We start from the raw sequence: 57,671 nt of genomic DNA on the forward strand, positions 1-57,671 counted from the left end.
GGCCCCAGCGGCGTTCGATGAAGCGCCAAGGGGAAACCAGCGCCGTCGTGCCCCCATCCCGACCTTCCCCCGGAAGGGGAAGGAGCAATGCGAAGACAACCCAGCGCGCTCATGCCTCCATCCCCATGTACACCCGCCGCACCTCCGGGTCGTTCATCACCGCGCGCGGCTCGCCCTCCGCCAGCTTCTGCCCGAAGTTGATGACGAACAACCGGTCCGCCAGCGACAGCAGCGCATGCACCACGTGCTCGATCCAGATCATCGTCACGCCGCGCGCCTTGATGCGCTTGAGCTCGTCGACCAGCACCGCGGCCTCGGGCTCGGTGAGGCCGCCCGCGATCTCGTCGAGCAGCAGCAGTTGCGGCTTCGTCGCCAGTGCGCGCGCGAGTTCGAGGCGCTTGCGGTCCAGCAGCGTGAGCCCGCCTGCCGGCTTGTTCGCATGCGGCATCAGGCCCGTCTGCTCCAGCACCTCATGCGCCGTGCGCCACGCATCGCGCTCGGTCTGCTGCCCGCCGAAGCAGGCCGCCGTCACGAGGTTCTCGAACACGCTCATGTTCCCGAACGGCTGCGGCACCTGGTAGCTGCGGCCGATGCCGGCGTGGCAGCGCTGGTGCGGCTTGAGCCGCGTCACGTCGCGTCCCGCGTACTCCACGCGCCCGGCATCGACGCGCACGTCGCCCGAGATCAGGTTGAACAGCGTGGTCTTGCCCGCGCCGTTCGGGCCGAGGATGCCCAGCGTCTCGCCCTCGGTCACGGCGAGCGAAATGCCGTCGGTGACCTTGAGCGCGCCGTAGGCCTTGCTCACGGCATGCAGTGCCAGCAGCGCCATGTCAGAGCAGCCGCAGCGCGCCGCCGGTCGGGATGCTCTTGGCCGCCTCGTTGTTCACGAGGGTGAGCTCGACCTTGTACTTCTTGCCCTTGCCCCACTGGCCGAGCACGAGCGGCGTCTTGCTCACGTTCTTGAACGGCCCCTGCCCGCCCCACTTCACGGGGCCGACCACCGAGTCGATCGAGGTCGATGCGACCGCATCGCGCACGTCGCCCGCCTTGAGCGACTTCGCACGGCCCAACGCATTCGCCGCCACCTCGAACAAGGCATGCGCAAAGCCGATGGGCTGGGTCCACTGCTTCTTCGCACCGGCTTCATAGGCCTCGGCCAGCGCCTTCGCGCTCTGCTGCGTAAGGCTCGATGTGAACGGGTGCGACGGACTCCACCACACCTCGGTCGAAAGACCGTCGCCCAGGTCGCCGAGCGCCTCGATCGCGCCGGGGAACAGGAGCGCCTTGCCCAGCGTGATGACCTTGGGCTTGAAGCCCTGCTGCCGCGCCTGCGTGAGGAAGGTCTTGGCATCGGGCGGGATCACCACGCCCGTGACGATTTCCACGCCCTCTTTCTTGAAGGCGGCGATCTGCGCGCTGAAGTCCTGCGTGCCGTTCTGGAAGCGCCCGGGGTCGGTGAGCGTGAAGCCCATCTGCGCGAGCGGCTTCGGAAAGCCCAGTTCCTTGTCGCCCCATGCGTTGCCGTCGCCGTCGTTCGGGAACAGGCCGCCCACCTTCTTGTTGGTGGCGAGCGTCTTCCAGCCGTTGGTGTAGTTGGCGATGACGTCTTCGAGCCCCCAGAACACGTGGTACGTCCAGTTGAAGCCCTTGGCCGGATCGCCCTTGCGGCCGAAGAACCACGGCTGCCACGGCACCACGCTGGAGATGCAGGGCACCTCGTTGAGTTCGCAGGCATCGCTCACCGGGTTGGCGGTTTCGGGCGTGCCTGCCGTGAGCACCAGCGCGACCTTGTCCTTGAGGATCAGGTCGTTGGCCACCTCGCCCGCGCGATTGGGGTTCGACTGGCTGTCCTTCAGCACGATCTGCACCGCGTACTTTTTTCCGCCGACGCCGATGCCGTCCTTGAACGCGGTCTTCATCTGCTCGATGACCCATTTGTCCGCTTCGCCGAATGGCGCGAGCGGGCCGGTCTGCGGCGAGACGTAGCCGATCTTGAGCGTGTCGGCCGCGAACACCAGCGGTGCCGCGCCCGAGGCGACGAGTGCGGCGGTGGCCTGCGTGAATTGCCTGCGATTGAATGTCATGGTTGTCTCCGTCTCTTGTGTGTTGGATGCCGCCCGGTCAGGGGTCAGCGCGCGAAGTGCGGCGGTATCTGCGCGTCGACGTTCACCCACACGCTTTTCACCTGCGTGTATTCGCGCATCGCATCGAACCCCATTTCGCGGCCGTAGCCGCTCTGGCCGACGCCGCCGAAGGGCGAGCCGGGGTTCACGCGCTTGTAGCTGTTGATCCACACCATGCCGGCGTGCAGGTCGCGCGCCACCTTGTGGGCGCGTTGCAGGTTGTTGGTCCACAGGCCGCTCCCCAGGCCGTAGTCGGTGCCGTTGGCGATCTGCATCGCCTCTTCGTCGTTCCTGAAGGTGAGCACGGTGACGAAGGGGCCGAACACTTCTTCCTGCGCCACGCGGTCCTTGTACGACTTCGCGCGCATCACGGTGGGCTCGACGTAGCAGCCCTTCGCAAGATCGCCGCCGGGCGACTTGCCGCCGGCGAGCAGTTCGCCGCCCTCGCCTTGCGCCACTTCGACGTAGCCCAGCACGCGCTCGCGGTGCTGCGCGCTGGTGAGCGGGCCCATCTCGGTGTCGTCGTCGAGCGGGTTGCCCAGGCGTATCGACTTTGCGAGCGGAATGAACTGCGCGAGGAACGCATCGGCGATCTTCTCGTGCAGCATCAGCCGCGAGCCCGCGATGCAGGCCTGCCCCTGGTTGTGGAAGATGGCCCACGCGCTGCCGTTGACGGCGGCTTGCAGGTTCGCATCCTCGAACACGATGTTGGGGCCCTTGCCGCCGAGTTCGAGCTGCACCTTCTTCAAGTTGCCCGCGCTCGCCTGCACGATGCGCCGGCCGGTCGCGGTGCTGCCGGTGAAGGCGATCTTCGCGATCTCCGGATGCTCTGCGATGTACTGGCCCGCGACGCTGCCCAGGCCCGGCAGCATGTTGACCACGCCGGGCGGCAGGCCCGCCTCGGCCATCAGCTCGGCGATGCGCAGCGAGCTGAGCGGCGTGATCTCGGCCGGCTTCATCACGATGCAGTTGCCGGCCGCGAGCGCGGGTGCCATCTTCCAGCTGGTGAACATCAGCGGAAAGTTCCACGGCACCACCTGCCCGACGATGCCCACGGGCTCCCGCAGCGTGTAGTTGAGAAAGCCCTCTTCGACCGGAATGGTCTCGCCCTGGAACTTGTCGGCCATGCCGCCGAAGTAGCGAAAGCATGCGGCCGTGCGCGGCACGTCCAGGCGGCGCGAATCGCGGATGGGGTGGCCGGTGTCGAGCGATTCGAGGCGTGCGAGCTCCTCGCCGCTGGCCTCGATGAGGTCGGCGAGTTTCAGCAGGATGCGGCCGCGGTCGGCTGCGGCCATGCGGCTCCATTTCGGGAACGCGCGCCTAGCTGCGGCCACGGCCTTGTCGACGTCGGCCTTGCCTGCGAGCGCGACATCGGCGATGGGCGTGTTGTCGTGCGGGTTGAGCGTGGCGAGGGTCTCGCCGGATTCCGCATCGACGAAGCGGCCGTCGATGAAGAGCTGGTGGCGGATGGGCGTGCGAAGGCCTGCCGCAGTGGCGATGTCATTGGGCTTCATGTTTTTGCATTCCTCCCTCTGCCGTTGGGGAGAGGGTCGGGGTGAGGGAGCGACGGTGGCTCGAGCACCACCTTCACCCCAGCCCTCTCCCGCGCGCGGGAGAGGGAGCCATTCAGAACTGCACGGGGATCTCGGGCGACTCGCCCTTCTGGATCTCGTACACGAGGCTCGGCGAGCCGTTCTCCCACACCAGCAGCATCGAGCGCTTGGGGCTGAAGCCCTGGTGGCGGCAGTACGCGGGCATGGCGGCCATGTCGCCGGCCTTCATGATCACGCGCGCCATGGGCTTGCCGGTGTTCTTGTCGCCGCAGTCCCAGTGGATCTCGTCGGTCATCTGGAAGAACCACTCGACGCGGTCGTTGCCGTGGATGATCGGCAGGATGTGCTCCTCGGTCGTCGGGCACATGTAGCTGTGCTTCACCACCGAGGTGAAGCTCGGGTTCCAGGTGACCTGCGAGCGGCTCAGGAAGCCGAAGAGGTTGAAGGCGTGCACTTCGTTCTCGAAGCCGGGCTCGGGGTGCAGCTCGGGCTCGGCCTGCGGCACGTCGGCGAAGGCGCGGTTGACCGGCGCGCCGCGCGCGTCGCTGCGCAGGTCGAGGTCGCCCTTCAGGCCCACGCAGCGTTTGGCAAGCTCGCGCGCCCGGGTGATCTTGGCGGTGTTGTTGCCGCTCTTGCGGCCGTAGGGCGAGCCGGTTTCCTGCGGCGCGCTGAAGGGGTCGAAGGCCTCGTTGGTCCAGTCGTCGAGCATGGCCTCGAAGGTGGCGCGGATCTGCGCGGTCGGAAAGTTTTCCAGGAGGTCGATGCCCGCGTCCTTCATCGTGCCGTTGAAGCTGCCGGCGTACAGGTCGACCGAGTCGTAGTGGTTGACGGTGCCGAACACGTCGTCGAAATTCACCCAGCCGTAGAAGAAGCCCCAGGCCACGTCGCGCATCAACGCGCGCAGGTAGTTGCCGGCGTCCAGCGTGTGGCTCATGGGGCGGCCGTCGCGGGTCTTCCAGCCGATGTGCACGAAATATTCGTCGCGGCGAAAGCTGAAGCTGCCGAGCGAAAAGTCCTTGTAGCCGAGCGTGGCGTCGGGCTGCGATGCGATCACGCGGGCGAGTTCTGCGGGTGCGTTCATGGTGTGTGGCTCCTGGATGCGTGCTGCGTTCAATGCGACTGGCAGATGTCGGCCCACTTCTCGACGGAGAGATCGCCCTTGCAGCTTTGAAGCACGATCACACCCGGCTTGCCGGCGGTGCGGAACTGGTAGGCGGTGTTCTTCGGCAAGAGGCCCTGGTGGCCGCGCGAGAGCTTCATCCACCCCATCTTCCTGCCCTTGGGCTCGCCCTTCACGAGCACGGCGCCGTTCTTTTCCGTGTCGGCGACGGCCTGGCTCGCGTCGAGCTGCACGAGGTGCACTTCGACATCGCCATCCATCACGAGCGCGAACTCGTCGTGCGCGCAGGTGAACCAGGGCGAGGTGCCTTCGGCGCGCAGCGTCTCGAGCACGTAGATCTGGTTCTGGCCGAACACGACCTTCTCGTAGGGCTTGCTGGTGCTCGCGATCTCGAAGCAGTTGGAGAACGCGTAGTGGCGCACGTCGTCGTCGATCGGCTCGACGTGGCCTTTCTCGAAATGCTCGAGCGATCCGAAGCGGGTCTTGTAGGCAGTCGAAGTGGTGGAAGCGGGGGCTGTCATGGCTTGTCTCCTTGGATGAGCGAACTCTAGGAGTCATGCCGTCCCGCCGGTAGGGACCAGATTGGAAGAGGATTATTCGGAGTCTCCGAACAATCGGCCGGGTTTACCCGGGATCGCTAGCCGCTCGACCGGCTGAATTCAATGAGTTCGGCCGGGATCATTCCGCGCTCGATCAGCGTGGCGTCCCAGGGCGGCACGCGGGTGAAGCGCGTGGCGATGTGCTCGATGAACAGACGCAGCTTCAGCGCATTGCGCGAGGTGCCCGCATACACCGCGCTCAGCGAGAACGACGAGAGCTGGTGCTCCGCCAGCACGACGCGCAGGTCGCCGCGCGCGATGGCATCGCCCGCCACCAGCGTCGGCAGGCACACGATGCCCGCGTGCTCCAGCGCGTATTCGCGCAGCAGGTGCACGCTGTTCGTGAGCAGCGCCGCGGCCAGGTAGATGGTGGTCTGCTCGCCCTTGTGATGAAAGGTCCAGCGGTCGCGCGTGGGATAGCCCGAGTACAGGCCCAGCTTGTGGCGGTGCAGCTCGCGCGGCGTGGCCGGCGTGCCGTGCGCCTCGAGGTAGGCGGGCGTGGCGCACAGCAGCCGCCGCACCGGAAAGAGCGGGCGCGACACCAGCTCCTGCGAGGCCGCGGGAAATATCTGCAGCGCGCAATCGACACCGGCCTTGACCGGATCGACCACCGCATCGCTCACGATCAGCTCCAGGTGGATGTCGGGGTAGGTGGTGTGGAACTCGTGCAGCAGCGAGGCGAAACGGCCCAGCACCATGCCGGTCAGCGCATGGACGCGCAGCGTGCCCGACGGGGTGCCGCGCGCATCGCGCATCTGGTCAACGATGTCGTTGGCGCGGCCGACCAGCTCGGTGCAGTCGCGCAGGAACGCCTGTCCCATGTCGCTGAGCCGGACCACGCGCGTGCTGCGGTGGAACAGCGGCGCGCCGAGAAACTCCTCCAGCTGCTTGACGCGCGTGGTGACCACCGAATTGGCCACCCGCAACTGCCGCGCGGCCTCCGCAAAGCTCTGGGTCTGCGCGACGCGAACGAAAGTTTCAATGCTTTGGAGGCGGTCCACGGCGGCACTGTACTGCGCGGGCCTGCTTTTTGCGCCCGGCGGCGGGGCGATCGGCGGCCCATCGGGGAAAGCCCGGGGACGGGCCGTTGCGGGCAAGACGAAACACCGTCATCCCTGTGTCAGAAGGTTAACTGGCCCACTTACAATCCTTGCCGCCCAGCACTGCTGCGTTATCCACCCCCTACGAGGTCTTGTCCGCAATGCCCAAGAGCCCCCGGCCTCGCGCCCGCTTCAGTTTTTCTCCCACCATGCGCGCACTGCTGCTGGCCGTTGCCTGCGGCGTGGCACTCCCGGCACTGGCCGCGATCGAGCATGAAGACGTCGACCGCCTCATGCAGGCGGGCAGGCTCGACGAGGCGATGACCAAGGCCGATGCATTCCTCAAAGACAAGCCGCGCGATCCGCAGATGCGCTTCCTGAAGGCCGTGATCCAGCTGGACACCGGCAAGCGCGCCGAGGCGATCGCCGCCTTCACCCAGCTCACGCTGGACGCCCCCGAGCTGCCCGAGCCGTACAACAACCTCGCGGTGATCTACGCGAGCCAGAACCAGTTCGACAAGGCCCGCAGCGCGCTGGAAAGCGCCATTCGCACCAACCCCAGCTACGCCACCGCCCAGGAAAACCTCGGCGACGTGTACGCCCGGCTCGCGAGCCAGGCCTACAGCAAGGCGCTGCAGCTGGACCAGAACAACACCGCGGTGCAGCCCAAGCTGGCCGTGATCCGCACGCTCTTCACACCGACGCCGCCGGGCGCCAAGCCCGCGGCGCTGGTCGCCTCGGCCGCGCCGGAGCGGCCCGCGCCTGCGGTCAAGGCAGCACCGCCCGCGCCAACGCCGGCCCCTGCTGCGCCTGCGCCTGCTCCCGCACCGGCTGCCAAGGTCGCCGCTGCACCGGCGCCAGCACCCGCACCCGTTGCGGCCCCGGCCAAGGCGCCCGAAGCCGCACCGACGCCCGCGCCCGCCCCTGCCGCCGCATCGGCCGCCACCGCCGAGATCGAATCCGCCGTGCGCGGCTGGGCCTCGGCCTGGGCCGGCCAGGACATGGACCGATACCTGGCCGCCTACGGCCCCGACTTCACCCCCGGCGGCGGCCAGAGCCGCAAGGCCTGGGAAGAAGACCGGCGCGCGCGCATCGTGGGCAAGTCGAGCATCAGCGTGAACATCGAGAACCTGGTGATCAAGGTCGACGGCCAGAACGCCACGGCCAAGTTCCGCCAGATCTATCGCGCGGACAGCCTCAACATCTCGAGCCGGAAGACGCTGGACCTGCAGCGCTCGGGCAACCAATGGCACATTCGCAAGGAAAGCGTCGGCGGCTAGTGACAGACATCGTCCGGCGCGGCCGGCTTCAGAATCCTCCGTTCCCGCGCCGCGGGAACCTGCTCGCAGTGCTGATGACCGCATCGGCACTGATGCTGGCGGCGCCCGGCGGCGCCTTCGCATCGAACAAGCCGGGCAGCGCAAAAACAAACAGCAGCAACAGCGCCAAGGCCGGCAAGAACGCCGGCAGCCGCAGCGCCGCGCATGCAACAGGCAGCCGGTCTGCCGGCAAGGAAGCCCGGGGCGGCGCCGGCAAGTCGGTGCAGGCCAAGGGCAAGAAGGCATCGCTGGCGGAGGCGCGGAGCGCGTCCGTCGCCGCCGCCGCTGCCAAACCCGCTCGCAGGTCCGCGCCCGCCGCTTCCATCCAGGAAGCCAGCAGCGCCGAAGCCCGGCTGATTTCCGTCTACGAGATGTTCGGCCGCGGCCAGTCCCGCCCCGCGCTGGCCAAGGCCCGCGACCTGGTGCGGGACTATCCCAACTTCCAGCTCGCGCAGCTCGTCTACGGCGACCTGCTCGCCGCGCAGGTGCCGCCCACGAATTCGCTCCCCGACAGCGCCGGCATCGCGCGTCTGCGCGGCAATCCGGCCATGGCCGAACTGCACGAGGAATCGCGCCGCCGCCTGCAGGCCCTGCGCGAGAGGCCGCCCGCGGGCACCGTGCCCTCGCAGTTCCTGTCGCTCTCCACGCGCAGCCGCTACGCCATCGCGGTGGATGCCTCGCGCTCCCGCCTGTACCTGATGGAGAACTCCGACAAGGGGTTGAAGCTGGTGGCCGACTACTACATCTCGGTGGGCAAGTCGGGCACCGACAAGGTCACCGAGGGCGACGCCCGCACGCCGCTGGGCGTTTACTACATCACCAGCAGCCTCGATCCGAAGTCGCTGAAGGACTTCTACGGCGCGGGCGCCCTGCCCATCAACTACCCGAACCCGTACGACGTGCGGCGCGGCAAGACCGGCGGCGGCATCTGGCTGCACGGCACGCCGCCCCAGCAGTTCGCGCGGGCGCCGCTGGCCAGCGACGGTTGCGTGGTCATGGCCAACCCGGACTTGAAGCAGTTGCTGCGAAAGGTGCAGATCGGCGCCACGCCGGTGGTCACAGCCCGCAGCCTGCAATGGATATCGCCGCCGCAGGCCGAAAAAGAAGCCCAGGCATTTAATAGCGCAATTACCGCCTGGAAAGATACACGCGCCAGCGGAAATGAAGCGCAATTGAAGAAATTCTATTTGCCCGATTTCCAGCGCAACAGCAAAAAAACGACCGAAGGTATTTCGGTGCTGCACGACGAAGTCGAATATGCGCAAGGCAAGCGCGTGCAGTTCAAGGACATGTCGTACCTGCACTGGCGCGACGGCGACGACACCATGGTCGCCACCTTCGGCGAAGTCTTCGAAGGCGAGAAGAGCGGACGCACCCGGCGCCAGTACTGGCTCAAACAGGGTACCGAGTGGAAGCTCTTCCACGAGGAAATCCTCGGCTGACGGCCGGCCGAGACCCTCTCGGCGATGCGGCCACCCCCTTCGATCTGTGAAATTTTGCGCACGCGCAGCGCCTAATTTGCGCGTTACAACTCTCTGTTACATACCCGGTGCTACGTAACACGTAACGCCTCTGTCCCCGTAACACCCGCCCTTCGCGCGTTCCCGAGACCGTAACGTCCCCTCCCATCTTCATGGGAGTCTGGGGCCGGTTTACAGAGGGAAAAATACGTCTCACGATTGTTAACTGACCTGACCGGGATCGCCTGGGTCCAGGTCGCAGGAAGTTGGCCGCCATCCTGCTAGTCCTTCTCCAATATCACACGAAGGACCTCACTCCCTCGGGTTTCTCTTGTTGATACACGGAGTTACGCTGTATAACATCCACATCGTCAGTCGTTGTTAACACTTCCTAAAGGGGTAAACCATGCTTAGTTCTATTACTCGTTTTCTGCGCGACGAAGAAGGTGCTACCGCAATTGAATATGGAATTATTGCGGGCCTGATTTCAATTGCGATCGTGTCCGTGCTTCCCGGAGTGGGCACCAGACTTGTGACGGTTTTTGAGCGAATTCGCGACGCACTCCCTACCGCTCCAGCTCCCGCGGGTTAAGAACGGCCGTGGCATTGGGATGCCTGCTCTGGCTTCTTTTCGTCACCGTCTATGACTTCCGACAACGCCGCGTCCCGAATTGGCTTGTGCTTGCAGGAGCCGCTGCGGCTCTCGCTGCACTCGCCCTCGGGATGCAGCCTTTCGGAATCGACTGGACCCAGGCGCTCCTCGGCGCAGGCGTCGGCTTCGGCTTCCTGCTGCTTTTCTATGCCTTCGGCCTCATGGGAGCAGGCGACGTGAAATTCGCAGGCGCTCTCGGACTCTGGGTCGGCCTGGCCGCCATGGGTCCCATCTGGATCGTCGCCAGCCTCTTGGCCGGCGCACACAGCGCGTTGTGGCATCTCCTGCAACGCTGGCCCTTTTCCCCGCGGCTCATCTCGATCCTGGCGGGTCCGACTTTGGCAGCCAACGGCGGCACCGCACCGCGCCGGGCTCGCTTCATTCCCTACGCGGCTTACCTGGCCATGGCCACGGCGGCATGGATGGTCTGGGGACGACAGAGCTAGCAGTTCCTGCCTCTCTGTCACTGCAGGCCATTCATTCCTCACTTTTCATGACTGCTTGCTCTCACTCCTCAGCCCGCCGCCCATGATCAATCTCACCAAAATCCTCGCAGCCATCCTGGTGCTCCTGGCCATCGCATTGGGCGGCTATGCCTGGATGCTGAGCCGGCAGGCACCCGTGCAGACCGCGCAGGCCAACGGCCCGGCACCCGCGACCGTCAAGGCGCAGCAGGTGCTGGTCTATCCGGTCGTCGTCGCCGCCAAGCCGCTGCCCGCGGGCCAGGCGATCCCCGCCGACGCCTTGCGCGTGGAGCGGCTGACGATCAACCCGGCAGGCGCATTCCAGGACGTGGCCGTCGCCGCCGGCCGCGTCCCCGTGCTGGATCTCGCCGAGGGCACGCCGGTGATGGAGAACCAGCTGGTCTCGGGCCTCGCCCTGCGAATTGCAGAGGGCGAGCGTGCCGTCGCGGTGAAGGCCGACGAGGTCATGGGCGTGGGCAACAAGCTGCAGCCCGGCGATTTCGTGGACGTCTTCATCACGCTCAAGTCGGACGGCAAGGACGTGGACCGCAGCCAGGCCCGCCTGCTCCTGTCGCGCAAGCGCGTGCTGGCATTCGGCAACGCATCGGTCGACGGCCTGCCGCCCAAGGGAACCGACAAGGCCGCGGCACAGCAAGCCCAGCGCGCCGAGCCCGCCCGCACCGCGGTGCTCGCGGTGCCCGTCGATGAAGTGAACCGCCTGACCATCGGCGACGCCAGCGGCAGGCTGATGCTGGCCCTGCGCAACCCGAACGACATGTCGGAGCCGGACCCCAAGCTCTTCGCCGACCTGCCGACCGCCTTGCAGCCCGTGCAGGCCAAGGCGGGCGAGGCGCGCCGCGCGCCGCTCGAAGGCCTGGACCGCGCCCAGGCCGGCCTCACCGCTGCCGACCTGGTCACCGGCGGCAAGGGCCCGGCCGTGCGGCCGCAGGTGGCCGAAGTGCGGGCCGCCAGCGCCGTCCCGCGCGCCGCCGGCCCCGCCCGCACGGGACTGCAGGTGGAGGTCATTCGCGGCGAGCGCAGCGAAACCGTGAACTACTGATTGATTGCCGATTGCGCAGCACGACACCCGTCATCCAGGAACAACAAATGCACAACACGCCCAGCGAGCCGACGACCAGCGCCACTCGCAGTCCCGGGGAAGTTTCATCGCGGCTGCTGCGGCCGTCCCTGATCGCCCTGTGCGCGACGGCGCAGGCTGTCTGGCCGCTGGCATCCACCGCCGCCGACACGCAGTCGGCGCAGGCGGGGCGCTCGCAGAAAGCGCAGCCATCGCCGCTGCAGCCGGTGCAACTGCAACAACCGCGCACGCTCACCCTGGGCGCCGGCACGCAGCAGGAGCTCTTGATCGACAAGGGCATCGACCGCATGGCGATCGGCGACGAAGCCGTGGCCGGCGTCACGATCACGCGCAAGACACCCAATTCCCCCGCCGCCCGGCTGATCGTGACCGGCAAGGCCGCCGGGCGCACCACGCTCATGGTCTGGGAAAAGGGCAACAACGCCGCCACCACCTACACGCTCGAAGTGCGCCGCCGCTCGTCCACGCTCAACGGCACCATGGACAGCATGCCGGCGCACCAGCAGGCGCGCGACGCCGCGCTGGCCAGCACCCCCGACAAGGCCGAACTGAACGACCGCTCGATCGTCAACGTGCGAAGCAACACCGTGCAGGTCGAGGTGAAGGTGGTGGAGTTCAACCGCAGTGTGCTCAAGCAGGCGGGGCTCAACATCTTCAGCACCCGCACCAACTCGAACGGCTTCAGCTTCGGGGTGTTCTCGCCCTCGTCGCTCAGGTCCGCCAACTTTGCATCCGACGGCACCATCAGCGGCGAATACAACAATCCGCTCGCGCAAGCCTTCAGCCTCCTGTTCAACTTCAGCAAGGCCGGCATCGGCCTGAACGTCGGCTTCCTCGAAGGCAACGGCATGGCGCGCGTGCTCGCCGAGCCCACGCTCGTGGCCATGTCGGGCCAGAGCGCCAGCTTCCTCTCGGGCGGCGAGCTGCCGGTGCCGGTGCCGCAGGGCCTGGGCACCACCAGCATCGAATACAAGCCCTTCGGCATCGGCCTCACGCTGACGCCCACGGTGCTGTCGAACGAACGCATCGTGCTCAAGGTGGCGCCCGAAGCCAGCGACCTGGACTACACGAATTCGCTGAGCATCAACGGCGTGGCGGTTCCGGCCATCACCACGCGCCGCGCGGACACCACGGTGGAACTGGGCGACGGCGAGAGCTTCATCATCGGCGGCCTCGTGAGCCGCACCACCACCTCCAACGCCGACAAGGTGCCGCTGCTGGGCGACCTGCCGATCCTGGGGTCCTTCTTCAAGCAGAACAAGTACCAGATGAACGAGAAGGAGCTCGTGATCATGGTCACGCCGCACCTGGTCAAGCCCATCGCGCGCGGCACCGACCTCGCGCCCTACCTGCCCGGCAGCGCCGAGCAACGCGACGGCGCCGTGTGGCGTTCGTATTTCCTGGGCGGCGCGATCGATACCGCAGTCCCGGGTTTCTCGCGTTGACAGCCACAGCCCCCTCCTCGCCAGGCAGCACCATGAACGCTCCACGCGACAACCTTCCAGAAGTGGGCGCAGAAACCTACCTGTTCGCATCGGGCAACGGCAGCCACATCACCTGGCTCACCGATGCGCTCTCCCGCCTCGGCTCGGTGGTGGTGCTCGGCCCGGACACCAAGTCGATCGACGAGCGCATCGCGCTGCTCGGTCCGGTGGCGGTGTTCATCGATTTCTCGCTCGACCAGTGCGAGACCGCCGGCCCGCTGCATCAGCGCCTGAAGCGCGACTGGCCCGCGTTGCCGGTGCTCGCCACCGGCGTCTCGTCCGAGCCTGCCGCCATGCTCGCAGCGCTGCGCGCGGGTGTGGACGATTTCGTCGACATCTCGGCGCCCCCCGCGGATGCGGTGAGCACGCTGCGAACGCTGATCGAGCGGCGCAGTTCCCAGCAGGTGAGCACGCGCGGGCGCACCCTGGCGCTGCTCGGCGCACGCGCGGGCCTGGGCGTCACCACGCTGGCGACCAGCCTCGCGCTGACGCTCAACGACGTGCTCGCGCAAGCGCAGGCACAGGCGCAAGCGGCCGCGCGCGGCCCGGCACGCGCCGCGCGCCACGGCGTGGCGCTGCTCGACCTGGGCCTGCCGGCGCGCGACGGACTGCTCTACCTGGACACCCAAAGCGGCTTCAGCTTTGTCGACGGCGTTCGCAACCTGCGCCGGCTCGACCAGACCCTGCTGCACACGGCGCTGGCGCATCACAGCAGCGGCGTCGCGGTGCTGCCGCTGCCCGCGAGCCTCGCGCAGGTGCGCGAGATCTCGCATGCCGACTCGGTCGCGCTCATCAAGCGCCTGACCGACTTCTTCGATTTCCAGATCGCCGACCTGGGCGGTTTCTCCACCGTCGACTTCGTGGCGCAGACCGTGCGCGAGGCGCAACGCACCTGGGTGGTCTGCGACCAGAGCATCGGCGCGATCGTCTCCACCGCCAACCTGCTCAAGGATCTGCGCACGCGCGAGGTCGACACGACGCATCTCTCGCTGGTGGTCAACAAGTTCGACAGCCACGTGGACCTCACCGCCAAGGACATCGCCGAGCGCCTGGAGCTGCCGCTGCATCACGTGATTCCCGCACGCAGCGCGCCTTTGCTGTCGGCCGCGAGCCGCGGCGAAATGCTGGTGCGCACCGCGCGCAACGACCCGTATTCGCAGGCCGTCTCCGCGCTGGCCCGAGGCCTGCAGCAGGAATTCATGTCTCCAACAGGCCAGCCGCCGGCCAAAGATCCTCGCTGGAGCGCGTTGATTTCGCGTTTCCGCAAGAGCCCAAGTGAAGGTTGAGCCCCCATGTCCAACGATATCGAATTTGCCGACGACGACCAGGCGTTCATCAATTCGCAGCAGTTCCAGGACATCAAGAGCTGGACGCACGATCACCTGTTGAGCCGCATCGAGGAGCTGGGCGCGGAGTTCGGCCGCTGGTCGCGTGCGTCGATCCAGCAGTTCGTCGAACTCGAAGTGGACAGCTTCGTGCGCCTTCGCCGCGTGCCGATCAACGACCGCGAGATGCAGCTCATCTCCGACGCGCTGACCAAGGAACTGGCGGGCTTCGGTCCGCTGGAAGACCTGCTCAACGACCCGGCGGTGGAAGACATCCTGATCAACGGCTACCAGAACGTGTATGTCTCCCGCCACGGCATGCTGGAGCGCGAGACGGTGCGCTTCGCCGATGCCGAGCATGTGATGCGCATCGTGCGCCGCATCCTCGCGCCGCTGGGCCGCCGGCTCGACGAATCCAACCCGATGGTCGATGCGCGCCTGCCGGACGGCGGCCGCATCAACGTGATCATCGAGCCGCTGGCCATCGACGGCCTCTCGGTCTCGATCCGCAAGTTCCGCAAGGAACCCCTCACGCCGGCCGACCTGGTGAAGCTCGGTACTTTCGATGCGGGCATGGCGCAGTTGCTGGAGATCGCGGTACGCGCGCGCTGCAACATCCTCGTGAGCGGCGGCACCAGCTCGGGCAAGACCTCGCTGCTCAATGCGCTGGCCAGCTACATCCCGGCGCGCGAGCGGGTCATCACCATCGAAGACACCGCCGAACTCTCCCTGGGCACCAGCCACGTCGTGCGGCTGGAGAGCCGGCCGGGCGGCTTCGACGGCACGGGCGTCATCTCCATTCGCGACCTGCTGCGCAACAGCCTGCGCATGCGGCCGGACCGGATCATCGTGGGCGAAGTGCGCGGCGCCGAAGTCATCGAGATGATGCAGGCCATGAACACCGGCCACGAAGGCTCGATGGGCACCATCCACGCGAGCTCGCCGCGCGAATGCCTCTACCGGCTGGAAATGCTCGCGGGCTTCGCGGGCTACCAGGGCAGCGAGGTGAGCCTGCGCCGGCAGATCGCCAACGCCATCGACTTCATCGTGCAGATCGGCCGGCTCTCGGGCGGCCAGCGGCGCATCATTTCGCTGAGCGAAGTCACCGGGGTCAACGACAACATCGTCGCGATGCAGGAGCTGTACCGCTACGAGCCCATCGTCTCGCCCGACGGCGAGGAGCGCGACCGCTGGGTGTCGCTGGGCATCGCGCCGCATTCGCCCAAGATCACGCGCTTTCGCCAATCGTTGACGCGGGCGGCGCAGGGAGACGGCCGTGCGTGAAGGCCTGCTCGTCGTAGCCGTCATCGCGCTGCTGGCAGCAGCCGCGGGATTGCTGCTGTGGCAGTGGGCCAGGAAGCGGCAGGTGCGGCAGGCCGCGGAGCGCCACCTGCGCCAGCAGATCCTTGCCAGCAGTTCGCAGGGAATGCCGGTGCCGATGCCCGTGCGGGACATGGCCGCGAACGAGCCGCCGCTGGGCCTGACCACCGACCCCTGGCTGGAAACCGAGGCCACATCGAAAGTCTCCGTCCCCACCGGGATGGTCGACAAGCTCATGCCCGGCTGGCTCGTGGGCGTGGTCCAGCCACGCACCATCGTGCTGGCCCTGGCGGGCATCGCGCTGCTCTGCCTCCTGGCCGGCGCGTTCGGCGGCTGGCTTGCCGCATTCGGCGTGCTGCTGCTGATGCTGCTCGTCGCGACCTTCGTGCTCTGGCTCCAGCTGCAGAAATTCCGCCGCAAGCTGGTGAGCCAGCTGCCCGCCTACATCGATGCGATGGTGCGCCTCATCACCATCGGCAACTCCACGCAGGCCGCCTTCCAGCTGGCGATTTCCACCACCGAGACGCCGCTGCGCGGGCACCTGGAGCGCTCGGCCGCGCTGGTGCGCGCGGGCGTGGACCTGGACCGCGCGCTGCACCAGACCGCCGCCAACGTGCGCGTCGAAGAACTGTTTCTGCTCGCGTCCATCCTGGGCCTGGGCGTGCGCTACGGCGGCCGTGCCGACCTGCTGCTCGAGCGCGTGGCCAACTTCATGCGCGACCGCGAGCAGGCAGAGCACGAACTCGTCGCGATGTCCGCGGAGACGCGGCTCTCGGCCTGGATCCTCGGATTGCTGCCGGTGGGCGTCGGGGCGTTCCTGATCATGAGCAACCCGAGCTATTTCCTCGGCATGTGGAACGACGGCACGGGCCGCATCCTCATCTTTTCCGCGCTGGGCCTGCAGCTGACGGGCGCCGCGCTGCTCTACCGCCTGGCGAGGCTGGCATGACATTCACGCCCAACCAGTTGGCCATCTTCGCCCTGGTGCTGCTGGCCGTGGGACTGATGGTCGGCGCCGGCGCGCTGTTCGCGGCCGAACTGCGGCGCACGCGCAGCGGACAGGTCATCGGCCGTGCCATCCGCCAGGCCGGCGCGCCGGCCGATGCCAAGGCAGACGACAGGGCCGGCCCCGAGACCGTGCCAGATGCCGAAACGCCGGCACATGCCGACCGCGAGCTGCCCTTCCACTGGCTCGATTCGCGGCTGGGCCGGGCGCTGGTGGCGGACGAGGACAGGAACCTCATCGACCAGTGCGGCCTGCCCTCCAAGCGCACGCAACTGGTCTTCCTGGTCACGCGCATCCTGCTCGCGCTGGTGCTCCCGTTCCTGGTCTATGTGGTCTGGGGCGAAGGCCGTGCGCAGCGCACGGTGACCTTCGTGCTGGCCGCCTCCTTCGTGGTCGGTTTCATGGCGCCCAAGTGGGTGCTGGGCCGCATCGCCGCGGGACGGCGCGAACGCGCGGCGCAGGAACTGCCGCTTTTCATCGACCTGCTTCGGCTGCTGCAGGGCGTGGGCCTGAGCCTCGACCAGAGCCTGCAGATCATGGCCTCCGACTTCCAGCACGTGTTGAAGGTGCTGGGCTACGAACTGACGCTGGCCAACAACCAGTACAGCCGAGGCCGCACGCGCGAGCACTCGCTGCAACGCCTGGCCACCCTGCACAAGAACGAGGACCTGCGCGGCCTCGTCTCCCTGCTGGTGCAGGTCGACCGGCACGGCGGCGCGGTGCAGGAGCCCCTGCGCATCTTCAGCGACCGGCTGCGCGAGCACCGGCGCTCGGAGATGAAGGAGCGCATCGGAAAGATCACCGTGAAGATGACCGGCGTCATGGTGACCACGCTCTTGCCGGCACTGGTCATCGTGACTGCGGGACCGGGTTTCATCGCGATATTCCGTTCACTGGGAGCCGTCACCAAATGAAAACCCTCGCCATTTCCATGCGCTCCCGCGCGGCAGGCCGCATGCTGGCCTGCACGGCCGCCGCGCTCGCCGCCCTCGCGGCGGCCGGCTGCGGCACCCTCAAGGACCAGTACGCCGCCAGCAACGACGCGCAGCAGCGGGCGGTTGCCGAGGCGGCCGCCGACACCAGGGCCGGCGCCGCCATCGACACCAAGGCCACGTACCTGCGGCTGGTCGAGCAGATGCAGAACGAAGGCCTGTGGTTCGCATCGCTGGCCCACATCGATGCGCTGGAGCAGCGCTGGGGCGTGTCGCCCGAATCCACGCGCGCGCGTGCCGATGCATTGCGCCAGACCGGCCAGGCCGCGCCGAGCGAGGCGGCCTACAAGCGCCTCATCGGCACGCCGCTGGAGAGCGCCGGCTACCGCGGTCTCGGCCTCCTGGCAGGCGCGCGCGGAAGCTTCCCCGAAGCCGTGCAACTGCTCAAGCAGGCCCAGCGCCAGACCCCGACCGATGCCCTGCTGCTCAGCGACCTGGGCTATGCGAGCCTTCGCGCGGGACAGATCGCCGATGCGCGGTTGCCGCTGATGCAGGCGCTGCAATTGAGCCCGACCAACACCCAGGCGCAGGCCAACCTCGCGCTCTACCTCGAAGCCACCGACCAGGGCGAGCAGGCCAACCGATTGATGGAAGCCAACCGCATGCCGGCAGCCACGCGCGCAGCCGTGCGCGAAGCCGCGCAACAACTGCGCACCGGTGCGCCGCTCGCGGCAACCGGTGGCGCTCCCCTCGCCACGCCTCTTGCCGTTCGCCCGCTGTCGAGCGGCACGACGCTGGCGCGGGACGATGCGGCGCCCCCGCCCCTGGCACTGAAGGCATCGCGCTGGGCCGGCATGGGCGGCGTGCGCACCGCGAGCCAGCTGAACCCGTCCACCGCGGATTCCGCCGCGTCACCCCTTCCGACCGCACGAGCCACTCCATGAAAAAAGAACACGCCTTTCGCTTCGCCGCACTGTCGTCCGCCTTCGGCGTGAGCGTCGCACTGATGGTCTTTGCGCCCGTCGCGCTGGCGCAGGAGGCCAAGCCCGCCGCGCCGATGACGAAGAGCCAGGCTCAGCCCACGGCAGCGCCTGCGACCGCACCCGTGCCGTCGCACGACCATGAGGAAATGGCCGAGGACGAAGACTTCGTCTACGAACCGCTGCAGGTAGGCGATGCGACGCAGGGCCTGCTCGCCTGGCAGCGCAGCGGCGAGATCGCCTCCACCACGCCGCGCCCCATCGCGGGCAGCGTGGCGAACCGCAGCTACGAGCGGTACCTCAAGAGCTTCGAGTTTCCGATTCCGGAGCGCATGAGCTCGTCGGTCAAGTCGTCGTCCGGTTCGGGCAGCAGCGCCACCGCACCCAGGTAAGGCCGAGACAGGACCCGGTCCCCACACCCGCATCGCCATGAAAACGCCAGGCACCCGCCCCGCAGCACGCCGCCAACGCGGCGTGTATGCGATCGAGTTCGCGATGGTGTTCCTGATCTTCTTCGCAGTGCTTTACGGGGCCATCTGCTACGGCATGCTGTTCGCGTTTCGCCTGGGCGTGCAGAACGCGGCGGAAGACGGCGCGCGTGCGGCGTTGCGCTACCAGTCCACGCTGCAGGGCCGGCAAGACCATGCGCGAGCCGTCGCGCAACAGGCCATCACATGGCTGCCAACCGTGGTGACGCGCAATGTCCAGGCCACGGTCTGCGGCGTCGTCAGCAACGTCTGCGGAACGCCGACCTGCGGCCCGGAGTGGGACGCCCGCTGCCAGATGGTGGTCACCGTCACCGCATCGAACATGAACGGCCTGCTGCCGCCGCTGCCTGCTTTCGCGATGCCGAACATCATCATCGGCAAGGCCAGCATGCTCCTCGATGGGAGGTCGCCATGATTGCCGGCCGCGTGAAAAGCAGAGAGCGCGGCGTGGCCGCGATCGAATTCGCGCTGGTCTTCGTGCTGCTTTTCAGCGTCCTGTACGCGGTCGCGACATTCGGCGCGGTCTTCTACACGCAGCAGGTGGTCACGCGCGCCGCGGAGGAAGGCGCGCGGGTCGCGAGCATGGTGACCGCACCAGTCGGCAACGACGCGCGGGTCACCGATGCCGTCTATGGCGCCCTGGCCAATTCGCTCGTGGTTCCTGCTTCTTCCAATGCCAGCGTGACGACGCGTCGCGCCTGGATCGCCGCCACGGTGGTGGTGACCGCAGCGCCGAGCGGCGCAGGCACATCGGCCGCCTATGTGGTGACCGTGAGCTATCCGTACAGCGCGAACCGCCTGCTTCCGACGATGCCGTTGCTGGACCTCAGCACATGGGTGCCCGACCAACTGCGGAGCCGATCGACCATCGCGCTCCGGTCCTGAAGGGGAGTTCACCGCCATGGCCACAGCACTCCGGAATTCCCTTCGCCGCGCAGCCCGACAGGCGCCCGGGCCGCGCGGTGCGCGCGCACGCGGCTCCATCATCATCAACACGGCCATTGCGCTGAGCCTGGTCGTCATCACGCTTCTCGGAACCCAGATCGGCTACCTGATGCTGATGAAGCGGGAGCTCCAGAAGACTGCGGATCTGGCGGCGCTTTCGGGGGCTCAATCGTTGCTGCCGCTCAGCTGCGTCGACGCCACGACCGCCGCGGTTGCCAATGCTGCGCAGAACATGCCGCCGATGCTGCCGCCGCTGGCCGCAGCGAATGTCGAATGCGGGAACTGGGATCCCCAGACCCGCGAGGCGCCCCAGCATTTCGGCGCACCCAATACGGGCCAGTTCTTCAATGCCGTGCGCGTGAGACTTTCGAGGACACCTGCGTTGCTGCTGCCGAATCTCTCGGGCGGGCAGCCTTACACGATCACGGTGCAGGCGCTGGCGGCGCAGCGGCAGCCGCTCGCTTCGCTGAACATCCGCAGCACGCTGCTGTCGGTGGACACCAAGCAGTCCGCGCTGCTGAATGCCGTCTTCGGCGGTCTGTTGGGTGGTTCGCTGAGTCTGCAGGCCGCGGGGTGGCAGGGCCTGCTCAACACCAACATCCAGCTGCTGAGTTTTCTCGACCAGCTCAAGCTGGACCTGAACATCAGCGCCGCCAACTACGACCAGGTCCTCAACACCGACGTGAACGCGGGCGTCCTGCTGCAGAGCATGATCACGGTCATGGAGCGCGGTGGGAGCACCGCCGCCTTCACGGTGCAGGCCCTGCGCGATCTGCTGGTGAGCGTGCAGGCCTCGCCGTTCACCTTGAAGCTCAGCGACCTGCTGGGCATCGCTTCCGGTACGGATGCAGCAGGCCTGAGCACCGAACTTCAACTCTTCCAGATCGTGCAGGGAATGATCCAGGTCGCGAACGGAAAGAACGGGCTCGCAGCCACCGTGCCGATCACCCTGCCCGGCATCGCCGGCGTGACGACCAAGCTGCAGGTCATCGAGCCGCCGCAGATCTCGGCGGTCGGCAATCCCGCGCTGATCAACGCCAGCCTCGGCGTCAACGATCCCAACAAAATCTATGTCCGGACGGCCCAGGTCCGGCTGCTGATGTCGGTCAACCTCAGCGGCGTCACGAATGTACTTTCCGATGTGGGTTCGGCTGCGCTCGGCGCCCTCTCGCCGATCGTCAATTTCCTGGACAGCGTCGTGTCGCTGAACCTCGGCACCATCGTGACCGACCTTGTCGGACTGGTCGGCTGCGGCGGCCTTCTGCCTGCATGCCAACCGCAGAAAGTCATCTACACGGCCGCGCTTCCCGCCCCCATCGACATCGGGATCAGTTCGGGCAACGGATCCGCTCTCGTGACTGGCCATGCATGCAACGCCGCCGACAGCAAGTCGTTGAACGTGCGCGCAGACACCAGCGTCGCGCGCCTCAGCGTTGGCAAGGTCACCAACATGTTCTCTTCGTCGCTTCCTCCGACGGCCGAGCCGGTGGGCATTGTCGAGATCGGCTACCGCGAAGCGAAATACGACAGTTGCCTGCTGCTGTCGCTGTTGTGCAGCGGCAAGAAATGGAAGAACCCGAGCGGCACCTACGTCGTCGATATGAACAGCGCCAAGAAGACCGTCATCTCGGGTCTTGGGCTCGTGATCAACTCCGACGTCGGCGGCAGCGCGAACGGTACGGCACTGACCTACCTGGCGCCAGCTCCCGCGAACCTGCCGGAGATCGATGCGGCGCCCTACGACGGCACGGTACCAGACCCATCATTCAAGAAGATCAGCGCAACGTCCCTCGTCCAGAGCCTGGGTTCCACCTTGGGTGGCATCCAGCTCCAGCCGTATTCGAGCGATGCCAGCGGCGTCCTCGGAGGCGTGCTCAACGGCGCGCTGAACCTCATCAGCAACCTCCTGAACACCCTGCAGACTGTGATCAAGAACGCGCTGGGGCCTTTGCTCGATCCCACAGTCAACGCCTTACTCGACCTGCTGGGCATCGATCTGGCGCAAGCAGAAGTGGGAGCCCGTCTTTCCTGCCATCGAGGCGCCGAGCTGGTTTATTGACATGCGCATTCTTTCCCCATGAGTTCCCCCTCCAACTTCGACGAACTCGACCTCTTTGTCTGGGAAGGCAAAGCCGACATCCTCGACCGCATCGCGCGGTGCATGGCGAGCTTCGACGTGGAAGTCACCCGGGCCGACGGACTGCCGCCGCCGCAGCAGGAGCGCGGCGCGGCGCTGCGGCCTTCGGTTGCGATCATCAGCGTCACGGTCATCGACAGCGGCGGGCTCGCGCACGCCACCGAGTTCCTGCAGGGCATGCCGGTGATCTGGGTCGCCGCGGGTTCGCGCGAGCGTGACTCGCGCACCTATCCGCCCGAATACCTGCACGTGCTGCCCTACGACTTCACCTGCGCCGAGCTGCGCACGATGGTCGCCAAGCTCGTGCGGCAGCTGCGCGCGCGCGATGTCGCGCCGCAGGCGCCCGATGTGCTGGTGGCGCACTCCGAAGCCATGCAGGCGCTGCTCGCCGAAGTGGGCGCGTTTGCCGACTGCAACCACCCGGTGCTGGTGCGCGGCGAGACCGGCGTCGGCAAGGAGCGCATCGCGCAGCAACTGCACCTGGGGCACCAGTCGTACAGCAAGGGCGCGTTCGTGGCGGTGAACTGTGGCGCGATCCCGGACGGTCTCTTCGAGTCGCTCTTCTTCGGTCACACCAAGGGCTCGTTCACGGGCGCAGTGCATGCGCACCGCGGCTATTTCGAGCAGGCCACGGGCGGCACGCTGTTCCTCGATGAAATCGGCGACCTGCCGCGCTACCAGCAGGTCAAGCTCTTGCGCGTGCTGGAAGACAACGCGGTGACGCGGCTGGGTGCGACCTCGCCGATACGGGTCGACTTCCGGCTCGTGGCGGCGACCAACCGCAACCTGCGCGAGATGGTGGCGAGCGGCGAATTCCGCGCCGACCTGTTCTACCGGCTCGCGGTGATCGAGCTGCATGTGCCGAGCCTCGAGGAGCGCGGCGAGGTCGACAAGATCGCGATCTTCAAGGCGCTGCTGAGCAACGTGCTCGGCGACGAGCTCGAGACGCTGGGCGAGACGCCGCACTGGCTCAGCGATGCGGTGGCCGAAACCTATTTCCCCGGCAACGTGCGCCAGTTGCGCAACCTTGCCGAGCGCGTGGGCGTGATCGCGCGGCAGCTGCATGGCTGGGACCAGAACCTGATCCAGCGCGCCATCGCCCTCACGCGCGGCACGCCGACGCCGGCGATGTCGGCCGAAAGACACGGCAGCGGCGCAGGCAACGCAGGCGGTGTCGCGCTCGACGGCAGCGGCGACCGCAAGGGGTGGAACAGCGGCGAGCGCAACCGCATCATCGCGGCGCTGGAGATCAACGACTGGAAGCGCCAGGACACCGCGCAGCACCTGGGCATCAGCCGCAAGGTGCTGTGGGAAAAAATGCGCAAGTACCAGATCCTCGACGGCGAGCCCGGCATCCCCGAAGACGCGTGAGCTGGGCTCGCCCCCAGGCTTCGCGCACTTCGTGTCGCTTCGCCTCCCCCCTACCGGGGGCAACACCTGAGGCCCGGCGAAGCCGGTTCCTCGGTGTTCCACGAACTTGCGGGGCTTTGCTTCGCTCGCCCTTGTTTTTTCAGCGGGGCGTCAGGCGGGGGGTGCGGCGCAGCGGCGGGTTGTTGGCCGCGGCGCCCGGCGAGCGTTCGACGACCGGCTCGTTCGGGCAGGCTGCGTTGCTCGAAATGCACAGCGCCGCGAGGAGGCCGTCTTCGGTGAGCATCGAACGGTTGGGCGGGCCGAACATGCGGTCGATCCAGCTGTTCATGACATCGGGCTCGATGCGCAGTTCGCCGGTGGTGCGCGCCAGGCGCAGCTCGGAGATGCGCAGGTCGAAGACGCCGTCGACGTAGTCGAACAGCAGCGTGTAGTAGTCCAGCTGCGCGTCGAGCACCTTGGGCAGGGTCTCGCGGCCGAATTCCATCAGGCGGCGGCGGCCGCGAAAGGCCTGGCCCGACGTGCTGACGGCTTCCATGAGCTGCTTCTCGCGCTCGCGTCCCGACACGGTGCGGGCCCATGACGCCGAGGTGAGTTCGAACAGGTTGTTCTTCACGCCTTCGAGCTTGGCTTCCTGGTTCGCGACTTCGGCCAGCGCGCTCTTCAGGCGCAGTTGCCGGTCGAAGCCGTTGCCGAAGTTCCAGTTGAGCTCGAAGGCCGCGCGCGTCGGGTCCTGCGGCGACACGCCCCGCGGGTCCTTGCTCTTCACGACGACGGCATCGAGCGTCGGGTAGAGGCTCGATTCCTGTTGGTCGACCAGCGCCCTCGCGCGCTCGATGCGGCCCTGGGCCTCGGCGATCTCGGTGCTGCGCGCTTCGGCGCGGCGCAGCGCCTCTTCCTGCGAGGCGATGCGCCACTGCGGCGGCGCCGCGAGCACCGGCAACGACTCGGTGTTGGGCGAGAACTTGAAGTAGTTGCGGAACTTGGCGAGCGCCTCGTCGCGCTGGGCCTCGAAGTCGGATTCGCGCGCGGCCACCAGGGCGCGCCGGGAGGCCGCCATGTTCAGGTCGTTGTCGCCCGAGACGCCGAGCGCGACACGGCGGGCCTCGGCCTTGGAGAGCTCCGCCACCACCTCGGTGGCCTTGTGCGCGATCTGCTTCTTCAGGTCGAAGCGCTGCACCTGCAGATAGGCGGTGAGCGCATCCAGCACCACCTTCTGAGAGGTGGTGATGACGGCCTCGTCGTCCGCCTTGTTGCCGGCCTCGGCCGCGCGCTGCGCGGCGCTCATGGCACCGCCATCGATGAGGCTCACGCGCGCCTCGGCGGTGAGCACGGTGTAGCCCTGGGTCCTGGCGTTGTCCGCGCCGCTGTTGTAATTGCCGGACGAGGTGCCGATCTTGAAGCGGGGGTAGCGCGCCTGCTTGGCGGCATCGACGCTGTAGCTGCTGGTGGTGGCCGCCGCCTGGGCGGTCTGCACCTCGGGGTATTCCTGCGACAGGGCGATCAGCGCCTGCTTCACGCGCTGGGCGTAGTTCGCGGCGCCGACGGACGGCGTGGACAGGCGCCGTGCGAGCGAGAGCGATGGCACAGGCACCTGCGACGCCTCCGGTGCCTCAGGTGCTTGCTGCACCTCTTGCGCAAGGGCGGTCGGCGGGAGCGCGAAGCTCGCGCACAGTGCTGCGCACAGCACACCGGTGCCCGTGGTGCGGCGCCGGCTGGTAGCGATGCGGCCCCTCATGGTTCGCGGAAGGCTTCGCGCCGCAACTTGAGCACTGGACGAAGGATGTACCAGATGAACGGGTCGGTGCCTACGCGCAGGTCGACTTCGGACTCCATGCCGGCGGTGATGCGGTTCTCCTCGCGGCCCACGTGCGATTGCGACATGCTGATCAGCAGCCGGTAGTAGGGCGCGCCCTGGGCGATGGCCGCGTCGCGATCGGCATCGGCCGCCACCAGCATCACCTTGCCTTCGACGGCGCCGTAGCGCAGGTAGTCGTAGGCGGTGATCTTCACGCGTGCCGACTGGCCGATCTCCACGAAGCCGCGGTCGTTCGGATTGAGCCGGGCCTCCACCATGATCTCGTCCTTGTCGGGCACCACTTCGAGGATGGCTTCGCCGGGCTTGACCACCCAGCCCGGGCTGGAGTTGCGCAGGCCCTTGACGATGCCATCCGAGGGCGCCTTCACCACGGTGCGCGAACGCTGCGTGCGGGCGCGCGCCAGGTCTTCGCTCAGGCTGGCGAACTGGCGCTCGACCGTGGCCAGCTCGTCCGATGCGCGGCGTCGGTAGCGGCCCTCGGCCTCGGCCATCTTGGCCTGCGATTCGGTGATGGCGGCGTTGGCGGACACCACGCCCTGTCGGGCCACCGCGAGTTCGCTGCGCACGCCCTCGGCCTGGCGGCGCTTCTCGAGCACCTCGACCTGGCCGACGAGTTTTTCGCTGAGCAGTTGCTCGGAGATCTCGAGTTCCTTCTGCATCAGCACCAGCCGGTCGTTCAGGCCCTTGACCTTGGCCTGCTGCTCCAGCTGCTTGCTGCGCGCCTGCTCCAGGCCCGAGACCGCGCCGGCCATGACGCCGCGCTGTTCTAGCGCGCGCGCCTGGTAGGCGCCCAGCTCGCCTTCGAACACGTCCTGGTCCAGGTCGGCGGCGAAGGACTGGCGGTTGAGCGGCTGGCCGCGACTCTCGGCGATGAGGCGCACGCGCGTGGCCTGCGTGGCCGCGTAGCGGGCGGTGAGTTCTTCGAGGTTGAGGCCGCTGCCGCCCAGGTCGATCTCGACCAGCGACTGGCCCTGCTTGACCGTCTCGCCCTCCTTCACCAGCACCGCGCTGACGATACCGCCTTCCAGATGCTGGATGGACTTGACGCGGTCCGAAGGGATCACGCGGCCCGGCGCGACGACCACGGTTTCCATCGGAAAGCCGAGCCCGATCAGGGCCAGCACGCCGATGGCACCGCCGATGATCCACTGGCGCCGGCGCCCCTGCGGCGAGGTCCGCGCCGCGCGCTTCTGCTCTTCGTCCTGAAGGATCTGCGGCAGGTCTGATTTCACAACGAGCTCTCCTCCAGGCTTCGCGCACTTCGTATCGCTGCGCCCACCCCCTCACCGGGGGCATTGCCGGCGGCCCGGACAAGCCGGTTCCGCGGCATTCCATGACGGTGGGGCTGCGTCCATCTCATGCGTCGTGCATTGCTCATCGGATTCGTGTTCTTACGCCATGGAGCGGGAGGCCGAGGCCCCCGCGTTGTCTTCGTCGCCCACCGCCACCAGCGGCTTCTTCACGCCGAAGAGCTTGGGCACCATGACCGCGGCGGTGCCCACTTCGACATTGCCCTGGCCCGTCACGTGGTAGACCGCCGAGGCGGCCGAGACGATGCGCAGCGAGTGCGTGACCACCACCACGGTGCGCACCTTGGCCACCGCCAGCAGCGTGGCGAGCAGGTTGCGCTCGCTCTGGAAATCCAGGTCGTTGCTGGGCTCGTCGAGCACCAGCACCGAGGGCTTGCGCAGGAAGCTCATCGCCAGCGCGAGCTTGCGGCGCTCGCCCACCGAGACGCCGGTGCCGCCTTCGCCGACCATGGTGCGGTAGCCGTCGGGCAGGCGCGAGATGAAGTCGTGCGCGCCCGAGAGCTTGCAGGCCGAGACGATCTGCTCGTCGCTCTGGCCGGGGGCCGCGCGGCGCATGGTGTCGATCAGCGAGCCGCCGAACCAGTAGACCTCCTGCGAGAGATAGCTGATCCAGCGCGAGAGCTCTTCGCGGCCGAACTGCGAGAGGTCGTACTCGCCGATGCTGATGATCCCGCGCGTGGGCGCATACAGGCCCGACAGCAGCTTGACCAGCGTCGACTTGCCCGCGCCGTTGCGCCCGACGATCACGTGCAGCCCGCCAGGGCCGATGTCCAGGTCGACGCTTTCCAGCACCGGCTGCTGCGCGGTCTCTGTGAAGCTGAAGCTCACGTCTTTCAGCGTGATGCGGCCGAGAGGCTGCGGCAGCGTCATGCCAGTGGGGGGCTTCTCGACCGGCTCGGCCAGCACGGTTTCCAGGCGCCTGGCCGCTTCCTTGGCGGTGGCCAGCGCGCGCCAGTTCGACACGAGCCCGGCCACAGGCTGCAGCGCCTTGAGCGCCAGCATGTTGGAAGCCACGAGGCCGCCGACCGTCATCCATTGCTCCATCACCGAGATGGCGCCCACCGTCACCACGACCACAGAGAAGACGGTGAGCAGCACCGTGGTGCCGTCGCGCGCGGTTTCGATCTGGCCGTTCTTGCTGAAGCTCTCGGAGAGCCAGGCGTTGTAGGTCTGGCGCCACATGTCGCTGATGGGGCCGTCGTTGGCCTGCGTCTTGAGCGTCTCGCGCGCGTTGCAGATCTCCGAGGTCATGCGATCGAGGCCCCGGCCGCGCTGCACTTCCTCCACGCGGCCGGCGCGCACTTCGTCGGCCCACCACCAGGCCAGGAACGACATGATCGCCAGGAACGCGGCCACCACCGGCAGTACCGGCAAGGCGACGATGCCGATCACCACGAGCGCGAAGACGGCCATGGGCAGGTCGAAGATCGATTGCGCGAGACCGCCGGTGACCGTGCCGCGCACCGAGCCCACGTCGCGGAAGTACTGCTGCCACACCGAGGCCGGGCGCGCTTCGAGCGCGCGCAGCGGGCGGGCCAGCATCGACTGCAGCAGCGCGCCCGAGACGCCGTGGTCGATGATCGCGCCCGCGTTGCGCAGCATGCGCGAGCGCCGCGTGCGCAGCCAGAACTCGATGCACAGGAAGAACAGGATGCCGCTGACCAGCGCGGCGAGCGTCGAAGTGCCGCTGCGCGAGAGCACGCGGTCATAGACCTGCAGCAGGAAGATGGAAGGCAGCAGCCCGAACAGGCTGATGGGGAGCGAACGCCACGCCGCGCTCTTGACCAGCGGGTAAGCCGCGCGAAAAGCCGTGTGGAGCGCACCCGCGTAGGGACTGGCTCCCGGCTCGTCCGGAGTTTCGGCAACCAGCTGGCTGGGCAAGAGAAACTTGATCATGAGAAAAGGCCGATCCGTCGAGCATTGACGCTCGAATCATTATCGACTGTTACGCAACATTACAAAGCAAAAAATCGCTTGCCGTGCACCTCAGCATCGGGGGGCGCGCGCCTTTGTTGCTTCGATTTGCCGCTCGGTTCTCATGTCGCGTTGAAACGCCGTTTGCGTGGCCGTGCAGCCCGCCTGCCGGTCCACCGTCGCCTCGCCCTTCACTACGGGCAAACCCTCTGCCAGCACCAATGCGATGTTCGCGCACAACAGCATGCACACCAACCATGCGAACAACAGCTGGAGCCAGCCGAGCCACCAGCGCCGCGGCGCCTCCACGTCGCGTTCGTAGGGCATGCGAATCAACGCGTTCCATCTCATGGCAATGCTTTCAAAACCCGGGCGAGCCGGGACAGGCCGACGCCGGCGGAACTCTTGGCCAGCACCCAGTCGCCCGGTTGCAGCAGACCGCCCAATGCGGTCGACAGGTCCGACACGTCCACGAACCAGTGCGAACGGACCTTGGTACGGATGCGCGCGTGCAGCGCCCGCATGAGCGGACCGCACAGCAGCACCCGGTCAGGCTGCGACGCCAGCAACTCTTCCTCCAAGTCGAGGTGATGGCGTTGCGCCGCGGGACCCAGCTCCTGCATGTCGCCAAGGATGGCGACACGGCGCGCAGGCTCGCATGGGGCTTGTGACAGCAATTCGAGCGCCGCCCGCATCGAGCTGGGGTTGGCGTCATAGGTTTCATCGATCAGCTTGAAGCTTCCGCCGCCGATGTGAATGGTGTGCAGCGCACCGCGTCCGCCCGGCGGCTCGAAGTGCGCGAAGGGTTCGACCGCGGCGGCCAGCGGCAGGCGCAGCGCCTGCAGCGCGCCGAGCGCGGCGACGGCGCTCGCGCCCATGTGGCGCCCCGGCGCGTTGAGCCGAAGCTGGAAGGGCTCCCCCGCCACCTGCGCCTGCACCTCGCCGTGGTCGAAGGCCAGCAGGCGCACGTCGGCATCCTTGTGCTCGCCGTAGGTCACGATCTGCAGCTGGTGCGCCATCGCGGCTTCGGCGAAGGTCGTGAACTCGGGCATGTCGCGGTTGAGCACCACGTTGTCGCCGGCGGCCATGCCCTGGAAGATCCGGCTGTCCATGCGCGCGGCCGCGTCCGAGGGGCCGCGGTGTTTCTGAGATGCAGCCGAGAGACCGGTCACCACCACCAGCGAAGGCCGCACCAGTTGCGACGACGCCGGCATGTGCGAGGTGCCCATCTCCAGCACCCAGTAGGCCGCGTGCCGAGGCATGCAGGTGAGGTTCCACGCGATGCCCGAGGGCAGGCTGATATTGCCTTCGGGCTGCCCGACCTCGCCCCACACGGTGAGCGCGCCGGCCAGCATCGCGGCCACGGTGCTGCTGCCGGTGCCGTGGCCCAGCACGCCGCAGACGCGGCCGGTGAATTCGGTGCGCGCATGTTCACCGAGTTGCAGCACGGCTTGCAGCACATTCGGCACCTTGAGCACCGGCACGCGCTTGTCCAGGTGCGGCTTGGGGTCGGTGCACAGCACCGCCGCGGCCGGCTGCAGCACGCCCTTGAGCGTGACCGCCGCCAGCGGCGTCTTCGACGGGCGCGTCTGGTTCTCGAACACCACGCGGCCCTTGCGCATGAAGGAGCGCTGCGTCACGCCGCTCGCGCGCCAGCCGTCTTCGGGGCGCACCACCCATTCGCCGTGGGTCACGCGCGCCATTTCGCTCGCGGTCCAGGCGGCGCTGTCATCCCTTGCGCTGCCGGCGGCGCTGCTCGCGCCCAGCGGCACGCGGCGCTCGAGCAGGTAGCGGTGGTACGACGCGAAGCCCGAGACGTACTGCTCGACATCGTCGATGCGCACACGAAACGCGTGGTGGCGAATGAAGAAGGAGCCGACCACGGTGGACGGCCGCCGGAAGTACATCGCCACCTCCGGCCAGAAGAAGCCGTTGAGGAGGTAATGGGCGCGGTAGTCGAGCGCGCGGTAGAACTTCTCGGTGTCCAGCTCGTCCAGCAGGTGCCGCATCGCAGGCATGCTCTCCAGGCGCTGCAGCATCTGCTGCGCGGCGAGCATGAGCCCGAGCAGCGTCGGGAAGGTGGTCTTGCGGTCGAGCACGAAGTCCAGGTAGCCCGCCACGTTCTGCAGCCCGAAGCGGAAGTACCTCTCCTGCGGGCTCCAGTGGGTGAGCTCGTTGACGCAGCAGCTCAACCAGTGGTCGTGCGCCTGCCAGTGCTGGCTCGCGATGAAATGATCGAAAGTCTTCTCCACCGCCGCGAGCCAGCGCGCATCGCGCGTGAGGCCGTAGAGGCGCATGAGGCCGTAGGCCGCCTCGCCGTCGTAGTAGATGACGCGCGAGGCTTGCTTGACCGCCAGGTCGGTGGCGTGCAGCACGTGGTTGAAGCGGCCGGTGGCCGCATCCTGCAGCGACACGATGCCCAGCGCGAGCTTCTCGAGCAGCGGCAGCCAGCGGCGCGTGTCCATGAGCTCGCAGTACTTCACCAGCGCGAGCACGCAGGCCGCGTTGCCGCCGAGCTTGATCTCCCCGCCGGTGTCCACGAGAAAGGCCACCTCGCGGCCGTCGGCGAGCTGGTAGTCGCGGATCAGCCAGTTGGTGAGGTGGTCGAGCGCGCGGTCGATGGCCGAGCGCAGGGTTTCGTCGCGCGTGACCTCCCACGCTTCGAGCATGGCGTGGATCGCGCTCGCATGGCGCATCGCGTCGTAGGTCGGGATGCGGCGGTCGAAGCACGGGAAGTAGCCGTACACGAAGAGCCCGTCGCTCTGCACCTGGCGCGCGAGGTACGCGGAGCCGCTGCGCACCAGGTCCATCGCCGACTGCGGGTTGAGCGCGGGCAGCTGGCGCCGGCCCGCATCGAGCCCCGTGCCGATGAGCTTGTGCACCACGCCGTCGGGCTGGCAGAACACGCCCACGGTCGCCAGCAGGTAGACCGGCTGGTCCGCCGGCATGTCCAGCATGAGCGGGCGCTGGAAACGCGCCTGGCCGTAGGCCTCGAAGTTGCGCGGGTTCATCACCGCATGCGCGATCGTCGAGTCGCCCGCCAGCATCGCGTTGGCGTTGAGCTCCTGCTCGGTGAAGGCAATCTCGAAGTCCTTGTCGAAGGCCAGGCCGAGGCGAAAGTAGTTGCGCTTGACGGCGGTGAGCTGCGTCTTGAACTGCGCCCAGTCCATCGGGCTCGCGCCCTCGACCCAGTCGATGCGAAGCCAGGGCGAGACCACGCCGTGGTCGCGCACCCAGCCTTCGGCGAGGTCGGCGCCTTCGCGCCATGCGGTCTCGAACTCGGCGGCCCGCGCGTGCACGACGTGCGCACGCTGCGAACCGTCGCTCACCGAGAAGAACAGCGTGAAAGCGGGGTATGGGGCAGGCAGCGCCGCGCACACCGACGCCAGGCGTTCGTGGCAGGCGTGGAGCTGGTCTGAAAAGGACATCATTCGGCCCCGATCGAGTGCGGGAGACCGGTCGCGTCCGTCATCTATCGGCTCTCGCTCGGACGACGGAACTGCTCACCGGAGACTGTTGCCTTCGACGTCATCGCTTGGGCTTTCGACTTCAGCGGTAGCTGAACTCGGCGCGGCGATTGAGCTGGTAGCCCTCCTCGGTGGTTTCCTGCGACGCGGGCTTTTCGATGCCCCAGCTGATGGCCTCGACGCGCTCGGCCGGCACGCCCAGCTGCGTGAGCGCACGTTGCACCGACTCCGAACGGCGCTGCCCCAGCGCGAGGTTGTATTCGCGGCCGCCGCGCGAGTCGGTATGGCCTTCGATGACCACGCGGCTGGCCGGACGGTTCTTCAGGAAGCTCGCATGCGCTTCCACGATGCGCTGGTCCTGCGCGCGGATGTTGTATTTGTCGAAGTCGAAGTACACGATCTTCGGCACGCCCACGGGTCCGTTCGTCAGCGGCGCAGGCGGCGGAGGTTCCACCTTGGCCACCGCCGCCGCGCCCTTGTTCGAGTAGTAGTAGGTCGCGTCGTCGCGACCGCTCTTGGGCGTACTGCAGGCAACGAGGCTGGCCCCGAGCGCAACGATGGCCAATATCCGGAAATTCTTTTTCATAGCAATCCTTTCGCGGGACAGGCCGGTGGCCGGCCTGTCCCTGTCTGCGGTTTCCCTCTTCCCTCTCTCCTTCGCTCTTTCTTGATCAACCCAACAGGCCGTGCAGGATGTTGGTGACCGGCGACGCTGCGTGCTCGACCAGGCTGGTGATCGGGGTCACGACCTCGGTCACCAGCGGGGTGACCGCGTGGTCGACGCTGTTCACCACGGTGCTGACCGTGTCGACCACCGGTGCCACCGCACCCGATGCGCCTGCCAGGATGTCGGCCACCGGCTCGACCGCCCCGGTCGCGGCACCCGCCACCGTGGCGACGATCGGTGCGACCGTGTCCGTGAGGCCGCTTGCCACGTCGGAGACCGGCTGCAGGATGTTGGCGACCGGACCGTCGCTGCCCAGGACGCCGCCGAGCAGTCCGCCGACCAGGCCGTCCTGACCCAGCAGGCTGCCGACCAGGCCGTCGTTGCCCAGCAGGTTGCCCACGAGGCCGTCGTCGCCCAGGAGGCCGCCGACGATGCCGTCGTTGCCGAGGACGCCGCCGAGCGGGCCGCCGTCGCCGCCGAGGACGCCGCCCAGGAGGCCGTCGTCACCCAGGACACCACCGACGATGCCGCCGTCGCCGAGGACGCCGCCGAGCAGGCCGCCGTCACCGCCGAGCACGCCGCCCAGGAGGCCGTCGTCACCCAGGACGCCGCCGAGAAGGCCGCCGTCGCCGCCGAGCACGCCGCCCAGCAAGCCGTCGTCACCCAGGACACCGCCGAGAAGGCCGCCGTCGCCGCCGAGCACGCCGCCCAGGAAGCCGTCGTCACCCAGGACACCGCCGAGGAGGCCGCCGTCGCCGCCGAGCAGACCGCCCAGCAAGCCGTCGTCACCCAGGACACCGCCGAGAAGGCCGCCGTCGCCGCCGAGCACGCCGCCCAGGAGGCCGTCATCACCCAGGACACCGCCGAGGAGACCGCCGTCGCCGCCGAGCACGCCGCCAAGCAGCCCGTCGTCACCCAGGACACCGCCGAGAAGGCCACCGTCGCCGCCGAGCACGCCGCCCAGGAGGCCGTCGTCACCCAGGACACTGCCGAGAAGGCCGCCGTCGCCGCCGAGCACGCCGCCCAGCAGGCCGTCATCACCCAGGACACCGCCGAGGAGGCCGCCGTCGCCGCCGAGCAGACCGCCCAGCAAGCCGTCGTCACCCAGGACACCGCCGAGGAGGCCACCGTCGCCGCCAAGCACGCCGCCCAGCAGGCCGTCATCACCCAGGACACCGCCGAGAAGACCGCCGTCGCCGCCGAGCACGCCGCCCAGCAGGCCGTCATCACCCAGGACGCCGCCGAGGAGGCCGCCGTCGCCGCCGAGCAAACCGCCCAGGAGGCCGTCGTCACCGAGGACGCCGCCTAGGAGGCCGCCGTCGCCGCCGAGCAGACCGCCCAACAGGCCGTCGTCACCGACGACACCGCCGAGGAGGCCGCCGTCGCCTCCGAGCACGCCACCCAGCAGGCCGTCGTCACCCAGCACGCCGCCCAGCAGGCCGCCGTCCACCAGGTTTGCCACGCCATCGGTGAGGAAGTCCACTTGCGTGTCCACCGCATTCAGCAGCGCCGCCGTCGTTCCCGCGCCGAGCAGCTGGTCGGCCAGCGGGCTCACGAGGCCGCTCACACCGTCCGTCACCTGGCCCACCACGCCGTCGACCGGGTCGAGGATGTTGGGGTTGTTCGGGGTGAACACATCGCCGAGCACCGGAGCCAGCAGGCCGTCGACCACGTCGGTGACGTTGTCGGTGAGGCCGGCCACCGGGGTCAGCAGGTCACCCAGGCCCAACTCGCCGAGCAGGCCGTTGTTCAGGCCGGCGGCGATGCCGCCCACGATGCTGTCGGCCGGATCGAGCAGCGCCGGGCCGCCAGGCGTGCCGGGGTTGCCGCCGCCGATGCCGTCCAGGACGCCGCCGAGCAGACCGCCCAGGAGGCCGTCTTCACCGACGAGGCCACCCACGATGCCGTCTTCGCCGAGCAGGCCGCCGGCCAGGCCGTCCGGTCCGAGCAGACCGCCGACCACGCCGTCTTCGCCGAGCAGGCCGCCGACCAGACCGTCGTCGCCCAGGAGACCACCGACGACGCCGTCGTCGCCGAGCAGGCCACCCACGAGGCCGTCGCCTCCCAGGAGGCCGCCGACGATGCCGTCTTCACCGAGCACACCGCCCAGCAGACCGTCCTGGCCGAGCACGCCGCCGACGATGCCGTCGTCTCCGAGCAGGCCGCCCACGAGACCGTCGTCGCCCAGCAGGCCGCCGACCAGGCCGTCGTTGCCGAGCAGGCCGCCGACGATGCCGTTGCTGCCGAGGAGGCCGTCTTCACCGAGCAGGCCACCCACCAGGCCGTCGTCGCCAAGCAGGCCGCCGACGATGCCGTCTTCACCCAGGAGGCCGCCGAGCAGGCCGTCGCCACCGAGCGCGCCGCCCAGCGGGCCGCCGTCACCCAGCAAACCGCCGACGATGCCGTCCTGGCCGAGCAGACCGCCCAGCACGCCGTCTTCACCGAGCAGGCCACCGGCCAGGCCGCCTTCGCCCAGCAGGTTGCCGAGCGTGCCGTCTTCGCCGAGCAGACCGCCGACCAGGCCGTCGTCGCCCAGCAGGCCGCCCAGGGCGCTGCCGTCGCCGGTCAGGCCACCCAGGAGGCCGCCTGCACCGAGCACACCGCCCAGCACGTTGCCGAGCGCGCCGTCTTCACCGAGCAGGCCGCCCAGCGCGCCGTCGTCGCCCAGCAGGTTGCCGAGCAGGCCGCCCAGGGCGCTGTCGTCGCCGATCAGGCCACCGACGATGCCGTCGTCGCCCAGCAGGCTGCCGACCAGGCCGTCTTCGGCAAGCAGGCCACCGATCAGGCCGTCTTCGCCCAGCACGCCTTCGAGCAGGCCGCCGACGATGCCGTCTTCGCCGAGCACGCCATCCAGGCCGAGGCCGGCGGTCAGGCCGCCGAGCGGGCCTTCACCGGCCAGCAGGTTGTGCAGGCCGTCGGTCACGTAGTCGACCTGGCCGAGCAGCGAGCCGAGCAGCGCATCGGTCACGCCGGCACCCAGCAGGTCGTCCACGACGGGGCTCAGCGTGTTGCCCAGCGGATCGAGGATGTTGCCCACGGCGTTGTCGACCGAGTCGAACTCGTTGGGGTCGTTCGGCGTGAATTCGGAACCGAGCAGCGGAGCCAGCACGCTGTCGACCACATCGGTCACACCGTCGACGATCGGGGACACCGGGGCCAGGGCGCCGCCCAGGCCGAGGGTGTCGTCGATCGCGCCGACCACGCCGTGGACGAGGCCGTCGCCCGGATCGAGGAGGTGGTCTGCGTCTGCGTCTGCGTCTGCGTCTGCGTCGGCATCGGCGTCAGCGTCCGCATCGGCATCGGCATCGGCGTCTGCGTCTGCATCGGCATCGGCGTCAGCATCTGCATCTGCATCTGCATCTGCATCTGCATCGGCGTCGGCATCGGCATCGGCATCGGCATCGGCATCGGCATCGGCATCGGCATCGGCATCGGCATCGGCGTCAGCGTCAGCGTCAGCGTCAGCGTCAGCGTCGGCGTCGGCGTCGGCGTCGGCGTCGGCGTCGGCGTCGGCGTCGGCATCTGCATCTGCGTCTGCGTCTGCATCGGCGTCTGCATCGGCGTCTGCATCGGCATCGGCGTCTGCGTCTGCGTCTGCGTCTGCGTCTGCGTCTGCGTCTGCGTCTGCATCGGCATCGGCATCGGCATCTGCATCGCCGTCTGCATCCGCATCAGCGTCCGCATCCGCGTCGGCGTCTGCATCGCCGCCATCGCCAAGACCGGGAACCAGGAACGGCACGCCGCTGCTGTCGCCGCCGCCACCGCCGCCCAGCGCAGCGCCCAGTGCCGCGGCACCGAGGGCTCCCAGCGCGAATTCACCCAGGCCGATGCCGCTGCCGGCCGCGAGCTTCTTGGTCACGGCCAAGGCCGCTGCATCTGCGTCGCTGTCGGGCGGGGTGACCTGCAGGTCGCCCGAGGCCACATCGACATTCACTTGTTCGAGGCCGCCCGGCAGCTTGGTCGAGCCGATGGTCGCATCGGTGCCGCCGGTGAAGACGCCGGCCAGCGGCGCCTTGTTGGAAGCCGAGCCGGGGAACATGACGTTGGCATGTCCGTCCTGGGGAACGATCACGCGGTCGCCCGCGATCAGGGTCTGGTTGCCATCCACCGGAATGCGGACACCGTCGCGCATCACGGCAGTGCCGGGCGTAGCATTGGACAATGTCCCGATGCTTGCAGGCCCGGACGGGGCAACGGAGGCCGCCGAACTCGCAATGGCAGGACTGCCCAGCGGAGTGACGGTGGCTTGGGCAAGAACCACAGGAGCTGCGCTGGATGCGGCAAGTCCTTCGGTCGAATCGGTCGATGCTTGTGGAGCGTTCATGGCAGCCTCTGTGACAAAAGATGCATGTACAGGGGCAACTTGCGTGCCGCTTTTTCCAAGCCCTGCCAACGAGGCGCCGCCATCGACTCAAGTCATTGATTTGTATGAAAAAATTTCTGAAAACCGCCGGTGCGGCGGCACATCGAAACATCGCGTAAGGAGGTCATTTCGCGATTCGTTACGTAACGATGTAACGCCCCGTACCCGGAACGCCGCGCATGTTCCGGGTCGCCGAAGCGATCGATCGCGATGGCCTTGGCCGCGTCTGCCTCTCCACCTTTTTCTTCCTCTATCTATATATGTTCAACCCCTCCCAGGAAGACGTGCGCCGCTTCTTCTGCGACGTGTACGCCAAGCACCGGCAGGGCCTTCCGATGGAAGCGCTCGAGACCATCGCCGCCGGCTGGATCGACGAACACCCCGAGTACCACGAGGACCTGGCCGATGCCGACGCCGCGGTGGCGCGCGTGTACGACGGAGCGAACGGCCGCGAGAACCCGTTCCTTCATTTGTCGATGCATCTGTCGATCAGCGAGCAATGTTCCATCGACCAGCCGCGCGGCATTCGCCAGGCCGTCGAGCTGCTGGCCGCGCGCCGCGGCTCGCTGCTGCATGCGCATCACGAGGCGATGGATTGCCTCGGCCAGATGATGTGGGAGAGCCAGCGCGCAGGGCGCCCGCCCGACGGCGAAGGCTACGTGGCCTGCGTGCAGCGCCGCGCCACGAAAGACTAGAAGCAGGCTCGCCTCCAGGCTGCTCGCACTTCGTGTCGCTTCGCCTTAACCCTGCCGGGGGCGAGACCTGAGGCCCGGCTAAGCCGGTTCCTCGGTGTTTCACGAAGGGGTCCGGGCATTCCTTCGAGATCGCGCGGGCACGGCACCCTGGTGCTTCGCGCCTTCGCGCAGCAACGCGGCCATCGCAACGCGCAGCGACGAGGCCTCGGCATCGCTGCGCAGCAGCAGGCCGACCGGCTCTTCCGTGCCCGCCGTGTCGATGTGCAGGCGCACGAGCCGGCCTTGCGCGAGCTCATCGCGCGCGGCGCCGAGCGGCGTAACCCAGACGGCATCGGACACCGCCACCAGCGCGCGCGCCACCGCCACGTCGAGCGTCTGCAGCGCATGGGTCGGCAAGACGAGGCCGCGCGCGGACAGGAAGCTCTCGGTGTTGTGACGCGGGATCGTGCCCTCGCCGTACACCACCAGCGGGTAGTCGAGCACCGCCTGCACCGGCGCCGGCTTGAGCGAGAGCGGGTGCCCGGCGCGCACCGCGAACACCAGCGGCTCGGTGTACAGCAGCTCGAAGCTCAGGCCGCCCATGAGGCGCGGATCGCTCATGCGGCCGACCACCAGGTCGAGCTCGCCCGCGCGCAATTCGTCGAGCAGCACCGCGTTGGCGGCGCTCTTCACCGCGATCTGCGCGGCGGGCCAGTGGTCCCGCAGGCGCGCGAGCGCCGAGGGCAGCAGCGCGGGCGCCACGCTCGGCAGCGCGCCGATGCGCAGGCGCTCGATGCGGCCGCCGGCCGTCGGCGCCACCGCCTCTGCGCTGGCGTCGAGCGCTTCGAGCACGCGCAGCGCATGCGCCAGCAGTTGCTCGCCGGCCGGCGTGAGGCCCTGCACCCCGCGGCGGCCGGCCTGGCTGCGGTCGACCAGCCGGGTGCCCACGATGGCTTCGAGCTCCGACAGCGTCTTGGACACCGCCGGCTGGCTCAGCGCGAGCCGCGAGGCCGCGCGCGCCAGGTGGCGCTCCTGTGCCACGGCGACGAAGGCGCGCAGGTGCCGCAACTGCACGTTGCGCACGAACTCCTGGCGAAGGTCGGTGGGCGTGTTCAATGACTGCCGGTTATGAAAGAGAGAGCAATCTTCAATTTACATCATCGGACGGCGCTTCTAAAGTCTCGGCTTCCGGATTCGTCCCACGACAGGAGACAACGCACATGCCGACCCCCACCAAGGGCCCCCTTCCCACGCTCACCCCGCGCGACTGGGAATCCCACCCCGCCTACGTCTACCCCGGCTACAAGTCGACGGTGAAGCGCGGCCCGCAAAAGCCGCTGATCCCCCTGAAGGCCTCGCTGGGCGAGCTCCAGCAGCCCGTGTACGGCCACGACAGCATCGGCGAGTTCGACCATGACCTCACGCGCAACGCGCGCCGCAACGGCGAGCCGCTGGGCGAACGCATGATCCTCACCGGCCAAGTGCTCGACGAGCGCCGCCGCCCGGTCGCCAACACGCTGGTGGAGCTCTGGCAGGCCAATGCCTCCGGCCGCTACGTGCACAAGGTCGACCAGCACGATGCGCCGCTGGACCCCAACTTCCTCGGCGCGGGCCGGTGCCTGACCGACAGCGAAGGCCGCTACCGCTTCCTCACCATCAAGCCCGGCGCCTACCCGTGGGGCAACCATCCGAACGCCTGGCGCCCGCAGCACATCCACCTGTCGCTGTTCGGCCAGAGCTTCGCGAGCCGCCTGGTCACGCAGATGTACTTCCCCGGCGATCCGCTGATGCAGTACGACCCGATGATCACCGGCACCCCCGAGCGCTATCGCAACCGCCTGATCGCCGACTTCAGCCTCGACATCACCGAGGAGGGCTACGCGCTGGGCTACCAGTTCGACATCGTGCTGCGCGGCGCCGACGAGACGCCGTTCGAGAACCGCTGAAAGGATTCCCCATGCCATTGATGACCGCCCAGGAAGCCGACTTCGGCCAGACCCCCTCCCAGACCGTGGGCCCCTACTTCGCCTACGGCCTCACCGCCACGCAGTACGGCTACGACTTCGACCAGCCGTTCGACGCCGTCCTGGCGCTCGACGGCGCCGCCGGCCAGCGCATCCGCCTGGAAGGCCGGGTGATCGACGGCGACGGCAACGCGATCGGCGATGCGCTGGTCGAGATCAGCCAGCCCGACGGCGAAGGCCGCTATCCGCAGACGCCCGAGGAAGCCCGCGCGCTGGGCTTTCGCGCCTTCGGCCGCGTGGGCACAGGCACCGATGCGCAGAGCCGCTTCGTGTTCCACACCGTCAAGCCCGGCGCAGAAGCGCCCGGCGAGGCGCCGCACATCAACGTGATCGTGCTGATGCGCGGCATGCTGCTGCATGCGTTCACGCGCGTGTATTTCAGCGACGAGGCCGAGGCCAACGCCAAGGACGCGGTGCTGCAGAGCGTACCGGCCGAGCGCCGCCACACCCTCGTCGCCGAGCGCGTGGAGCAAGGCGGCGCGGTGAGCTACCGCATCGACATCCGCATGCAGGGCGCGGACGAGACGGCGTTCTTCGACGTTTGATCTCAGGGAAATCCCGGTCATGAAAAAGCCCGCATCGCGCGGGCTTTTTTTATGCGGGACGCGAAGCGCTTACTGCGCTGCGTGGTGGATGCGCGACTCGGGCACCGTCTTCAGTTCGCCGGGCACCGAGCTGATGTAGCTGGCCAGCGTCTTGAGTTCGGCGTTGGTGAACTTCTTGGGTTCGACCTGGCCGGCCATCACCGCATTCGAGCGGCCCAGGTGGCTGTTGTTCTTGACGCGGTACGACTTGAGCGCCACGAAGAGGTAGTCGGCATGCTGTCCGGCCAGCTTGGGCACGGTGCCGTCGTTCGGGGTGTTGAAGTTGGCGCCGTGGCACTTGGTGCAGCTGTTGTCGGGGCCGTTGCGGCCGACCAGCGCGGTGATGTTGTCAGGCATGGCCTTGGCGAGGGCGGCCGGAGGTGCATCGCCTTCCTTCACGCCCAGCTGGCTGTAGTAGGCGGCCACGTCGGCGATGTCCTGATCGGAGAGCGAATCGGCAATGGCGCGCATGGTGGGGTGCTTGCGGTCGCCGCCCTTGTACTGGGTGAGCGCGGCGGCGATGTAGGTGGCGCTCTGGCCAGCGATCATCGGCACCTTGTGGATCTCGGGGAAGCTGGCCTGGTAGCCGATGATGCCATGGCAGCCCACGCACATCTGAACCTTCTTGGCACCGTTCTGGGCGTTGCCCGTGACTTGTTGGGCTTGTGCCGAGAGCGTCACGCAAGCGACAGCAAGGGCAAACATCGTGGTCAACAGCTTGTTCATTTTGCGCGCACAATCTCGTGGAGATACAGTTTTTCGAATCAACATTCGATTATATGCAGGGGTCTTCCGGAACCCCGTGCAGGCCAACCCTGAGGCTGCACGACGCGCATCGAGTGTGTTCTTTTCTCCACCCCGCCTTTCCACTTCGCTTCGCGTTCACTCATGAAATTCAAGGGCTCAGACAACTACGTCGCCACTCAGGACCTGATGCTGGCGGTCAACGCCGCCATCACGCTCAAGCGTCCGCTGCTCGTCAAGGGCGAGCCCGGCACGGGCAAGACCATGCTGGCCGAGGAAGTGGCGCAATCGCTCGGGCTGCCGCTTCTGCAGTGGCACATCAAGTCGACCACCAAGGCGCAGCAGGGCCTGTATGAATACGACGCGGTGAGTCGCCTGCGCGATTCGCAGCTGTCCGACGTGGACGGCGGCGAGCGCGTGAAGGACATCCAGAACTACATCGTCAAGGGCGTGCTCTGGCAGGCCTTCACGGCCGACGAGCCGGTGGCCCTCCTCATCGACGAGATCGACAAGGCCGACATCGAATTCCCGAACGACCTGCTGCGCGAAATCGACCGCATGGAGTTCTACTGCTACGAAACGCGCGAGCTCATCCGCGCCAAGCACCGGCCGGTGGTGTTCATCACCTCCAACAACGAGAAGGAGCTGCCCGACGCGTTCCTTCGCCGCTGCTTCTTCCACTACATCAAGTTCCCCGACGCCGAGACGATGAAGCACATCGTCGCCGTGCACTTCCCGGGCCTGAAGCAAGAGCTGCTCACGGCCGCGATGAAGACCTTCTACGACGTGCGCAACCTGCCTGGCCTCAAGAAGAAGCCCTCGACCTCCGAGTTGCTCGACTGGCTCAAGCTCCTGGTGGCCGAAGACATTCCCCTCGAAGCCCTGCAAAGCAAGGACGACAAGGTCGCCGTGCCGCCGCTGGTGGGCGCGCTGCTCAAGAACGAACAGGACGTGACGCTCTTCGAGAAGCTGGTCTTCATGCAGCGCAACAACCGATGAGCGAATCGCCGCGACCGCATCCCACGAGCCAACTGCTCAAGCTGGGCGTGGCCCAGGCGGTGCTGTTCGTCGCGGGTGCGTTGCTCGGCCGCTGGGTCGGGCTGCTGCTGGGCCTGGATGCGTTCGGCGCCGGCGGCTACGGCAACAAGGAGATCTTCGGCATCCTCCTGATCGGCCTGGGCGGCGGTGGCGGGGTACAGATCGCACGCGCCTGGTATGTGCGCAAGTACGGCAATCCGAGAAGCTGAAAAACCGAACCCGAGGGTGTTTGAAAGATGGCGTTCGTCGAACCTGTCACGCTGAAGGCCCGCGACATCGCGCTGGTGCCGCTCGCGCTCGACCACGAAGACGGCCTGCGCACCGCGGCCGCCGACGGCGAGCTCTGGAAGCTGCGCGTGACCTCCGTGCCCGAACCCGAGAACACCCGCGCCTACATCGAGACCGCGCTCAAGACGCCCGACCGCGTCGCCTTCGCCGTCACCGAGGCGGCCACCGGCACGGTGCTCGGCAGCACGAGCTACCACGACATCTTGCCGGCCGTGAAGCGCATCGAGATCGGCTACACCTGGTATGCCGGACGCTGCCAGCGCACCCACGTCAACACCACTTGCAAGCTCCTGATGCTCACGCATGCGTTCGAGGCGCTCGGCTGCAACGTGGTGGGCTGGCGCACCGACAATTTCAACTTCGCCTCGCAGCGCGCCATCGAGCGGCTGGGCGCGAGAAAAGACGGCGTGGTCCGCGGCAATGCGATGCGCCGCGACGGCACCATCCGTGACACCGTCATGTACAGCCTCCGCGCGGGCGAGTGGCCCGAGGTGCGGGCGCAGCTCCTCTACCTGCTCGACAAGCCGCGCGACTGAAACACAAGGAGCGACCCCATGCTCATCGACTTCTTCTACACCCTGCGCTCGGCCAAGCTGCCGGTGTCCGTCAAGGAATACCTCACGCTGCTCGAAGCGCTGCAGGCCGACGTGGTGGGCCCCAACTCCGATGGCGCCTACGGCCTGGACGACTTCTACTACCTCTCGCGCACCGCGCTCGTGAAGGACGAGAAGCACTACGACAAGTTCGACCGCGCCTTCGCCGCCTATTTCAAGGGCGTGGAGATGCTCACCGACTTCACCAAGGAAGTGCCGCTCGACTGGCTCAAGAAGACGCTGGAGCGCGAGTTCACTGCCGAAGAGAAAGCCAAGATCGAGAAGATGGGCTGGGACGAGCTCATGGAAACGCTCAAGAAGCGCTTCGAGGAGCAGAAGGAGCGCCACGAGGGCGGCAGCAAGTGGATCGGCACCGGCGGCACCTCGCCCTTCGGCAACGGCGGCTACAACCCGCAGGGCATCCGCATCGGCGGCGCGGGCAAGAACAAGAGCGCCGTGAAGGTGTGGGACCAGCGCGCCTACAAAGACTACGACGACAGCCAGGAGCTGGGCACGCGCAACATCAAGGTGGCGCTGCGGCGCCTGCGCAAGTTCGCGCGCGAGGGCCACGAGGAAGAGCTCGACCTGGACAACACCATCCACTCGACCGCGGCCAACGCCGGCTACCTGGACATCAAGATGCGGCCCGAGCGCCACAACAACGTCAAGGTGCTGCTGCTCATGGACGTTGGCGGCACGATGGACGAGCACATCCAGCGCGTGGAGGAGCTGTTCTCGGCCGTGAAGACCGAGTTCAAGCACCTAGAGTTCTATTACTTCCACAACTGCGTCTACGACTTCATGTGGAAGAACAACAAGCGCCGCTTCTCCGAGAAGTTCGCGACCTGGGACATCCTGCGCAAGTACAACAAGGACTACAAGCTCATCTTCGTCGGCGACGCGACCATGAGCCCCTACGAGATCCTGCAGCCCGGCGGCAGCGTCGAATACAACAACGAAGAGGCCGGCGCCGAGTGGATCCAGCGCCTGACGCACACCTTCCCGAAGTTCGCGTGGATCAACCCCGAGCCCCAGGGCGTGTGGCAATACCGGCAGAGCATCGCGGTGATGCAGCAGCTCATGTCCAACCGCATGTACCCGCTCACGCTGCGCGGCCTGGAAGACGCGATGCGCATGCTCTCCAAGTAATGCACACGTAGGACGCCGCCGTTCTGTATCCGGAAGCTTCAGGAACGGACAAATCTTGCTGTCAGAATCCGCCCATGGTCAGGGTGGTTTCCGTCTTCTCGCCGGCGTGGTGGCCGGCTTTGCTTTTTTGTAGCGTCCTTCTTTTGCAAGGCTGCAGCTTGCTGCCGAAAAAAGAAAGCACCGAAGGCAAGCCCGTCGCGGGCCTGGTGCGCAGCGGCGGTGCCGACAGCACCCCCGCCAAGGACGAGAAAAAGACCGACAAGCGCAACGCCTTCACCGTCGATGTGCGCGGGCCCGAAGCGGTGCGCGACTACCTCACGCTTCATCTGGAAATCCAGCGGTATCGCGAGCTCGACGACCTCGGTGCGACGGAAATCTCCCGCCTCATGGTGGCCGCCGAAGCCAACGCGCGCGAGCTGCTCGGCACCCTGGGCTACTTCACCCCCACGCTGACGCTCGAACTCAACGAGACGCCCGAGAGCACCAAGGCCCCGCGCGAGATCGTCATCACCGTCGCGCCCGGCGAGCCCACCAAGGTGAGCAACGTGCAGATCAGCTACGCCGGAGCGATTGCCGACGACACGGCCGCCGAGGCGCAGCGCGACTCGATCCGCACCGGCTGGGCCCTGCGGGCGGGCCTGCCCTTCACCCAGCAGGCCTGGGACGACGCCAAGACCACCGCGCTGCGCAGCCTCACGGCCAAGCGCTTCCCCACCGGCAACATCGAGGTGAGCCGCGCCGAGGTCGATGCCGACCGCAGCGAGGCGCGCCTGAACGTCACCTACCAGTCGGGCCCTGCCTACAAGTTCGGCCCGCTCATGCTGCGCGGCATCGAGCGCTACGACCCCGACGGCGCACGCCGCATCGCTCGCCTGCCCACCGGCACCGACTACGACCAGCAGAAGCTGCTCGATGCGCAGCAGCGCCTGGCCAGCAGCGGCTACTACGACTCGGTGTTCCTCACGCTGGACACCGAGAGCGGCAACCCGCTGGCCGCGCCCGTCATCGCGCAGCTGCGCGAGGCGCCGCTGCAGAAGGTGGTGATGGGCGCCGGCTTCACCACCGACAACGGCCCGCGCCTGTCGATCGACCACATCCACAACCAGATCCCGCTGCTGGGCTGGCGCGCGGTCTCGCGGCTCTCGGTGGACAACGACGTCAAGTCGCTGGGTACCGAGTGGAACGCGATCCCCAACGACAAGGGCTGGCGCTGGTTCTCCGGCGCCGAGCTCAAGCGCGAGGAGTCGGGCAGCTACATCGTGGACAGCGGGCGGCTGCGCGGCGGGCGCAACAAGTCCAGCGACCACATCGACCGAAGCTACTTCCTGCAGTACGACTACGCGCAGAACCGCGGCATCAACGCGCCGCCCTCGGCCTCGGCGGTCACCGCCAACTGGGGCTGGACCGGGCGCTACTTCGACGACAACGCCGCGCCCACGCGCGGCTACGCGCTGGCGCTCGAACTCGCGGCCGGCTACACGCTCACGGGCGAGCAGATGCCCTTCACCCGCACCTACGCACGCTGGCTCGGCGTGATGCCGATCGGCGCGGCCGAAGACACCGAAACCCGTGCGCGCCGCAGCCGCCTGCAGTTGCGCCTGGAGGCCGGCGCGGTGTCGGCGAAAGACTCCGCGCAGATCCCGTCCACGCTGATGTTCCTGACCGGCGGCGACACCACCGTGCGCGGCTACAGCTACAAGCAGATCGGCACCGTGCGCGCCGACGGCCAGACCGTCGCGGGCCGCTACCTGGGCGTGGCGAGCGTCGAGTGGCAGCGGCCCTTCGTCTACAACAACAAGCTCACCGAATGGGAGAGCGTGGTGTTCGTCGATGCCGGCGCCGTGGCCGACAAGCCCGGCGAACTCAAGCCCAAGGTGGGCGTGGGCGTCGGCGCGCGCTGGCGCAGCCCGGTCGGGCCGGTGCAGGCCGACCTCGCCTACGGCGTGGACACGAAGAAATTCCGCCTGCACTTTCGCCTCGGCTTCACCTTCTGAGCCGCCGCCCGATGCCGAACGAAGAAGCCATCTCCACGCCCACGCCCTCACCCGCGCCCACGCCGCCTGCGGTCAAGGCCAGGCGCTCGCGCGCGCGCCGTGCAGCGCGTGCGCTGGCATGGACCTTCGCGGGCCTCTTTCTCGCCGTGCTGCTGCTCGTCGCGGGCGCGTGGTGGTGGCTGGGCTCGAACACCTCGCTCGCCTTCGCGCTCGCGCAGGCGGCGCAGCGCCTCCCCGCGGGCCAGACGCTAGAGAGCCGCGACGTGACCGGGTCGCTGCGCACCGGCGGGCACATCGGCTGGCTCAAATACCAGAGCGCGAGCATCGCCGTCGAAGTGAACGACGCGACCATCGGCTGGCAGTTCGCGCCCCTCTTCCAGCGCAAGGTGCAGCTGGGTGAAGTGCATGCCAGGCAGGTGCTGATCGAAAAGCGCGGCCCGCCGAGCGAGGAGCCCGCCAAGCCGCTCGAGCAGCTCGCGCTGCCGATCGACGTGGACGTGCCCTTCCGCATCGACGAGGTCCGTTGGGCAGGCCCACCGGTGCTGCAGGCGACGAACCTCGCGGGCAACTACGTCTACAAGAACGCGGAGCACGCGCTCGAGGTGAAGGGCGTCGACATCGCCGACGGCCACTACAGCGCGCGCGTCAAGCTGCAGGGCCCCGCGCCGATGGCGATCGATGCCGCGCTCGACGGCCGCGTAAAGGCGCCGCTGGCCGAAGGCCGCCACATCGACGTGATCGCGAAAGCCACCGTGAAGGGCACGCTCGCGGGCACCGCGGCGCGGCTGCAGGTCGCCGCCGAACTCAAGCCCGCCGAAGAAAACGCCGATGCGCCGATGGAGGCGAAGCTGCAAGCGCAGATCGCGCCCTGGCTGCCGCAGCCGGTGATCGATGCCAAGGCCGATCTTGGCAACGTCGATGCATCGAGCCTGTGGCCCGGCGCGCCGCAGACGCGGCTCACCGGCAGCGTCTCGGTCGAACCCGATGCCGACGCGGGCCCCGGTGCGTGGAAAGCATCGGCCGACATCCGCAACGCACTGCCCGGCCCGTGGGACCAATCGAAGCTGCCGGTCGAACAGGTGCAGGGCCGCGTGGGCTTCGACGGCACCAATTGGACCATTCCCGAAGCCACGGTGCGCGCCGGCGGCGGCCGCATCGATGCCGAGGGCCGCTGGAGCCCCGCGCCCTCGCCGTGGCAGATCCGCGCGACGGTGCGCAGCGTGCGCCCCGGCGCGCTGCACAGCGAGCTGGCCGGCGCCCCCGTCAGCGGCCAGGTCACCGCGCAGCAGCGCGAAGACGCCATCACGTTCGATGCCGCGCTCAAGGCCGAAGGCGGCGCGGGCAGCAAGGCGCTGCCGGGCTTCGCGCTCGACCGCGCACTGGCACAAGGCCAGTGGAAAGACCAGGTGCTCGACCTGCGCACGCTGCGCATCGAGGCCCAGCGCGCGAGCGTGGACGGCAAGCTGCAGGTGCGCGTGGCCGAGCAGGCAGCGAGCGGCAAGCTGAACCTCGTGCTGCCCGGCGGCGGCGCGCAGCTCGAAGGGCGCATCGCGCCGGACGCGGGCGCCGGCGACATCAAGGCGCGCATCGACGACGCCGACACCCTGCAGCGCTGGGTCGAGGGCCTGCCCGGTCTCTCGGCCGTGTTCGCAGGCGCGACGGCCAAGGGCTCGGCGCGGCTCGATGCAAGCTGGCAGGGCGGCTGGCGGACGATCCAGCGCCGCATCGAGAACGCGAACGCACCGGCGCAGCGCGGCATCTCGGAGCCCACGCTCAAGGCCGCGCTCGCAGTGCCCCGCCTCGACCTGACACTGCCGGCCGCGCAAGCCGGCGCGGCAGCCACCGCGGTGCAGCTGCGCGAGCTGCAAGCCGACCTCTCTGGCAGCCTCGCGCAGGCCGCGCTCACGCTGAAAGGCGAAGCCACCACCGGCACCCAGAAGATCACGCTCGACACCCGAGCCAGCGGCGGTATCGCAGGTGCCAACCAGTGGCGCGCCGCCCTCGCCAGCCTGCGCCTGCAGGCGCAGGACAGCGCCCGCCCCGGCAACCCGTGGATCGTCGAGCTGAGCCGCGAAGTCACCGCCACCATCCGCGCCGGAGGAACCCCGGCCCGCCTCGACATCGAAGCCTCCGCCGCCTCCGCCACGCTGCGCGGCCCGGTGCCCGGCACCGTGCGCATCGACTGGCAGCCGCTGCGTTTCAGCCAGAGCGGCGCGGCGCCGAACAAGGTGTTCCGCGTGCAGTCGAAAGGCCAGATGCAGGGCCTGCCGATGGCCTGGGCCGGCGCCTTCGGTGCGAGCTCGACGCTGAGCGAGCTCGGCATCAGCGGCGACCTGATGTTCGACGGCGACTGGGACATCGACGCCGGCGACACGCTGCGCGCCAAGGCCCGCATCGCACGCCAGAGCGGCGACATCCGCGTGCAGGCCGGCGAGGCCGCGCTGGTCACCCGCATCACGAGCGCCGGGACCGGCACCGCGAGCGAACGCACCATGAACTCCGCCTCGGCGGGCGGCGCGGATTCGCCCAGCACCCCGGCCGGCCTGCGCCAGGCCGAACTGCGTCTCGATGCCGAAGGGGACGCGGTGCGTGCGACGCTTGCGTGGGACAGCGAACGCGCCGGCAAGATCAATGCCGACATGAACACGCGCGTCACGCAGCGCGCGGGTGGCTGGCAGTGGGCGCCCGATGCGCCGCTGGGCGGCAGCATCAAGGCCGCGCTGCCGAACCTGGGCGTGTGGTCGATGCTCGCGCCGCCAGGCTGGCGCATCGCCGGCACGCTCGATGCCAACGCCGCGCTCTCGGGCAACCGCGCCGCGCCGCGCTGGAACGGCACGCTGGGCGCCGACAAGCTCGCGCTGCGCGCCCCGGTCGAAGGGCTCGACCTGCGCGACGGGCGCCTGCGCGCCAGCCTCACCGGCGAGCGCATCGAGATCACCGAGTTCACGCTCAAGGGCGGCGCCGGCAGCTCGGCCCGCATCGGCGGCCAGAGCGGCAACCGCAGCACTGCGGCGAGCGAGGCGAACACCGACGGCGGATCGCTCTCGGCGCGCGGCGAGATGAGCTGGGGCAGCACATCGGCCGCCGCCACGCCGAGCATCCGCATGGCGATGCAGGGCGAACTGCGCGCGCTGCGCGTGCTGGTGCGCACCGACCGGCAGGTCACGCTCTCGGGCGACCTGCAGGCGCAGCTGAACGCCGGCCAGTTCACCGTGCGCGGCAAGCTCAAGACCGACCGCGCCGTCATCATCCTGCCCGACGAGACCGCGCCCAGCCTCGGCAGCGACGTGGTCGTTCGCTCGGCCGCCAAGGACCGCGAAGCCGCCGAGGCCGCGCAGCGCGAATCGGCCCGCGCCGATGCGCAGGCCGCCAAGCCGCAGACAGCGAAGCCGCCCGACATCGTCGTCAACTTCGACCTGGGCGACGACTTCGCGGTGCAGGGACGCGGCATCACCACGCGCCTGGAAGGCAACCTGGAGATCCGCAGCACCAAGCTGAACGCACCGCCGCGCATCACCGGCGAAGTGAAGACCGTGAAGGGACAGTACCGCGCCTACGGCCAGCAGCTCGATGTCGAAACCGGCGTGGCGCGCTTCAACGGCCCCTTCGACAACCCGCAACTCGACATCCTGGCGATCCGCCCCAACCTTTCGCAGCGCGCCGGCGTGCAGATCACCGGCAGCGCGCAATCGCCGCGCGTGAAGCTCTACTCGGAGCCCGCGCTCTCCGATGCGGAGACGCTGTCGTGGGTCATTCTTGGCCGCGCCTCGGCCACCAGCGGCGGCGAGTCGGCGCTGCTGCAGCAGGCCGCGCTCGCGGTGCTGGGCAAGATCGGCAAGGGCGGCAGCGGCGGCAGCCTGGCGAGCCGCTTCGGCCTGGACGAACTCGGCTTCAAGGGCCCTGGCAGCGGCGGCGACCTGCGCGAATCCGCGGTCACGCTGGGCAAGCGGCTCTCCAAGGATTTCTACATCACCTACGAGCGCAGCCTGGGCGGCACCTTCGGCACGATCTTCATCTTCTACGACCTCACGCAACGCCTCACGCTGCGCGGACAGGCCGGTCAGAAAAGCGGCCTCGATCTGATCTACACGGTGAAGTACGACTAGGGTCTGCGCCCTGCCAGAACGGAGTTCCAAAACCGAGGGACTTCGATCTTGACCCGGCCAAATGCCGAGTTAACAATTCGTCGACGCCTTCACCGAGGAGCGACGATGAAAAATGATGGAGACAAGGGCGACCACAGCCCGGTTCCGGTATCGGACCGTCAGACGTACGACCCGCCGGCATCGCAACGGATCACGCGCGTGCGCAGCGTGCTGCACGCGGTGATCGCGGTCATCGCCCTGCTGGCGATCGGCACGTCGATCCCGCACTGGGGCGGCGACGAATTTCCCGTGATGAGCCTGGTGATCTACGTGGCGGGCATGGTCTTCATCGCCATGCCGCTGTGCCTCTGCTACGAGGCGCTGCTCAAGTCGTACACGGAGCAGCAGCAGATGAGGGGCAGCAGCCCCACCTGAGGCACCTGCCCCGGCCGGCGACCTAACCCGCGTCGCCCCCGCCCTGCGGAAACTGCTCCCTCTTGTCGGCCGCATCGAGCGCCCCGCCCGGCATCAGGTTCGCGCGGTGGCTGCGCACCGCCGACGCGACGATCGGCATCAGGTGCGTCGCGCCGCCCGCCTCGAGCGAGCGGATCAGCTGCAGGCGCATGCTCGGCGCCCAGAACGATTTCAGGTGCGCCGCGATCGCGTCCGTGGCCATCGTCGCGTTGTCGGGCGACTGGGCCTGGAAGAAGCTGCCGATCTGGTTGGCCATCTTGACCAGTTGCGCCGTCGGATCGTGGTCGTGCATGCACTGCCTTTGAGAGAGATGAAGTTGCCGGCCGCTCGCCCGCGTCGATGTCAGTGCGCGCGGCGTCCGGTCGGTGTGGGTGTGAGTTCCTGCCCGGCCGTCGTCACGCGCTCCGGGTGGCTGTAGACGGCCAGGTCGTCCTGGCGCGCGGAGCCCACCAGCGTGAGCCGTGCGCGTTCGGCCGTGGCCACCGCGAACGAGGTGGGCGCGGACACGGCAGCCAGCAGCGGCACGCCCGCCATCGCGGTCTTCTGCACCATCTCGAAACTCGCGCGGCTGGTCACGGCGATGAAGCCGGCCGATGCATCGACGTCGTTGCTCGCGAGCGCGCCGATGAGCTTGTCGAGCGCGTTGTGGCGGCCCACGTCTTCGCGCAGCCACATCACCTCGCCCTCGGCGGAGCACCACGCCGCCGCATGCACCGCGCCGGTGGCCTGCTGCAAGGTCTGCAGCGACTGGAACTGCGACATCGCGCGCGCAATGGCCTGCCGCTCCAGCACCACGCCGGCATCGCCGAGCACCGGCAACTCGCGCGACACGTGCGCCAGGCTCTCGGTGCCGCACAGGCCGCAGCCGGTGCGGCCCGCGATCGTGCGGCGCCGCTGCTTCAGGCGCGTGAACGCGGCGCTCGCCACCTGCAGGCGCACCGTGATGCCGAGGTCCGAAGGCGCGATGTCCACCGCGTAGAGCTCGTGCGGCGCATCGAGGATGCCTTCGCTCAGCGAGAAGCCGAGCGCGAAGTCTTCCAGGTCCAGCGGCGTCGCGAGCATCACCGCGTGCGAGATGCCGTTGAACTCCAGCGCCACGGGCACTTCCTCGGCCACCCAGTCCTGCACCGCGTAGGCCTCGCCGCCGCGCACGCCGTGCACGGGCAGCAGCAGCGCGCCTTCGCAGAAAGTGTCGGCGCCTTCGGCGGCCGGCAGGGTGGCGATGTTCATGCCTGTTCCTGCCTCCGCCTACTTGGCCGGCGCCGTCTCGTTGCGCTTCTCCGGCAGCGCGCCGGCGGTCGCCAGGTCGATCTGCGTCTTGTTGAAGCGGCTGTACTCCTGCTGCCAGGTCGAGGGCTGCATCACCGGCATCACCTGCACCGCCGTCACCTTGTACTCGGGGCAGTTGGTGGCCCAGTCGGAGTTGTCGGTGGTGATGACGTTGGCGCCCGACTCGGGGAAGTGGAAGGTGGTGTAGACCACGCCCGGCTGCATGCGCTCGGACACCGTGGCGCGCAGCACCGTCTCGCCCGCGCGGCTCTGGATGCCGACCCAGTCGTCGTCCTTCACGCCGCGCTCCTCCGCGTCGTGCGGATGGATCTCCAGCCGGTCTTCGCCGTGCCACAGGTTGTTGTCGGTGCGGCGCGTCTGCGCGCCCACGTTGTACTGCGACAGGATGCGCCCGGTGGTCAGGAGCAGCGGGAACTTGCGCGTGACCTTCTCGTCGGTCGCCACGTACTGCGTGACGATGAAGCGGCCCTTGCCGCGCACGAAGGTGTCGATGTGCATGGTCGGCGTGCCCTCGGGCGCGTCGTCGTTGCAGGGCCACTGGATGCTGCCCAGTTCGTCCAGGCGCTTGTAGCTCACGCCGTGGAAGGTCGGCGTCAGCGCGGCGATCTCGGCCATGATGTCCTCGGGGCTCTTGTAGTCCATCGGGTAGCCCAGCGCCTGCGCGAGCTTCACCGTGATCTCCCAGTCGGCCAGGCCCGCCTTCGGCGGCATCACCTTGCGAACGCGCGAGATGCGGCGCTCCGCATTGGTGAAGGTGCCGTCCTTCTCGAGGAACGAGGAGCCCGGCAGGAACACGTGGGCGTACTTGGCGGTTTCGTTCAGGAACATGTCCTGCACGACCACGCACTCCATCGCCATCATCGCCGCGGCCACGTGCTGCGTGTTGGGGTCCGACTGCACGATGTCCTCGCCTTCGCAGTACAGCCCCTTGAAGGCGCCACCGATGGCGGACTCGAACATGTTGGGAATGCGCAGGCCCGGCTCCGGATCGATGGCGACGCCCCAGGCTGCCTCGAACGAAGCGCGCGTGGTGCTGTCCGACACGTGGCGGTAGCCCGGCAGCTCGTGCGGGAACGAACCCATGTCGCAGGCGCCCTGCACGTTGTTCTGGCCGCGCAGCGGGTTCACGCCCACGCCTTCGCGGCCGACGTTGCCGGTGGCCATCGCGAGGTTGGCGATGCCCATCACCGTGGTCGAGCCCTGGCTATGCTCGGTCACGCCCAGGCCGTAAAAGATGGCGCCGTTGGCGGCGCTCGCGAACAGGCGCGCGGCGGCGCGCATCTCCGCGGCCGGGACGCCGGTGGCCTTCTCGGTGGCCTCGGGCGATTGCTCGGGCTGCGCGACGAAGGCTTTCCAGGCGGCGAACGAGGCGGTGTCGCAGCGCTCGGCGATGAAGGCGTCGGCCGTGAGCCCCTCGGTCACGATGACGTGCGCGAGCGCAGTGACCACGGCTACGTTGGTGCCGGGCTTCAACTGCAGGTGGTGCGAGGCCTTCACGTGCGGCGACTTCACGATGTCGATGCGGCGCGGATCGACCACGATCAGCTTGGCGCCCTCGCGCAGGCGCTTCTTCATGCGCGAGGCGAACACCGGGTGGCCGTCGGTCGGGTTGGCGCCGATCACCATGATCACGTCGGCCTTCTCCACCGACTTGAAGGTCTGCGTGCCGGCCGATTCACCCAGCGTCTGCTTCAGCCCGTAGCCCGTGGGCGAGTGGCACACGCGGGCGCAGGTGTCGACGTTGTTGTTGCCGAAGGCCGCACGCACCAGCTTCTGCACGAGGTAGGTTTCCTCGTTGGTGCAGCGCGACGAAGTGATGCCGCCGATGGAGTCCTTGCCGTACTTGGCCTGCAGGCGCTTGAATTCGCCGGCCGCGTAGTTGAGCGCGGTGTCCCAGCTCACCTCCTGCCATGGGTCGCTGATGTTCTTTCGGATCATCGGCTTGAGCATGCGGTCCTGGTGCGTGGCGTAGCCCCAGGCGAAGCGGCCCTTCACGCACGAGTGGCCCTCGTTGGCCTTGCCGTCTTTCCACGGCGTCATGCGCACGACCTCGTTGCCCTTCATCTCGGCCTTGAATGCGCAACCCACGCCGCAGTACGCGCAGGTGGTGATGATGCTGTGCTCGGGCTGGCCGAGCCAGATGACCGACTTTTCCTGCAGCGTGGCCGTCGGGCAGGCCTCGACGCAGGCGCCGCAGCTCACGCATTCCGATTCCATGAAGGCCTCGTCCTGCCCCGGCGACACGCGCGACTCGAAGCCGCGGCCGCTGATGGTGAGCGCGAAGGTGCCCTGCGTTTCCTCGCAGGCGCGCACGCAGCGGTTGCAGACGATGCACTTCGACGGGTCGTAGGTGAAGTACGGGTTCGACTCGTCTTTCTGGTCCTTCAGGTGGTTGGCGCCGTCGAAGCCGTAGCGCACGTTGCGCAGGCCCGTGACGCCCGCCATGTCCTGCAGCTCGCAGTTGCCGTTGGCCGAGCAGGTGAGGCAATCGAGCGGATGGTCGGAGATGTACAGCTCCATCACGCCCTTGCGCAGGTCCTGCAGCTTGGGCGTCTGCGTGCGCACCTTCATGCCGGCTTCGGCCGGCGTGGTGCACGAGGCCGGAAAGCCCTTGCGGCCCTCGATCTCGACCAGGCACAGGCGGCACGAGCCGAAGGGCTCCAGGCTGTCGGTGGCGCAGAGCTTGGGCACGTTGATGCCTGCATCCACCGCCGCGCGCATGAGCGAAGTGCCCGCGGGCACGGTGACTTCGTTGCCGTCGATCTCCAGCGTCACTTCGCGCGTCGATTCGCGCTTGGGGGTGCCGTAGTCGATTTCTTTCAGATGGTCGAGCATGTGTTCTTGTCTCCTGCTGCTTGTGCGATGCGAGCGATGCGTTCGATGCTTTCAAGCAGCCTTGCGATCGGGAACCACGAGACCGAAGTCCTGTGGGAAATGGTCGAGTGCGGAAAGCACCGGGAACGGCGTCATGCCCCCCATGGCGCACAGCGAGCCGTGGACCATGGTGTTGCACAGGTCGCGCAGCAGGATCACGTGCTCCACGCGCTTGTTGTCCGCGCGGATCTTGTCGATCACCTCCACGCCGCGCGTCGAGCCGATGCGGCACGGCGTGCACTTGCCGCACGACTCGATGGCGCAGAACTCCATCGCATAGCGCGCGAGCTTGGAGAGGTCGGCCGTGTCGTCGTGCACCACGATGCCGCCGTGGCCCACCGTGCCGCCCACGGCCGCGTAGGCCTCGTAGTCCAGCGGCAGGTCCCATTGCGATTCGGGCAGGTAGGCCCCCAGCGGCCCGCCGACCTGCACCGCCTTGATCGGCCGGCCCGAGGCGGAGCCGCCGCCGTAGTCGTACAAGAGCTCTCGCAGCGTGACGCCGAAGGCCTTCTCCACCAGCCCGCCGTGCTTGATGTTGCCGGCCAGCTGCATCGGCAGCGTGCCGCGCGAGCGGCCCACGCCGAAGTCGCGGTAGTGCTCGGCGCCGCGTGCCAGGATCAGCGGCACGCTCGCGAGCGTGATCACGTTGTTGATGAGCGTCGGCTGCCCGAAGAGGCCGGCGATGGCCGGCAGCGGCGGCTTGGCGCGCACGATGCCGCGCTTGCCTTCCAGGCTTTCGAGCAGCGCGGTTTCTTCGCCGCACACATAAGAGCCCGCGCCCTTGCGCACTTCGAGCCAGAAGGTCCGGCCCGCGCCGAGGATGTTCTCGCCGAGGAAGCCCGCGGCTTCCGCCGCGCGGATCGCCTCGTTCATCGTCGCGATGGCGTGCGGGTATTCGGAGCGGATGTAGACGTAGCCCTTGGTCGCGCCGGTGGCGATGCCCGCGATGGTCATGCCCTCGATGAGCATGAGCGGATCGCCCTCCATCGTCATGCGGTCGGAGAAGGTGCCCGAGTCGCCCTCGTCGGCGTTGCAGACGATGTACTTCTGCGCGGCCGGCGTGGCCATCACCGTCTTCCACTTGATGCCCGCCGGGAACGCCGCGCCGCCGCGGCCGCGCAGGCCCGAGTCGAGCACCTGCTGCACCACTTCCTCGGGCTTCAGGCCCAGCGCGCGGCGCAGGCCCGCATAGCCTTCGTGCGCTTCGTAGTCGGCAACGGACACGGGATCGGTGATGCCCATGCGCGCGAAAGTCAGGCGCTCCTGCTTCTTGAGATACGGAATCTCGTCGGTCAGGCCGAGCGACAGCGGATGCGTCTGCGCGCCTTCGGCGAAGCCCGCATCGAACAGGTCGGCCACGTCGTCGATGGTCACCGGGCCATAGGCCACGCGGCCGGCCGGCGTCGACACCTCGACCATCGGTTCCAGCCAGAACAGGCCGCGCGAGCCGTTGCGCACCATGCTGAAAGACACGCCGCGAACGGCGGCCTCCTGCGCGATGCGCTCGGCCACGCGTTCCGCGCCGACCGCCAGTGCGGCCGAATCGCGCGGCACGTAAACAGTAAGGCCGCTCATGCGCAGTCTCCGTATTGCGCCACCAGCGCATCGAACGAGCGCGGCGTCATGCGCGCATGCGGTTCTTCGTTGATCGTCATGGCGGGCGACGAGGCGCACAGGCCCAGGCAGAAGGCCGGCTCCAGCGTGAAGTTGCCGTCCTTCGAATGGCCGTGTGCGCTGCAGCCCAGGCGCAGCTCCGCGTGGGCCAGCAGCGCATCGGCGCCCATCGACTGGCAGGCCTCGGCCCGGCAGATCTGGATCACGTGGCGCGCCGCGGGTGCGGAGCGAAAGTGGTGGTAATAGGTGATGACGCCATGCACTTCGGCGCGCGAGAGGTTCACGCCCTCGGCGATCGTCGTCACGGTGTGCGGCGGGATGTAGCCCAGCGCGTCCTGCACGTCGTGAAGGATCGGGAGCAGCGCCCCCGGCTCCTCGGCGCGCTCCTGCAGCACCTGGCGCACCGCGGCCAGTTCATCGGATTCGCTCATCGTGGCGTGTCGGCCCACTTCGTTCATGCGGCGCTCCTTACCGGGTTGTCATTCATCGTGGGTTTTGCTCTCCCGGCTTTTTTCATCCTACGACCGAAATACGCTCGCAGACACTGCCGATTGCCCTAGGAAAACTGTGCGGTTTCCCGCTCTGGAGGCACTGTCGGGGAATACGAAGGCAAAGACCTTGACTCAGGTCAATTTCCCGGAAACAAGGGGCCGCGCGCCGCCGGCCGAGACCTCGCGCAAGCCCGCGAGCGCCGGATCGACGATGGCGGGGTCGGCACCCACCGCGTAGACCGCGTACGCGGGGTAGAGGAACTCCGGCGTGTTGGGCACGCGCCGCAGGTGCCCCGACTCGAGGTGCCCGCGCACCACGTCGAGCCGGAAGTAGCCGGTGCCGCCGGCAGCGAGCAGGTACTCGCGCCCGAGCGGGCCGAGACCGGCCTTCACCGCCGCGTTGGAAAGCTCGGGAAACGCGAGCCCGTGCTGCGCCGCGAACTCGGGGCCCCAGTCGACATACACGTAGTCCGCCGGCCGCGGCACGCGGGGGCGCCTGGCGGTGGTGACCATCACGAGCTTTTCCTCGATCAGCAATTCCACGCGCAAGCCCGGCCGCTGCTGCGGCGCATACACGATGGCCACATCGAGCACGCCGCCCGCCACCTTGTCGAGCAGGTCGTGCGGAAAGCCGACCTCGGTGCGGATCGCCAACTGCGGCACGGCCTGCCGAAGCCACAGCAGCCAGCGCAGCAGCAGCGGGTCCCAGAGGCTGATCTCGCAACCGGCCGCGAGCACCGCCTGGCTGCCGTCGGGCACCGCCACCTGGTGGCGCGCCCGCTCCCATACCTGCACCAGCGT

47 protein-coding genes (1 of these 47 running past the window's edge) are annotated in these 57,671 nt (G+C 68.1%); 26 read left to right on the plus strand and 21 right to left on the minus strand.

What is annotated here, in order from left to right:
* Positions 1-109: 109 nt before the first annotated feature.
* The 6 genes from RT97_RS26475 to RT97_RS26500 all read right to left on the minus strand — a co-directional run bounded on the left by RT97_RS26475 (position 110) and on the right by RT97_RS26500 (position 6,396).
* Entirely contained in the window at positions 110-829 is a 720-nt protein-coding gene (locus tag RT97_RS26475) for an ABC transporter ATP-binding protein (protein WP_042581843.1), read from the minus strand.
* 1 nt (position 830) lies between these two features.
* The gene (locus RT97_RS26480; protein ID WP_042581844.1) at positions 831-2,084 is read right to left on the minus strand and encodes an ABC transporter substrate-binding protein; all 1,254 of its coding nucleotides are present in this window, start codon (positions 2,082-2,084) and stop codon (positions 831-833) included.
* Positions 2,085-2,128: 44 nt separating this feature from the next.
* Entirely contained in the window at positions 2,129-3,592 is a 1,464-nt protein-coding gene (locus RT97_RS26485; RefSeq protein WP_042581996.1) for an aldehyde dehydrogenase family protein, read from the minus strand.
* Between the two features lie 157 nt (positions 3,593-3,749).
* Positions 3,750-4,757 (minus strand): hypothetical protein, encoded by a 1,008-nt coding sequence (locus RT97_RS26490; RefSeq protein WP_042581845.1) that lies wholly within the window; start codon positions 4,755-4,757, stop codon positions 3,750-3,752.
* Positions 4,758-4,786: 29 nt separating this feature from the next.
* The gene (locus RT97_RS26495) at positions 4,787-5,317 is read right to left on the minus strand and encodes a hypothetical protein (protein ID WP_042581846.1); all 531 of its coding nucleotides are present in this window, start codon (positions 5,315-5,317) and stop codon (positions 4,787-4,789) included.
* A 116-nt stretch (positions 5,318-5,433) separates the two neighbouring features.
* Positions 5,434-6,396 (minus strand): LysR family transcriptional regulator, encoded by a 963-nt coding sequence (locus tag RT97_RS26500; RefSeq protein WP_042581847.1) that lies wholly within the window; start codon positions 6,394-6,396, stop codon positions 5,434-5,436.
* 200 nt (positions 6,397-6,596) lie between these two features.
* Here RT97_RS26500 and RT97_RS26505 point away from each other — a divergent pair, with 200 nt between their 5' ends.
* The 16 genes from RT97_RS26505 to RT97_RS26575 all read left to right on the plus strand — a co-directional run bounded on the left by RT97_RS26505 (position 6,597) and on the right by RT97_RS26575 (position 23,417).
* Entirely contained in the window at positions 6,597-7,715 is a 1,119-nt protein-coding gene (locus RT97_RS26505; protein WP_042581848.1) for a nuclear transport factor 2 family protein, read from the plus strand.
* The gene (locus tag RT97_RS26510) at positions 7,682-9,196 is read left to right on the plus strand and encodes a L,D-transpeptidase family protein (protein ID WP_042581849.1); all 1,515 of its coding nucleotides are present in this window, start codon (positions 7,682-7,684) and stop codon (positions 9,194-9,196) included. The genes RT97_RS26505 and RT97_RS26510 overlap by 34 nt, the downstream gene beginning before the upstream one ends.
* Positions 9,197-9,620: 424 nt before the next feature.
* Positions 9,621-9,806 carry a Flp family type IVb pilin gene (locus RT97_RS32790; RefSeq protein WP_080898444.1) on the plus strand — a complete coding sequence of 62 codons (186 nt, stop codon included), beginning with the start codon at positions 9,621-9,623 and terminating at the stop codon, positions 9,804-9,806.
* Positions 9,807-9,814: 8 nt separating this feature from the next.
* Positions 9,815-10,312: an A24 family peptidase gene (locus RT97_RS26515; RefSeq protein WP_042581850.1), complete on the plus strand. Its 498-nt coding sequence runs from the start codon at positions 9,815-9,817 to the stop codon at positions 10,310-10,312.
* A gap of 82 nt (positions 10,313-10,394) precedes the next feature.
* The gene (cpaB, locus tag RT97_RS26520; protein WP_042581851.1) at positions 10,395-11,390 is read left to right on the plus strand and encodes a Flp pilus assembly protein CpaB; all 996 of its coding nucleotides are present in this window, start codon (positions 10,395-10,397) and stop codon (positions 11,388-11,390) included.
* 47 nt (positions 11,391-11,437) lie between these two features.
* Positions 11,438-12,874, plus strand: coding sequence for a type II and III secretion system protein family protein (locus RT97_RS26525; protein ID WP_042581852.1), 1,437 nt, complete (start codon positions 11,438-11,440; stop codon positions 12,872-12,874).
* 32 nt (positions 12,875-12,906) lie between these two features.
* A complete protein-coding gene (locus RT97_RS26530; RefSeq protein WP_042581853.1) occupies positions 12,907-14,199 on the plus strand; it encodes an AAA family ATPase in 1,293 nt (430 codons plus the stop codon).
* A 6-nt stretch (positions 14,200-14,205) separates the two neighbouring features.
* The gene (locus RT97_RS26535; protein WP_042581854.1) at positions 14,206-15,522 is read left to right on the plus strand and encodes a CpaF family protein; all 1,317 of its coding nucleotides are present in this window, start codon (positions 14,206-14,208) and stop codon (positions 15,520-15,522) included.
* Complete coding sequence (locus RT97_RS26540; RefSeq protein WP_042581855.1) at positions 15,515-16,507, plus strand: type II secretion system F family protein; 993 nt, start codon at positions 15,515-15,517, stop codon at positions 16,505-16,507. Before RT97_RS26535 ends, RT97_RS26540 begins: the two co-directional genes overlap by 8 nt.
* A complete protein-coding gene (locus RT97_RS34210; RefSeq protein WP_042581856.1) occupies positions 16,504-17,478 on the plus strand; it encodes a type II secretion system F family protein in 975 nt (324 codons plus the stop codon). Before RT97_RS26540 ends, RT97_RS34210 begins: the two co-directional genes overlap by 4 nt.
* A complete protein-coding gene (locus tag RT97_RS26550; RefSeq protein WP_042581857.1) occupies positions 17,475-18,440 on the plus strand; it encodes a hypothetical protein in 966 nt (321 codons plus the stop codon). Before RT97_RS34210 ends, RT97_RS26550 begins: the two co-directional genes overlap by 4 nt.
* Entirely contained in the window at positions 18,437-18,868 is a 432-nt protein-coding gene (locus RT97_RS32190; protein WP_052810759.1) for a DUF3613 domain-containing protein, read from the plus strand. Before RT97_RS26550 ends, RT97_RS32190 begins: the two co-directional genes overlap by 4 nt.
* Positions 18,869-18,905: 37 nt before the next feature.
* Positions 18,906-19,379, plus strand: a complete 474-nt coding sequence (locus tag RT97_RS26560) for a TadE/TadG family type IV pilus assembly protein (protein WP_042581858.1) — start codon at positions 18,906-18,908, stop codon at positions 19,377-19,379.
* The gene (locus RT97_RS26565) at positions 19,376-19,849 is read left to right on the plus strand and encodes a TadE/TadG family type IV pilus assembly protein (RefSeq protein ID WP_042581859.1); all 474 of its coding nucleotides are present in this window, start codon (positions 19,376-19,378) and stop codon (positions 19,847-19,849) included. The genes RT97_RS26560 and RT97_RS26565 overlap by 4 nt, the downstream gene beginning before the upstream one ends.
* Positions 19,850-19,865: 16 nt before the next feature.
* Positions 19,866-21,968 carry a pilus assembly protein TadG-related protein gene (locus RT97_RS26570; protein ID WP_042581860.1) on the plus strand — a complete coding sequence of 701 codons (2,103 nt, stop codon included), beginning with the start codon at positions 19,866-19,868 and terminating at the stop codon, positions 21,966-21,968.
* An 18-nt stretch (positions 21,969-21,986) separates the two neighbouring features.
* Positions 21,987-23,417 carry a sigma 54-interacting transcriptional regulator gene (locus tag RT97_RS26575; protein ID WP_042581861.1) on the plus strand — a complete coding sequence of 477 codons (1,431 nt, stop codon included), beginning with the start codon at positions 21,987-21,989 and terminating at the stop codon, positions 23,415-23,417.
* Between the two features lie 139 nt (positions 23,418-23,556).
* Here the strand turns inward: RT97_RS26575 and RT97_RS26580 are convergent, their stop codons facing one another.
* From RT97_RS26580 to RT97_RS26610, 7 genes are all read right to left on the minus strand, one after another.
* Positions 23,557-25,152 (minus strand): TolC family protein, encoded by a 1,596-nt coding sequence (locus RT97_RS26580; protein WP_042581862.1) that lies wholly within the window; start codon positions 25,150-25,152, stop codon positions 23,557-23,559.
* Entirely contained in the window at positions 25,149-26,465 is a 1,317-nt protein-coding gene (locus RT97_RS26585) for an HlyD family type I secretion periplasmic adaptor subunit (protein WP_042581863.1), read from the minus strand. Before RT97_RS26585 ends, RT97_RS26580 begins: the two co-directional genes overlap by 4 nt.
* Before the next feature lie 159 nt (positions 26,466-26,624).
* Positions 26,625-28,439 (minus strand): peptidase domain-containing ABC transporter, encoded by a 1,815-nt coding sequence (locus RT97_RS26590; protein WP_042581864.1) that lies wholly within the window; start codon positions 28,437-28,439, stop codon positions 26,625-26,627.
* A gap of 90 nt (positions 28,440-28,529) precedes the next feature.
* Positions 28,530-28,784, minus strand: a complete 255-nt coding sequence (locus tag RT97_RS26595; protein WP_253278323.1) for a hypothetical protein — start codon at positions 28,782-28,784, stop codon at positions 28,530-28,532.
* 20 nt (positions 28,785-28,804) lie between these two features.
* Positions 28,805-31,888: a glutamate ligase domain-containing protein gene (locus RT97_RS26600; protein WP_042581866.1), complete on the minus strand. Its 3,084-nt coding sequence runs from the start codon at positions 31,886-31,888 to the stop codon at positions 28,805-28,807.
* A 118-nt stretch (positions 31,889-32,006) separates the two neighbouring features.
* Complete coding sequence (pal, locus tag RT97_RS26605) at positions 32,007-32,510, minus strand: peptidoglycan-associated lipoprotein Pal (protein WP_042581867.1); 504 nt, start codon at positions 32,508-32,510, stop codon at positions 32,007-32,009.
* 85 nt (positions 32,511-32,595) lie between these two features.
* Positions 32,596-36,723 (minus strand): hypothetical protein, encoded by a 4,128-nt coding sequence (locus RT97_RS26610; protein ID WP_042581868.1) that lies wholly within the window; start codon positions 36,721-36,723, stop codon positions 32,596-32,598.
* A 491-nt stretch (positions 36,724-37,214) separates the two neighbouring features.
* Here RT97_RS26610 and RT97_RS26615 point away from each other — a divergent pair, with 491 nt between their 5' ends.
* On the plus strand, positions 37,215-37,649 hold the full coding sequence (locus RT97_RS26615) for a DUF1841 family protein (RefSeq protein ID WP_042581998.1): 435 nt from the start codon (positions 37,215-37,217) through the stop codon (positions 37,647-37,649).
* A gap of 99 nt (positions 37,650-37,748) precedes the next feature.
* Here RT97_RS26615 and RT97_RS26620 read toward each other — a convergent pair whose 3' ends face one another.
* Positions 37,749-38,744, minus strand: a complete 996-nt coding sequence (locus RT97_RS26620; protein ID WP_155403897.1) for a LysR substrate-binding domain-containing protein — start codon at positions 38,742-38,744, stop codon at positions 37,749-37,751.
* Between the two features lie 104 nt (positions 38,745-38,848).
* Here RT97_RS26620 and pcaH point away from each other — a divergent pair, with 104 nt between their 5' ends.
* A complete protein-coding gene (gene pcaH / locus RT97_RS26625; RefSeq protein WP_042581869.1) occupies positions 38,849-39,574 on the plus strand; it encodes a protocatechuate 3,4-dioxygenase subunit beta in 726 nt (241 codons plus the stop codon).
* An 11-nt stretch (positions 39,575-39,585) separates the two neighbouring features.
* The gene (pcaG, locus tag RT97_RS26630; RefSeq protein WP_042581870.1) at positions 39,586-40,197 is read left to right on the plus strand and encodes a protocatechuate 3,4-dioxygenase subunit alpha; all 612 of its coding nucleotides are present in this window, start codon (positions 39,586-39,588) and stop codon (positions 40,195-40,197) included.
* A gap of 69 nt (positions 40,198-40,266) precedes the next feature.
* On the opposite strand, the gene RT97_RS26635 is transcribed toward pcaG, so the two are convergent.
* The gene (locus tag RT97_RS26635) at positions 40,267-40,962 is read right to left on the minus strand and encodes a c-type cytochrome (protein WP_042581871.1); all 696 of its coding nucleotides are present in this window, start codon (positions 40,960-40,962) and stop codon (positions 40,267-40,269) included.
* Between the two features lie 162 nt (positions 40,963-41,124).
* Here RT97_RS26635 and RT97_RS26640 point away from each other — a divergent pair, with 162 nt between their 5' ends.
* The 7 genes from RT97_RS26640 (at position 41,125) to RT97_RS26670 (ending at position 50,562) form a co-directional block, all read left to right on the plus strand.
* Positions 41,125-41,979: an AAA family ATPase gene (locus RT97_RS26640; protein WP_042581872.1), complete on the plus strand. Its 855-nt coding sequence runs from the start codon at positions 41,125-41,127 to the stop codon at positions 41,977-41,979.
* Complete coding sequence (locus RT97_RS26645) at positions 41,976-42,227, plus strand: hypothetical protein (protein WP_042581873.1); 252 nt, start codon at positions 41,976-41,978, stop codon at positions 42,225-42,227. Before RT97_RS26640 ends, RT97_RS26645 begins: the two co-directional genes overlap by 4 nt.
* A gap of 27 nt (positions 42,228-42,254) precedes the next feature.
* Positions 42,255-42,842 carry a GNAT family N-acetyltransferase gene (locus RT97_RS26650; RefSeq protein ID WP_042581874.1) on the plus strand — a complete coding sequence of 196 codons (588 nt, stop codon included), beginning with the start codon at positions 42,255-42,257 and terminating at the stop codon, positions 42,840-42,842.
* An 18-nt stretch (positions 42,843-42,860) separates the two neighbouring features.
* The gene (locus RT97_RS26655) at positions 42,861-44,048 is read left to right on the plus strand and encodes a vWA domain-containing protein (protein ID WP_042581875.1); all 1,188 of its coding nucleotides are present in this window, start codon (positions 42,861-42,863) and stop codon (positions 44,046-44,048) included.
* 74 nt (positions 44,049-44,122) lie between these two features.
* Positions 44,123-46,042, plus strand: coding sequence for an autotransporter assembly complex protein TamA (locus RT97_RS26660; protein ID WP_042581876.1), 1,920 nt, complete (start codon positions 44,123-44,125; stop codon positions 46,040-46,042).
* Positions 46,043-46,053: 11 nt separating this feature from the next.
* Positions 46,054-50,148 (plus strand): translocation/assembly module TamB domain-containing protein, encoded by a 4,095-nt coding sequence (locus tag RT97_RS26665; RefSeq protein ID WP_042581877.1) that lies wholly within the window; start codon positions 46,054-46,056, stop codon positions 50,146-50,148.
* 105 nt (positions 50,149-50,253) lie between these two features.
* Entirely contained in the window at positions 50,254-50,562 is a 309-nt protein-coding gene (locus RT97_RS26670; RefSeq protein ID WP_042581878.1) for a hypothetical protein, read from the plus strand.
* Between the two features lie 22 nt (positions 50,563-50,584).
* Here RT97_RS26670 and RT97_RS26675 read toward each other — a convergent pair whose 3' ends face one another.
* The 6 genes from RT97_RS26675 to RT97_RS26700 form a co-directional block, all read right to left on the minus strand.
* Complete coding sequence (locus tag RT97_RS26675) at positions 50,585-50,893, minus strand: formate dehydrogenase subunit delta (RefSeq protein ID WP_042581879.1); 309 nt, start codon at positions 50,891-50,893, stop codon at positions 50,585-50,587.
* A 50-nt stretch (positions 50,894-50,943) separates the two neighbouring features.
* A complete protein-coding gene (gene fdhD / locus RT97_RS26680; protein ID WP_042581880.1) occupies positions 50,944-51,831 on the minus strand; it encodes a formate dehydrogenase accessory sulfurtransferase FdhD in 888 nt (295 codons plus the stop codon).
* 18 nt (positions 51,832-51,849) lie between these two features.
* Positions 51,850-54,726 (minus strand): formate dehydrogenase subunit alpha, encoded by a 2,877-nt coding sequence (gene fdhF / locus RT97_RS26685; RefSeq protein ID WP_042581881.1) that lies wholly within the window; start codon positions 54,724-54,726, stop codon positions 51,850-51,852.
* 51 nt (positions 54,727-54,777) lie between these two features.
* Positions 54,778-56,340 carry a formate dehydrogenase beta subunit gene (locus tag RT97_RS26690; protein ID WP_042581882.1) on the minus strand — a complete coding sequence of 521 codons (1,563 nt, stop codon included), beginning with the start codon at positions 56,338-56,340 and terminating at the stop codon, positions 54,778-54,780.
* Positions 56,337-56,837, minus strand: a complete 501-nt coding sequence (locus RT97_RS26695) for a formate dehydrogenase subunit gamma (RefSeq protein WP_435502570.1) — start codon at positions 56,835-56,837, stop codon at positions 56,337-56,339. Before RT97_RS26695 ends, RT97_RS26690 begins: the two co-directional genes overlap by 4 nt.
* A 165-nt stretch (positions 56,838-57,002) precedes the next feature.
* Positions 57,003-57,671 carry the 3' portion of a LysR family transcriptional regulator gene (locus RT97_RS26700; protein ID WP_042581883.1) on the minus strand. Its footprint extends 207 nt past the window's final position, so the window shows 669 of its 876 coding nt (coding positions 208-876); its start codon lies off the right edge, out of view; its stop codon occupies positions 57,003-57,005.

It is taken from the genome of Variovorax paradoxus (genome assembly GCF_000834655.1).
Classification (GTDB): Bacteria; Pseudomonadota; Gammaproteobacteria; order Burkholderiales; family Burkholderiaceae_C; genus Variovorax; species Variovorax paradoxus_F.

What these genes read in the sequence shown, in the direction of transcription:
- RT97_RS26490 (WP_042581845.1), bottom strand. Translation starts at nt 4,757, where the DNA reads ATGAACGCACCCGCAGAACTCGCCCGCGTGATCGCATCGCAGCCCGAC.
- RT97_RS26595 (WP_253278323.1), bottom strand. Translation starts at nt 28,784, where the DNA reads ATGCCCTACGAACGCGACGTGGAGGCGCCGCGGCGCTGGTGGCTCGGC.
- RT97_RS26635 (WP_042581871.1), bottom strand. Translation starts at nt 40,962, where the DNA reads ATGAACAAGCTGTTGACCACGATGTTTGCCCTTGCTGTCGCTTGCGTG.
- RT97_RS34210 (WP_042581856.1), top strand. Translation starts at nt 16,504, where the DNA reads ATGACATTCACGCCCAACCAGTTGGCCATCTTCGCCCTGGTGCTGCTG.
- RT97_RS26525 (WP_042581852.1), top strand. Translation starts at nt 11,438, where the DNA reads ATGCACAACACGCCCAGCGAGCCGACGACCAGCGCCACTCGCAGTCCC.
- RT97_RS26650 (WP_042581874.1), top strand. Translation starts at nt 42,255, where the DNA reads ATGGCGTTCGTCGAACCTGTCACGCTGAAGGCCCGCGACATCGCGCTG.
- RT97_RS26475 (WP_042581843.1), bottom strand. Translation starts at nt 829, where the DNA reads ATGGCGCTGCTGGCACTGCATGCCGTGAGCAAGGCCTACGGCGCGCTC.
- RT97_RS26655 (WP_042581875.1), top strand. Translation starts at nt 42,861, where the DNA reads ATGCTCATCGACTTCTTCTACACCCTGCGCTCGGCCAAGCTGCCGGTG.
- RT97_RS26645 (WP_042581873.1), top strand. Translation starts at nt 41,976, where the DNA reads ATGAGCGAATCGCCGCGACCGCATCCCACGAGCCAACTGCTCAAGCTG.
- fdhF (WP_042581881.1), bottom strand. Translation starts at nt 54,726, where the DNA reads ATGCTCGACCATCTGAAAGAAATCGACTACGGCACCCCCAAGCGCGAA.
- RT97_RS26535 (WP_042581854.1), top strand. Translation starts at nt 14,206, where the DNA reads ATGTCCAACGATATCGAATTTGCCGACGACGACCAGGCGTTCATCAAT.
- RT97_RS26505 (WP_042581848.1), top strand. Translation starts at nt 6,597, where the DNA reads ATGCCCAAGAGCCCCCGGCCTCGCGCCCGCTTCAGTTTTTCTCCCACC.
- RT97_RS26560 (WP_042581858.1), top strand. Translation starts at nt 18,906, where the DNA reads ATGAAAACGCCAGGCACCCGCCCCGCAGCACGCCGCCAACGCGGCGTG.
- RT97_RS26510 (WP_042581849.1), top strand. Translation starts at nt 7,682, where the DNA reads ATGGCACATTCGCAAGGAAAGCGTCGGCGGCTAGTGACAGACATCGTC.
- RT97_RS26480 (WP_042581844.1), bottom strand. Translation starts at nt 2,084, where the DNA reads ATGACATTCAATCGCAGGCAATTCACGCAGGCCACCGCCGCACTCGTC.
- RT97_RS32190 (WP_052810759.1), top strand. Translation starts at nt 18,437, where the DNA reads ATGAAAAAAGAACACGCCTTTCGCTTCGCCGCACTGTCGTCCGCCTTC.
- RT97_RS26640 (WP_042581872.1), top strand. Translation starts at nt 41,125, where the DNA reads ATGAAATTCAAGGGCTCAGACAACTACGTCGCCACTCAGGACCTGATG.
- RT97_RS26530 (WP_042581853.1), top strand. Translation starts at nt 12,907, where the DNA reads ATGAACGCTCCACGCGACAACCTTCCAGAAGTGGGCGCAGAAACCTAC.
- RT97_RS26690 (WP_042581882.1), bottom strand. Translation starts at nt 56,340, where the DNA reads ATGAGCGGCCTTACTGTTTACGTGCCGCGCGATTCGGCCGCACTGGCG.
- RT97_RS26550 (WP_042581857.1), top strand. Translation starts at nt 17,475, where the DNA reads ATGAAAACCCTCGCCATTTCCATGCGCTCCCGCGCGGCAGGCCGCATG.
- RT97_RS26580 (WP_042581862.1), bottom strand. Translation starts at nt 25,152, where the DNA reads ATGAGGGGCCGCATCGCTACCAGCCGGCGCCGCACCACGGGCACCGGT.
- RT97_RS26660 (WP_042581876.1), top strand. Translation starts at nt 44,123, where the DNA reads ATGGTCAGGGTGGTTTCCGTCTTCTCGCCGGCGTGGTGGCCGGCTTTG.
- pcaH (WP_042581869.1), top strand. Translation starts at nt 38,849, where the DNA reads ATGCCGACCCCCACCAAGGGCCCCCTTCCCACGCTCACCCCGCGCGAC.
- pcaG (WP_042581870.1), top strand. Translation starts at nt 39,586, where the DNA reads ATGCCATTGATGACCGCCCAGGAAGCCGACTTCGGCCAGACCCCCTCC.
- RT97_RS26670 (WP_042581878.1), top strand. Translation starts at nt 50,254, where the DNA reads ATGAAAAATGATGGAGACAAGGGCGACCACAGCCCGGTTCCGGTATCG.
- RT97_RS26615 (WP_042581998.1), top strand. Translation starts at nt 37,215, where the DNA reads ATGTTCAACCCCTCCCAGGAAGACGTGCGCCGCTTCTTCTGCGACGTG.
- pal (WP_042581867.1), bottom strand. Translation starts at nt 32,510, where the DNA reads ATGAAAAAGAATTTCCGGATATTGGCCATCGTTGCGCTCGGGGCCAGC.
- RT97_RS26590 (WP_042581864.1), bottom strand. Translation starts at nt 28,439, where the DNA reads ATGATCAAGTTTCTCTTGCCCAGCCAGCTGGTTGCCGAAACTCCGGAC.
- RT97_RS26610 (WP_042581868.1), bottom strand. Translation starts at nt 36,723, where the DNA reads ATGCGCGACGGTGTCCGCATTCCGGTGGATGGCAACCAGACCCTGATC.
- RT97_RS32790 (WP_080898444.1), top strand. Translation starts at nt 9,621, where the DNA reads ATGCTTAGTTCTATTACTCGTTTTCTGCGCGACGAAGAAGGTGCTACC.
- RT97_RS26575 (WP_042581861.1), top strand. Translation starts at nt 21,987, where the DNA reads ATGAGTTCCCCCTCCAACTTCGACGAACTCGACCTCTTTGTCTGGGAA.
- RT97_RS26600 (WP_042581866.1), bottom strand. Translation starts at nt 31,888, where the DNA reads ATGATGTCCTTTTCAGACCAGCTCCACGCCTGCCACGAACGCCTGGCG.
- fdhD (WP_042581880.1), bottom strand. Translation starts at nt 51,831, where the DNA reads ATGAACATCGCCACCCTGCCGGCCGCCGAAGGCGCCGACACTTTCTGC.
- cpaB (WP_042581851.1), top strand. Translation starts at nt 10,395, where the DNA reads ATGATCAATCTCACCAAAATCCTCGCAGCCATCCTGGTGCTCCTGGCC.
- RT97_RS26565 (WP_042581859.1), top strand. Translation starts at nt 19,376, where the DNA reads ATGATTGCCGGCCGCGTGAAAAGCAGAGAGCGCGGCGTGGCCGCGATC.
- RT97_RS26495 (WP_042581846.1), bottom strand. Translation starts at nt 5,317, where the DNA reads ATGACAGCCCCCGCTTCCACCACTTCGACTGCCTACAAGACCCGCTTC.
- RT97_RS26675 (WP_042581879.1), bottom strand. Translation starts at nt 50,893, where the DNA reads ATGCACGACCACGATCCGACGGCGCAACTGGTCAAGATGGCCAACCAG.
- RT97_RS26665 (WP_042581877.1), top strand. Translation starts at nt 46,054, where the DNA reads ATGCCGAACGAAGAAGCCATCTCCACGCCCACGCCCTCACCCGCGCCC.
- RT97_RS26695 (WP_435502570.1), bottom strand. Translation starts at nt 56,837, where the DNA reads ATGAACGAAGTGGGCCGACACGCCACGATGAGCGAATCCGATGAACTG.
- RT97_RS26570 (WP_042581860.1), top strand. Translation starts at nt 19,866, where the DNA reads ATGGCCACAGCACTCCGGAATTCCCTTCGCCGCGCAGCCCGACAGGCG.